General features: G+C 48.6%; 57 protein-coding genes, 2 tRNA genes, 1 pseudogene and 1 riboswitch (1 of these 61 only partly in view). Of the genes and pseudogenes, 34 read left to right on the forward strand and 26 right to left on the reverse strand.

Features of this window, described 5'->3' with window-relative positions; translation table 11 throughout:
• From ACI0FR_RS06080 to ACI0FR_RS06090, 3 genes are all read left to right on the forward strand, one after another.
• The coding region (locus ACI0FR_RS06080) for a lysozyme (RefSeq protein ID WP_404906008.1) at window positions 1-537 on the forward strand (537 nt) is incomplete at its 5' end.
• Window positions 534-794 (forward strand): hypothetical protein, encoded by a 261-nt coding sequence (locus ACI0FR_RS06085; RefSeq protein ID WP_404906007.1) that lies wholly within the window; start codon window positions 534-536, stop codon window positions 792-794. The genes ACI0FR_RS06080 and ACI0FR_RS06085, both read left to right, overlap by 4 nt.
• A gap of 87 nt (window positions 795-881) precedes the next feature.
• On the forward strand, window positions 882-1,184 hold the full coding sequence (locus ACI0FR_RS06090; protein WP_404906006.1) for a hypothetical protein: 303 nt from the start codon (window positions 882-884) through the stop codon (window positions 1,182-1,184).
• Here ACI0FR_RS06090 and ACI0FR_RS06095 read toward each other — a convergent pair.
• The 4 genes from ACI0FR_RS06095 to ACI0FR_RS06110 form a co-directional block, all read right to left on the reverse strand.
• Window positions 1,131-1,376, reverse strand: a complete 246-nt coding sequence (locus tag ACI0FR_RS06095; protein WP_374830576.1) for a hypothetical protein — start codon at window positions 1,374-1,376, stop codon at window positions 1,131-1,133. The genes ACI0FR_RS06090 and ACI0FR_RS06095 overlap by 54 nt on opposite strands.
• A gap of 115 nt (window positions 1,377-1,491) precedes the next feature.
• A complete protein-coding gene (locus ACI0FR_RS06100) occupies window positions 1,492-1,701 on the reverse strand; it encodes a cold-shock protein (protein WP_374830578.1) in 210 nt (69 codons plus the stop codon).
• Window positions 1,702-1,889: 188 nt separating this feature from the next.
• Window positions 1,890-2,420 carry a S24 family peptidase gene (locus ACI0FR_RS06105; RefSeq protein ID WP_404906020.1) on the reverse strand — a complete coding sequence of 177 codons (531 nt, stop codon included), beginning with the start codon at window positions 2,418-2,420 and terminating at the stop codon, window positions 1,890-1,892.
• 153 nt (window positions 2,421-2,573) lie between these two features.
• Entirely contained in the window at window positions 2,574-2,726 is a 153-nt protein-coding gene (locus ACI0FR_RS06110) for a helix-turn-helix domain-containing protein (protein ID WP_374830580.1), read from the reverse strand.
• Window positions 2,727-3,031: 305 nt separating this feature from the next.
• Here ACI0FR_RS06110 and ACI0FR_RS06115 point away from each other — a divergent pair, with 305 nt between their 5' ends.
• From ACI0FR_RS06115 to ACI0FR_RS06125, 3 genes are all read left to right on the forward strand, one after another.
• A complete protein-coding gene (locus tag ACI0FR_RS06115; protein ID WP_374830582.1) occupies window positions 3,032-3,490 on the forward strand; it encodes a hypothetical protein in 459 nt (152 codons plus the stop codon).
• An 86-nt stretch (window positions 3,491-3,576) separates the two neighbouring features.
• A complete protein-coding gene (gene ssb / locus ACI0FR_RS06120) occupies window positions 3,577-3,993 on the forward strand; it encodes a single-stranded DNA-binding protein (RefSeq protein ID WP_374830584.1) in 417 nt (138 codons plus the stop codon).
• A gap of 18 nt (window positions 3,994-4,011) precedes the next feature.
• Window positions 4,012-4,245: a helix-turn-helix domain-containing protein gene (locus ACI0FR_RS06125; protein ID WP_404906005.1), complete on the forward strand. Its 234-nt coding sequence runs from the start codon at window positions 4,012-4,014 to the stop codon at window positions 4,243-4,245.
• Between the two features lie 194 nt (window positions 4,246-4,439).
• On the opposite strand, the gene ACI0FR_RS06130 is transcribed toward ACI0FR_RS06125, so the two are convergent.
• Window positions 4,440-4,515, reverse strand: a tRNA-Lys gene (locus tag ACI0FR_RS06130).
• A 498-nt stretch (window positions 4,516-5,013) separates the two neighbouring features.
• On the opposite strand from ACI0FR_RS06130, the gene ACI0FR_RS06135 reads away from it, so the two are divergent.
• The 3 genes from ACI0FR_RS06135 (at window position 5,014) to ACI0FR_RS06145 (ending at window position 8,065) form a co-directional block, all read left to right on the forward strand.
• Window positions 5,014-5,676, forward strand: coding sequence for a DedA family protein (locus ACI0FR_RS06135; RefSeq protein WP_404906004.1), 663 nt, complete (start codon window positions 5,014-5,016; stop codon window positions 5,674-5,676).
• A gap of 460 nt (window positions 5,677-6,136) precedes the next feature.
• A complete protein-coding gene (locus tag ACI0FR_RS06140; protein ID WP_404906002.1) occupies window positions 6,137-7,693 on the forward strand; it encodes a TerC family protein in 1,557 nt (518 codons plus the stop codon).
• Window positions 7,694-7,879: 186 nt separating this feature from the next.
• A complete protein-coding gene (locus ACI0FR_RS06145; RefSeq protein WP_374830594.1) occupies window positions 7,880-8,065 on the forward strand; it encodes a hypothetical protein in 186 nt (61 codons plus the stop codon).
• A 4-nt stretch (window positions 8,066-8,069) separates the two neighbouring features.
• Here the strand turns inward: ACI0FR_RS06145 and ACI0FR_RS06150 are convergent, their stop codons facing one another.
• The 6 genes from ACI0FR_RS06150 to ACI0FR_RS06175 all read right to left on the reverse strand — a co-directional run bounded on the left by ACI0FR_RS06150 (window position 8,070) and on the right by ACI0FR_RS06175 (window position 15,589).
• On the reverse strand, window positions 8,070-8,816 hold the full coding sequence (locus ACI0FR_RS06150; protein ID WP_374830596.1) for a class I SAM-dependent methyltransferase: 747 nt from the start codon (window positions 8,814-8,816) through the stop codon (window positions 8,070-8,072).
• Between the two features lie 22 nt (window positions 8,817-8,838).
• A complete protein-coding gene (locus ACI0FR_RS06155) occupies window positions 8,839-10,488 on the reverse strand; it encodes an alpha/beta hydrolase (protein ID WP_374830598.1) in 1,650 nt (549 codons plus the stop codon).
• A 257-nt stretch (window positions 10,489-10,745) separates the two neighbouring features.
• The gene (locus ACI0FR_RS06160) at window positions 10,746-11,306 is read right to left on the reverse strand and encodes an alpha/beta hydrolase (RefSeq protein WP_404906001.1); all 561 of its coding nucleotides are present in this window, start codon (window positions 11,304-11,306) and stop codon (window positions 10,746-10,748) included.
• 203 nt (window positions 11,307-11,509) lie between these two features.
• Window positions 11,510-12,472, reverse strand: coding sequence for a lysylphosphatidylglycerol synthase domain-containing protein (locus tag ACI0FR_RS06165; protein WP_404906000.1), 963 nt, complete (start codon window positions 12,470-12,472; stop codon window positions 11,510-11,512).
• Between the two features lie 100 nt (window positions 12,473-12,572).
• The gene (gene secD, locus ACI0FR_RS06170; protein WP_374830604.1) at window positions 12,573-15,098 is read right to left on the reverse strand and encodes a protein translocase subunit SecD; all 2,526 of its coding nucleotides are present in this window, start codon (window positions 15,096-15,098) and stop codon (window positions 12,573-12,575) included.
• A gap of 116 nt (window positions 15,099-15,214) precedes the next feature.
• Window positions 15,215-15,589, reverse strand: coding sequence for a hypothetical protein (locus ACI0FR_RS06175; protein WP_404909683.1), 375 nt, complete (start codon window positions 15,587-15,589; stop codon window positions 15,215-15,217).
• Between the two features lie 324 nt (window positions 15,590-15,913).
• On the opposite strand from ACI0FR_RS06175, the pseudogene ACI0FR_RS06180 reads away from it, so the two are divergent.
• The 9 genes and pseudogenes from ACI0FR_RS06180 to ACI0FR_RS06220 form a co-directional block, all read left to right on the forward strand.
• Window positions 15,914-18,289: pseudogene (locus ACI0FR_RS06180) on the forward strand (mechanosensitive ion channel family protein); the annotation flags it as partial.
• 160 nt (window positions 18,290-18,449) lie between these two features.
• Window positions 18,450-18,704 (forward strand): hypothetical protein, encoded by a 255-nt coding sequence (locus tag ACI0FR_RS06185; RefSeq protein WP_404905999.1) that lies wholly within the window; start codon window positions 18,450-18,452, stop codon window positions 18,702-18,704.
• Window positions 18,705-18,890: 186 nt separating this feature from the next.
• Window positions 18,891-19,028: an entericidin EcnAB gene (locus ACI0FR_RS06190; protein WP_374830608.1), complete on the forward strand. Its 138-nt coding sequence runs from the start codon at window positions 18,891-18,893 to the stop codon at window positions 19,026-19,028.
• Between the two features lie 424 nt (window positions 19,029-19,452).
• On the forward strand, window positions 19,453-20,919 hold the full coding sequence (locus tag ACI0FR_RS06195) for a cobyric acid synthase (RefSeq protein ID WP_404905998.1): 1,467 nt from the start codon (window positions 19,453-19,455) through the stop codon (window positions 20,917-20,919).
• A 60-nt stretch (window positions 20,920-20,979) separates the two neighbouring features.
• A riboswitch (cobalamin riboswitch) is annotated at window positions 20,980-21,206 on the forward strand.
• A 216-nt stretch (window positions 21,207-21,422) separates the two neighbouring features.
• Window positions 21,423-21,941: a bifunctional adenosylcobinamide kinase/adenosylcobinamide-phosphate guanylyltransferase gene (gene cobU, locus ACI0FR_RS06200; RefSeq protein WP_374830612.1), complete on the forward strand. Its 519-nt coding sequence runs from the start codon at window positions 21,423-21,425 to the stop codon at window positions 21,939-21,941.
• Window positions 21,942-21,959: 18 nt separating this feature from the next.
• Window positions 21,960-23,012: a cobalamin biosynthesis protein CobW gene (gene cobW, locus ACI0FR_RS06205; RefSeq protein WP_374831115.1), complete on the forward strand. Its 1,053-nt coding sequence runs from the start codon at window positions 21,960-21,962 to the stop codon at window positions 23,010-23,012.
• Between the two features lie 3 nt (window positions 23,013-23,015).
• Window positions 23,016-26,798 (forward strand): cobaltochelatase subunit CobN, encoded by a 3,783-nt coding sequence (gene cobN / locus ACI0FR_RS06210; protein WP_404905997.1) that lies wholly within the window; start codon window positions 23,016-23,018, stop codon window positions 26,796-26,798.
• The gene (gene cobO, locus ACI0FR_RS06215) at window positions 26,791-27,429 is read left to right on the forward strand and encodes a cob(I)yrinic acid a,c-diamide adenosyltransferase (protein ID WP_374830616.1); all 639 of its coding nucleotides are present in this window, start codon (window positions 26,791-26,793) and stop codon (window positions 27,427-27,429) included. Before cobN ends, cobO begins: the two co-directional genes overlap by 8 nt.
• A 56-nt stretch (window positions 27,430-27,485) precedes the next feature.
• A complete protein-coding gene (locus tag ACI0FR_RS06220; RefSeq protein ID WP_374830618.1) occupies window positions 27,486-27,914 on the forward strand; it encodes an EamA family transporter in 429 nt (142 codons plus the stop codon).
• Here the strand turns inward: ACI0FR_RS06220 and ACI0FR_RS06225 are convergent.
• On the reverse strand, window positions 27,911-28,696 hold the full coding sequence (locus ACI0FR_RS06225) for a TSUP family transporter (RefSeq protein ID WP_404905996.1): 786 nt from the start codon (window positions 28,694-28,696) through the stop codon (window positions 27,911-27,913). The genes ACI0FR_RS06220 and ACI0FR_RS06225 overlap by 4 nt on opposite strands.
• 169 nt (window positions 28,697-28,865) lie before the next feature.
• On the opposite strand from ACI0FR_RS06225, the gene ACI0FR_RS06230 reads away from it, so the two are divergent.
• From ACI0FR_RS06230 to cobM, 3 genes are read left to right on the forward strand one after another with little or no spacing between them, the layout of a single operon-like run.
• Window positions 28,866-29,318 (forward strand): tellurite resistance TerB family protein, encoded by a 453-nt coding sequence (locus ACI0FR_RS06230; RefSeq protein ID WP_374830622.1) that lies wholly within the window; start codon window positions 28,866-28,868, stop codon window positions 29,316-29,318.
• Window positions 29,303-29,674, forward strand: a complete 372-nt coding sequence (locus tag ACI0FR_RS06235; RefSeq protein ID WP_374830624.1) for a cobalamin biosynthesis protein — start codon at window positions 29,303-29,305, stop codon at window positions 29,672-29,674. The genes ACI0FR_RS06230 and ACI0FR_RS06235 overlap by 16 nt, the downstream gene beginning before the upstream one ends.
• A 43-nt stretch (window positions 29,675-29,717) precedes the next feature.
• Entirely contained in the window at window positions 29,718-30,485 is a 768-nt protein-coding gene (gene cobM, locus ACI0FR_RS06240; RefSeq protein ID WP_404905995.1) for a precorrin-4 C(11)-methyltransferase, read from the forward strand.
• Here cobM and ACI0FR_RS06245 read toward each other — a convergent pair.
• Both ACI0FR_RS06245 and ACI0FR_RS06250 read right to left on the reverse strand, forming a co-directional pair.
• Entirely contained in the window at window positions 30,449-31,213 is a 765-nt protein-coding gene (locus ACI0FR_RS06245; RefSeq protein ID WP_404906019.1) for a cobalt-precorrin-6A reductase, read from the reverse strand. The two genes, cobM and ACI0FR_RS06245, sit on opposite strands and share 37 nt — an antisense overlap.
• Entirely contained in the window at window positions 31,200-32,306 is a 1,107-nt protein-coding gene (locus ACI0FR_RS06250; protein WP_404906018.1) for a cobalt-precorrin-5B (C(1))-methyltransferase, read from the reverse strand. Before ACI0FR_RS06250 ends, ACI0FR_RS06245 begins: the two co-directional genes overlap by 14 nt.
• Window positions 32,307-32,449: 143 nt before the next feature.
• On the opposite strand from ACI0FR_RS06250, the gene cobA reads away from it, so the two are divergent.
• From cobA to cbiB, 4 genes are read left to right on the forward strand one after another with little or no spacing between them, the layout of a single operon-like run.
• Complete coding sequence (cobA, locus tag ACI0FR_RS06255; protein ID WP_374830628.1) at window positions 32,450-33,298, forward strand: uroporphyrinogen-III C-methyltransferase; 849 nt, start codon at window positions 32,450-32,452, stop codon at window positions 33,296-33,298.
• A complete protein-coding gene (locus ACI0FR_RS06260) occupies window positions 33,295-34,602 on the forward strand; it encodes a cobyrinate a,c-diamide synthase (protein ID WP_404905994.1) in 1,308 nt (435 codons plus the stop codon). Before cobA ends, ACI0FR_RS06260 begins: the two co-directional genes overlap by 4 nt.
• Window positions 34,603-34,607: 5 nt before the next feature.
• Complete coding sequence (cobD, locus tag ACI0FR_RS06265) at window positions 34,608-35,624, forward strand: threonine-phosphate decarboxylase CobD (RefSeq protein WP_404906017.1); 1,017 nt, start codon at window positions 34,608-34,610, stop codon at window positions 35,622-35,624.
• Window positions 35,625-35,654: 30 nt separating this feature from the next.
• Window positions 35,655-36,635, forward strand: coding sequence for an adenosylcobinamide-phosphate synthase CbiB (cbiB, locus tag ACI0FR_RS06270; protein ID WP_374830632.1), 981 nt, complete (start codon window positions 35,655-35,657; stop codon window positions 36,633-36,635).
• Here the strand turns inward: cbiB and ACI0FR_RS06275 are convergent.
• The gene (locus ACI0FR_RS06275; RefSeq protein ID WP_374830634.1) at window positions 36,632-37,717 is read right to left on the reverse strand and encodes an ABC transporter substrate-binding protein; all 1,086 of its coding nucleotides are present in this window, start codon (window positions 37,715-37,717) and stop codon (window positions 36,632-36,634) included. The genes cbiB and ACI0FR_RS06275 overlap by 4 nt on opposite strands.
• A gap of 210 nt (window positions 37,718-37,927) precedes the next feature.
• On the opposite strand from ACI0FR_RS06275, the gene ACI0FR_RS06280 reads away from it, so the two are divergent.
• From ACI0FR_RS06280 to ACI0FR_RS06290, 3 genes are all read left to right on the forward strand, one after another.
• Window positions 37,928-38,419: a flavin reductase family protein gene (locus ACI0FR_RS06280; RefSeq protein WP_374831123.1), complete on the forward strand. Its 492-nt coding sequence runs from the start codon at window positions 37,928-37,930 to the stop codon at window positions 38,417-38,419.
• 34 nt (window positions 38,420-38,453) lie between these two features.
• Window positions 38,454-39,332 (forward strand): alpha/beta hydrolase, encoded by an 879-nt coding sequence (locus ACI0FR_RS06285; RefSeq protein ID WP_404905992.1) that lies wholly within the window; start codon window positions 38,454-38,456, stop codon window positions 39,330-39,332.
• A 246-nt stretch (window positions 39,333-39,578) separates the two neighbouring features.
• A complete protein-coding gene (locus tag ACI0FR_RS06290; protein ID WP_374831125.1) occupies window positions 39,579-39,947 on the forward strand; it encodes a hypothetical protein in 369 nt (122 codons plus the stop codon).
• A 57-nt stretch (window positions 39,948-40,004) separates the two neighbouring features.
• On the opposite strand, the gene cobJ is transcribed toward ACI0FR_RS06290, so the two are convergent.
• The 4 genes from cobJ to cobG are packed head-to-tail and all read right to left on the reverse strand — an operon-like array spanning window position 40,005 to window position 44,407.
• Window positions 40,005-41,720, reverse strand: a complete 1,716-nt coding sequence (gene cobJ / locus ACI0FR_RS06295; protein WP_374830638.1) for a precorrin-3B C(17)-methyltransferase — start codon at window positions 41,718-41,720, stop codon at window positions 40,005-40,007.
• Window positions 41,705-42,448 (reverse strand): precorrin-2 C(20)-methyltransferase, encoded by a 744-nt coding sequence (locus tag ACI0FR_RS06300; protein WP_404905991.1) that lies wholly within the window; start codon window positions 42,446-42,448, stop codon window positions 41,705-41,707. The genes cobJ and ACI0FR_RS06300 overlap by 16 nt, the downstream gene beginning before the upstream one ends.
• Entirely contained in the window at window positions 42,445-43,071 is a 627-nt protein-coding gene (locus ACI0FR_RS06305; RefSeq protein ID WP_404905990.1) for a precorrin-8X methylmutase, read from the reverse strand. The genes ACI0FR_RS06300 and ACI0FR_RS06305 overlap by 4 nt, the downstream gene beginning before the upstream one ends.
• On the reverse strand, window positions 43,064-44,407 hold the full coding sequence (gene cobG / locus ACI0FR_RS06310) for a precorrin-3B synthase (RefSeq protein WP_404905989.1): 1,344 nt from the start codon (window positions 44,405-44,407) through the stop codon (window positions 43,064-43,066). Before cobG ends, ACI0FR_RS06305 begins: the two co-directional genes overlap by 8 nt.
• 73 nt (window positions 44,408-44,480) lie before the next feature.
• Here cobG and cbiE point away from each other — a divergent pair, with 73 nt between their 5' ends.
• The 3 genes from cbiE (at window position 44,481) to ACI0FR_RS06325 (ending at window position 48,668) form a co-directional block, all read left to right on the forward strand.
• Window positions 44,481-45,692: a precorrin-6y C5,15-methyltransferase (decarboxylating) subunit CbiE gene (cbiE, locus tag ACI0FR_RS06315; protein ID WP_404905988.1), complete on the forward strand. Its 1,212-nt coding sequence runs from the start codon at window positions 44,481-44,483 to the stop codon at window positions 45,690-45,692.
• Window positions 45,693-45,783: 91 nt separating this feature from the next.
• Window positions 45,784-46,893 (forward strand): DUF2218 domain-containing protein, encoded by a 1,110-nt coding sequence (locus tag ACI0FR_RS06320; RefSeq protein ID WP_404905987.1) that lies wholly within the window; start codon window positions 45,784-45,786, stop codon window positions 46,891-46,893.
• Window positions 46,894-46,940: 47 nt separating this feature from the next.
• On the forward strand, window positions 46,941-48,668 hold the full coding sequence (locus tag ACI0FR_RS06325) for an ABC transporter ATP-binding protein (RefSeq protein WP_374830650.1): 1,728 nt from the start codon (window positions 46,941-46,943) through the stop codon (window positions 48,666-48,668).
• 61 nt (window positions 48,669-48,729) lie between these two features.
• Here ACI0FR_RS06325 and ACI0FR_RS06330 read toward each other — a convergent pair whose 3' ends face one another.
• From ACI0FR_RS06330 to ACI0FR_RS06360, 7 genes are all read right to left on the reverse strand, one after another.
• A complete protein-coding gene (locus ACI0FR_RS06330) occupies window positions 48,730-49,365 on the reverse strand; it encodes an outer membrane protein (RefSeq protein WP_374830652.1) in 636 nt (211 codons plus the stop codon).
• A 202-nt stretch (window positions 49,366-49,567) separates the two neighbouring features.
• Window positions 49,568-50,326 carry a RadC family protein gene (radC, locus tag ACI0FR_RS06335; RefSeq protein ID WP_404905986.1) on the reverse strand — a complete coding sequence of 253 codons (759 nt, stop codon included), beginning with the start codon at window positions 50,324-50,326 and terminating at the stop codon, window positions 49,568-49,570.
• Window positions 50,327-50,493: 167 nt separating this feature from the next.
• Window positions 50,494-51,321: a type I methionyl aminopeptidase gene (gene map, locus ACI0FR_RS06340; protein ID WP_374830656.1), complete on the reverse strand. Its 828-nt coding sequence runs from the start codon at window positions 51,319-51,321 to the stop codon at window positions 50,494-50,496.
• Between the two features lie 11 nt (window positions 51,322-51,332).
• Window positions 51,333-52,040, reverse strand: coding sequence for a DNA/RNA nuclease SfsA (gene sfsA / locus ACI0FR_RS06345; protein WP_374830658.1), 708 nt, complete (start codon window positions 52,038-52,040; stop codon window positions 51,333-51,335).
• Between the two features lie 79 nt (window positions 52,041-52,119).
• On the reverse strand, window positions 52,120-52,407 hold the full coding sequence (locus tag ACI0FR_RS06350) for a DUF2218 domain-containing protein (RefSeq protein WP_374830660.1): 288 nt from the start codon (window positions 52,405-52,407) through the stop codon (window positions 52,120-52,122).
• 102 nt (window positions 52,408-52,509) lie between these two features.
• Window positions 52,510-52,584: transfer RNA gene (locus tag ACI0FR_RS06355), tRNA-Glu, on the reverse strand.
• 122 nt (window positions 52,585-52,706) lie between these two features.
• Window positions 52,707-53,786, reverse strand: coding sequence for a D-Ala-D-Ala carboxypeptidase family metallohydrolase (locus tag ACI0FR_RS06360; protein WP_404905985.1), 1,080 nt, complete (start codon window positions 53,784-53,786; stop codon window positions 52,707-52,709).
• 555 nt (window positions 53,787-54,341) lie between these two features.
• Here ACI0FR_RS06360 and ACI0FR_RS06365 point away from each other — a divergent pair.
• The 3 genes from ACI0FR_RS06365 to ACI0FR_RS06375 form a co-directional block, all read left to right on the forward strand.
• Window positions 54,342-54,692 carry a hypothetical protein gene (locus ACI0FR_RS06365; protein ID WP_374830664.1) on the forward strand — a complete coding sequence of 117 codons (351 nt, stop codon included), beginning with the start codon at window positions 54,342-54,344 and terminating at the stop codon, window positions 54,690-54,692.
• Between the two features lie 93 nt (window positions 54,693-54,785).
• Window positions 54,786-55,979 carry an LL-diaminopimelate aminotransferase gene (locus tag ACI0FR_RS06370; protein WP_404905984.1) on the forward strand — a complete coding sequence of 398 codons (1,194 nt, stop codon included), beginning with the start codon at window positions 54,786-54,788 and terminating at the stop codon, window positions 55,977-55,979.
• 108 nt (window positions 55,980-56,087) lie between these two features.
• On the forward strand, window positions 56,088-56,301 hold the start of the coding sequence (locus tag ACI0FR_RS06375; RefSeq protein WP_404905983.1) for a homoserine dehydrogenase. The gene runs 1,103 nt beyond the window's last position; the window shows 214 of its 1,317 coding nt (coding positions 1-214); the start codon lies at window positions 56,088-56,090; its stop codon lies beyond the right edge, outside the window.

The following is a 56,301-nucleotide window of genomic DNA, read 5'->3' on the forward strand; positions in this document are numbered from 1 at the left end:
GCCGGTGCACCCAAGGTGGTGGCAGGCATGAAGATCAATGATCAGGAAGCTGATCGTATCCTGCGTGCTGATCTGGCAAAGTTTGAAAAACGGGTATCTGATCTGGTTAAAGTGCCTCTGAACGATAACCAATATGCAGCACTTGTTTCGTTCGACTTCAACACCGGTGCACTTCACAAATCCACATTGCTCAAAAAACTGAACACCGGTGATTACAGTGCTGTGCCAGCAGAACTGATGAAATGGGTCAATGCTGGCGGTAAACGTGTACAGGGGCTGGTTAACCGTCGCGCAGCAGAGGCAGGGCTTTGGGTTAAGGGTGATTTCGTTTCCTCAAACTACGTTTCCCCTGAACAGAAGAAAGACACCTTGCTTAAGCCAGAGTTGATCGCTTCAGCTGGTGGCTTGCTTTCAGGGCTTGGTGGTATGTCCGCCAGATCGTCACCAATTCAGTGGGCGCTTGCCATTATCATGGTTGGGGCTTTTGGTATCGGTGTATATTATCTGATTAAACGCATGCAGGAACAATCTGCATGAGGCTCACACTTCAACACATCACCGGCGCGATTATAGGAGGGGCAGTTTCAGGCCTCTTTTTTTATGCGCTTGGGGTTCATGACGGCAAACAGCAGGCAGCGCTTAAAGCTGCCGAGGCAATTAATCAGGCAATCCAGAATAGGGCAGGTATCAATGAAACAATCAACAATATGGATGCTGTGCGTCTCTGTGTTGAGCTTGGCGGGTTGCGCGACCAGTGCGAGCAATTGCGCGGGCTGGCAGAAGATCAGCCTTAAGTCCGAAACGGCTGTCTTTGTAGCGAGTAATGACGCACAGGCTGGCAAATCAATTGCCGGTCACAATGCATATGGAAATAAAGCGGGATGTTGGTGATGGTGCCAAACGATAATGATTTCGATCTGCGTTCTCGTGTCGTCGGGAACGAGCATCAGATAACTGCCATGGCCTTACGCGTAACGTCTCTTGAGCAATGGCAGCGACAAGCTGAATTGGCAGATGCCCGTAAGGACGAGCAATGGAAGCACATGGACAACCGGTTCAATGATTTGGAAAAGAAAATATCAGGGGTAAGTGAAACATTAGCAAAGGTTGTCTGGCTGATTATTAGTGCTTTAATTCTGGGTGTAATCAGTTTCATTATTAAAGGCGGATTTAACACGCTTTGATATAGTTTTTCTCAACACTTCGACAGGTTGTAGTGCAAGACGAGCTGCTTTGAGGCGGGCTGTTTTCGCGGCTCTCAATTTAAGCTCTTCATCAATTTCATTTTCGACACGAGTTTGAATTGGGTTATGTGATTGCGTTTTTTGAAATGCAATTTCTGCAGTTTCGCGAAGGGCGCTAAATGTATTTTTCATGAATTATCCATATGTAATTGGAAATAAAAAAGGCCAGACAATTTGTCTGACCTCAGTTGGTATTATTCTCTCATTAGTGCCAGTACATCCGTGGTCAAGAATGAGTAATACCGAATTATGCTGCTTGCAGATTGCAAGCTGACATTTTGCCTGACTTGTTGTCACGCTCTGTGTCGTATCCGATTTTCTGGCCTTCATTCAGTTGGGACATGTTCGCACGCTCAACTGCAGAAATATGTACAAACACATCATTGCCGCCATTATCAGGTTGAATGAAGCCGAAGCCTTTAATTGAATTAAACCATTTAACTGTGCCAGTGGTCATAATGAACCCTCTCTTAGCAATAAATAGGATGCTCCCAGCTCAATATGAACTGTGAGTGCGATAGCGATTTTTTGAAAGGGAAGGTTCGTTAAAGGCGCTAATGATGCGCAAGAAGCAAAGCTAAACAAGCAAATATCGATATCTATAATGTAGGCTCTATAATTATAAAGTCAACCCATGGTTTGGCTTTAAATAAAATCTCTACCCTTGCTTGTTATTGCTCTCTTTATCACCTTCATCTTTTTGCTCGTTGTAAAACCACTCAATTTAATGAGCCACGCCATTGCCATACGCATGTGCCCGTGGCATCCGCGCCCTTTGCATCGCGCGCGCTTTTCTATTTCATCCAAATAGAGTTGTCTTAATCTGCTTTTGCGCAGATCTGTTCGTGGGTGGTGTAGGTGAGGCGGTTGCGCTTGGCGCAAATTAGGCACTTCAGCTAAAGGCACATCTTCAGGCGGATGGTGATTATTATCGGAAATTATCATAAGCGACCCATTTCGCAGCATGTTTACGCGCTTCACAAGTGTGTGTCCGTTATAAACAACAATATAAATGGCGCTGTCATATACGCTCGTAATAGATGTATCCACCAACAAGACATCACCATCCCTGATCGTTGGCTCCATAGAGTCGCCTTTTGCGATGAGTACGCGAGCGTAGCGAGGATTTATATTTATGCCTCTAAGCCAACTCTCCTTAAAGGAAAGTAAATCAATAGTTTACTCAGAATATGGGAGCGAGCCGCTTCCAGCAGAAGCTTGAATGTCAAGCTGCGGAACAAGTGTAAATTGATCACTAATATTCGAATTGATGAGAACATCCGAAGCTCCTACTCCATCATATTTTTTGGGCCCTCAACCTGAAACTAGTCATTCAATACTGACTTGAGCGACATTTGCAATAATCAGTATTTTATCACCGCTAGGAATCTTGCCGTTGAAGTAACCGCGCATAGTCGCTTCCGGCATCTCGCATCTTTTTGCAAATGAGTTGACAGATTCGTCACCAACCGCCTCGCGCATTCTCGCTATAAAAGCCTTTGTATATTCAAAACAGATGAACGATCAGGTGACAACGATATCACATCGGAGAGGACAGGCATCTTTGCCGAGGCATTCGCTGAAATTCGACGCAGCGGTGAGAATGCCAGAGCAGAAGCAAAAGCGAACGCGCATCTTATTGCCGTAGCACCGGATCTGCTCGAAGCCGTCTACGCCGCCTTGCCATTCGTCGAGGATGCACTCAACTACACGGCATACAAAAAGGGGGCCGTCGCCAAACACCTCAAGCAAATGCGCGATGCTATATCGAAGGCGGAGGGCAGCCAATGAACGACCGGCAGCGCGTGAAAGCCAGCATTATAACGGCCCTCATTTATGGCATCACCAAGAACATGGGCCACTTCCAAGAAATCGATCAGGAAAAGGCCGATCACAATTTTATTGTGACGGCCAGCCGGTCGGCACTCTTAGAGCCGCAAGACGATCTCGACCCGAAGCGGGCCGCACAGATACGCCGCCGCCTTGATCGTCTTTACAAAAAACTGACGCCAGTTTTCGCAGACCAGCATAACGGCAAGTGCATGATGACCGTTTATTATTTGCTGGAAAACCTACTCGTCGAAGAACGCCTGTCGGTGAGTGCCGACACAACATTCGGGCAGTCGCTTGAAAAGTTCCTTGAACCGATCCAGCGCCTATTCAACATTCAAAAGCTAGATGCATCCGCCCAAAAGCAAGCCCGCCAGATCAGAGAGATGATGAGGCGTGAGGGATATTTCATTTGACCGGTGCAGTAGCGCCAAAGATAAAAATTATACGATAGGAATATGAACATGCTGGAAGTGTAAACAAAGTTATTTTGGTTGGTTATTTGGGCGCAGATCCTGAAATCCGCTGGTCAAACGGCGGCGATCCAATCGTCAATATGCGGATTGCCACATCGGAAAGCTGGCGTGACCGCCAGTCCGGTGAGCGACGCGAAAAGAGGGAATGGCACATAGTGGTGATCTTCAACGAGCATCTTGCCAAAGTTGCCGAGCAATACATCAAAAAAGGCACACAGGTCTATCTGGAAGGCGCGTTGCAAACTCGGAAGTGGAAAGACCGCGACGGCAACGACCAGTACTCAACCGAGATCGTTTTGCAGATGATCGGCGAACGCGGATCAAATGACGATGCAGAACGTGGGCGTGCGGAGCAACGAAGCAACCAGCAGTCCAGACAATCATATGGTGACCAATCTGGTGGCTCTAGCAGCCGCGATCTTGACGATGAAATCCCATTCTAGATGCGGAGGGCGAATAAGGTGGAAGTGAACAATAATGGAAAAAGGTTGCAGCACTTATTGACCTCGTCGGAGGCGGCAGAGTTTTTAAGAGTAAAACCAAACACCCTGGCTAAGTATCGGATGACTGGAGAAGGCCCGATTTACATTAAACAATCGGCAAGGCGAATTCTATATCGCCGCGATGATTTAGAAACGTGGCTGAATAAGCGTACATTTCAGTCAACAGCAGCCGCAACGGTGAGCGGTATTTAAGCTGAAAACCGAACTATAAAGCACAAAGCCCCCGCGTGATTATCGCTTCGGGGGCTTTTTATTTGGAAAAGTGATCGCAGCCTGTGGTTTAAAAGTGGCTTACTAGTGGCTTACTGATTTCAGAAGACCAAAAATGGCGATAGTCTGCCATATTGTTTTTATTGCTTATGTATTTGATTTCTTTGGTGAAGTTTTGGTGGGTGCGACAGGGATCGAACCTGTGACCCGCTGATTAAGAGTCAGCTGCTCTACCAACTGAGCTACGCACCCACTCATGAGGCGATCACCTCAAGAAGTGATCGGTTCTATAAACAGATGTTTTAAGCCTGTCTACCCTATGTGTTTGTTTTTTTGATTTTTATGATCATTTTTTACGTTTTTACGCATTTTCCCTTTCCATAGGTTGTAAACAAGAGAAAACGGCATGGCATAGAGCACGTGTAAATGTAATTTTGATAGGCTCGTAATGATTTTCAAAGCGGAATCAACGCGAATTGACCAGACTAAATTTAAACTTTTTAAAGTTTATTTTTTCAACTGGTTGTAAGGTTTTGTGCAGAGTGCCATATAAAACTGTCTGCTATTAATTTTAGACGTGATTTGCATATAAATTGCATAGGCTTTTAAATCCCAGTGCTTATATATAGCGAATAATGAACGATTCTCGGCCCGAACAACGGGTTGTTTTATGTGATTGTCAGGTGAACGTGATATTTGTCTGGTAATGCACTCAAAGCACCAGTTTGGGCTGTATGTATTGAGGGCTTAATGGAAAGCATTATTGGCGATCTGGGAAATTTTATCTCTGCGCACAAAGAATGGGCGGGGCCTATCGTCGGGATTATTGCATTTGGTGAATCGCTGGCCATTATTGGTATGTTTTTCCCCGCAACAGCAATCATGCTGTTGATTGGAGGTTTGATCGGCACCGGCGTAATTGATCCGGTCCCTGTTATTATCGGTGCGATTATCGGCGCTGTTTTGGGCGATATAATTTCTTATTTTCTCGGCTGGTGGGTCGGGCGCAGCATTATCCATAAATGGCCGCTGAACAAACATCGAAGCGGTGTCGCGCGTGCGCGTTTGCTATTTCGCCGTTATGGTTTCTGGGCCGTATTCTTAGGTCGTTTTTTCGGCCCTGTTCGCTGTACTGTACCGTTGGTGGCAGGTATTATGTCGATGGATCAAAAACGCTTCCAGACGGCTAATATTCTGTCGGCCGTTGTCTGGGCGCCGGCGATGTTCTTGCCCGGTTGGCTTGCTGCACGCAGTGCAGGGATTTTGTCCCATATGAACGGTAATTCGATGGTCTTGATGACTGTAGTGATTACCGTTGTGACGACGGTATTTTCTATTTTTGCAGTGAGATATTTTAAAAATCAGCCACGACGTGTACGAAAACGCGGCATTCAAAAGACCATTTCTGAATAAGTTACAGGCTTTTTTTATCGTCGGGTCTTGATTGTAAAGGCTCCACTATACATAATATCAACTCCGGCAATCGTGCCGGAGCCCACGGGAAATACGGCAAAAGTGAACGGTTAAAAACCGTATGCGTTTGGTTTTTAACCAAAACACGTGTAAATATGCTGTTTTTCCTTCATTAGTAAGGTGTACTACGCTTTATGCCAGACGATAGTTCTGACGAATCTTTACCGCGAAGTAGGCAGGTTGCATTCGATGTTAACCTGCGCTCTTTTCTTTTAAAATTGAATTCCTATGGAAGCGGGCAGGCGTTTTTATGCTTGTTCAGGCTGTTGAATGCGTGGATTTTGCGTCAACGGCAGATGAACCATGATCCGCATTATTCAAGCAGGTTTTCTTGTCTGCCGGTCTATGCAAACCGGAGACATATTTTTCCTCGTAATCATTACGGCAGGATTTAACAGCCATGGAATGGATTGCAGACCCGAACGCATGGCTGGGTCTTATGACCCTCATTTTGCTCGAAATAGTACTTGGTATTGATAATCTGGTCTTTATTGCCATTTTGGCTGATAAATTGCCGCCGCATCAGCGCAATCGCGCCCGTTTGCTTGGCTTGTCGCTTGCATTATTGATGCGCCTTGTTTTACTTGCTTCAATTTCCTGGATTGTGACGCTGAAACAGCCTTTGTTCAGCGCGCTTGGTTTTTTCTTCTCCGGTCGTGATTTGATTATGGCATTGGGTGGTGTCTTCTTGCTGGCCAAGGGCACGATGGAGCTGCATGAGCGCCTTGAGGGTGGGCACAAACAAGATGGCGGTCGAATAGGGCATGCGGTATTCTGGCAAGTGATTGCACAAATTGTCGTCCTTGATGCCGTTTTCTCGCTGGATAGTGTGATTACCGCCGTTGGTATGGTTGAGCATCTCTCGGTCATGATTATCGCTGTCATTATCGCGATGGGCGTGATGATGGTTGCGTCGCGCCCTCTGATGGACTTCGTCAACCGTCATCCGACAGTGGTTATCCTCTGTCTCGGCTTCTTGCTGATGATTGGTTTCAGCCTGGTGATCGAAGGATTTGGTTATCATATTCCTAAAGGCTATCTCTATGCGGCGATCGGTTTCTCGGTTCTTATCGAGTCGGCTAACCAGATGGCGCGCCGCAACCGTGAGAAATTGGTGACCACCAATGATTTGCGCGAGCGCACCGCGGGTGCGGTATTGCGTTTGCTGGGTGGCGGGCGTGGCGGTGATGCCTTGTCGGAAACCGTCGATGTGATTGCCCATCATACGGCAAGCAGCGATGTGTTCCGTCCGGAAGAAAAAGAAATGATCCGTGGTGTGCTTGATCTTGGCGAGAGACCTGTGCGCTCGATCATGTCGCCGCGCAATGAAATTGAATGGCTTGATCTGGATCTGGATGAGACGAAAATTCACAGTATGATCAAAAAGCTCAATCACTCGCGTGTGATTATGGCACATGGCCAGATTGATGAATTCCAAGGGGTGGCCTTGGTAAAAGATTTGCTGATTGATTTAAGTGAAAACAACACAATCAATTGGGAAAAGCACATTAAGCAGCCACTGGTTGTACATGAAAACGCCAATGTTTTGCGGGTGATGGAACAGTTGCGAACATCACCGGTGCAGATGGCTTTGATCGTGGATGAGCATGGGTCATTTGAAGGTGTGGCAACACCTGCAGATATTCTGGAAGCCATCGCAGGTGAATTCCCCGATGAGGATGAAGTCAGTTCAATTGTGCGGCTTGAAGATAATAGTGGCTGGTTGGCTGATGGTTTTTGTGACATCCGCCGTTTGAGTGGTCTTGTCGGTCGTGATTTGGTGGATGAGGATGACCGCTACACCACTTTGGCAGGTTATCTCATCTGGCATCTGGGGCATTTACCACAAGGTGGTGAAACGATAACCGCTGATGACTTGCAGTTTGAAATTGTCAGCATGGATGGTCGCCACGTCGGCAAGGTACGCATTACGCCGGTTGCGTCTGAATATGAATAATCGAAGAATTTAATTTTCGGATATTTAAAACCCCACTGATTTTAAGGCGACAAAATCAGTGGGGTTATTGACAAAAAACTTGAAAACTATGATGATTAATCAATTGTTAACCTGTGGTGATGAGCCGTTTAAGCTTTAATTTCCGCAAGTGAATTATGAAGCATCATGGATTTATGAGGGAGTTTCATGCGCTCTTTATCGGATTTTTTTCAAGAGGCTTTGGGTATAAAAGCATTGCAAAACAGTGCTGTGATGCATTTTTTTGTTAAAGTCAAAGCCAGTGCGGAAGAAATCGAACGCCGAAAACAGCGTCGCGAAAATCCGAGTGAAGAACATATGCTTTGGTGCTGGAAGCACCGCGGCATATGGTGAATTTTTAAATAATTGCTTCAAAAGTAACGCATGACGAGCCGTCTGTTGGCTCAACGCCATACTGATAATCGGCCGAGCGCTTGATTTGCTTGAAGCCTGCTTGTCTTAGCAAAAGCTCAAATTCGTAAACGCCCCACCAACGCAGACTGAAAAGTTCCAGCTCTGTTTTGACCAAGTCTCCTTTGTGCCAATGTTCATAGCGCAATTGTGAAACGGTTTTCTGAGCGAAATAATCAATCGCATAAGGCATTTCGGTCAGAACCAAAAGATCATCGCCGACCGGCCAATGGCGCACACGTGGTTTTTCTGCCTCATCAAGACGCGGATAAATATCGACAATCAGCTTGCCTCCCGGTTTGAGCGATGAGGCAAAATTTTGGACTGCACGTTCAATTTCTGCCGCATCTGTCATGAGCTGAAAAGAGCCAGCCGGAATGATGATTGCTGAATATGGGCGTTTTGCCTGATAGCTATCATAAGCAGCCTTGCTTAAATCCGATTTGAGATTGCGGGTTTTGAGTGCCTGCTCGCATAAATCAAGCATTTCTTGCGACAGGTCATAGCCATCTACCTCGATGCCGACTTCAAGAAGGGGAATGAGTATGCGGCCATTACCGGTTGCTGGTTCAAGCACAGGGCCATCAATATCTTTCAGACAATCACGATAAAATTCAACATCGCCGAATGATTTGCCGATTGGCTTGTCAATTTCATAAACCCATGAGGCCAAACGGCCATAAAGATTATTCATAATTTTTACTCAGACGTTTTATTTACCCACGATTGGCTCTGAATTTATCTTTGAGACGGTTAAGATCATCTAAACTCCAGTCTTGTAAATCCAGCACTTCACGCCATGCGTCAATATAGTGCTCCCCAGCATAAACATGTCCATAACCCATAGGCGTTGTGGTGGCCATGGCTAAATCAAGTGCCAATTGCAAGAAGGTTACAACCGGATACCAACGGAATTCCGCGGATACATCGGGGCCACGAGGGTCGTCCATCCATGATGGTTTGCTATAAAGGGAAGAATATTCAAAAAAGACAATCGGATCACTGGCATATTGTAAATAGACCGTACGAATAGGCCCCCAAGGTGCAGATGCATTATTGAGGTTATCTTTTTGTGCAGTAAAGCGTACATAAGAACCATCACCAACCAACGGCAGCCATGATGGGCTGTCATGATTGCGTGCTTCGGTCATGGCGTGCCAAACGCTGCTCGGGAACGGTGGGCCGGCTAAAAGCGAACCTTGATAAGGGTCGCCAATAACTTCAAATAATTCAGCTGAACGCTCGGAGCTTAAGGCGCCAAGGCTCAAGCCATATAGATAAAGTTTCGGACGTTTATCTTTCGGCATTTTTGTCCAATGACGATAGACTTCACGAAACAGCGCACGAGCGGTTTTGCTGCCATAATCCGGCTCGAATAGCAGAGACAGCCAACTGGCAAGATAGGAATATTGTACCGCGACGCTGGCAACATCGCCTTCAAGCAGATATTCAGCCGGATTCATTGCTTCTGCGTCTACCCAACCGGTGCCGGTAGGGGTTACCACAACAAGGGATGAGCGTTCAAAACCACCAGCGCGGATAAGCTCTTTCAGCGCTAGTTTCGCACGCGCATCCACTGTATCAGCAGCATTCAAGCCGACATAAACCCGGATTGGTTCCATGGCAGGCTTATTGCGGAAGGCGCTGATGTCTTCTTGTGTCGGGGCATTGGCGATATATTCGCGTCCCTGACGGCCAAGATCGCGCCATGCAATGAGTGATGATTTACTGCCGGTTTTTAAGGGATCCAGTGGTTGTGCCGTATCTGGCTCCATCAACTCATCAAGTGCACGGAAAGAGGAATCAGCCATATGCAATGCACCGCGGAACAAAATACCTTCACCGGCACTCCAGAAAATGGCGACCGCAATAATGCTGCCAAGCAGATAGGCCATTGGTTTGGGGGCAAAGCGCTGTGCATTGCGCGATGAAAAATGCATCACCCATTTGAACAGGCGTACAATGCCGATCAGAACTGTAAAAGTAATGGATGCAATCAGTGCGACATAAAAAGGATGTGCTGTTTCTACTGGCTCCAATTGCATCAATGCGCGGATGGAGTTTTGCCATTCAGCGGTGCGCCAAAGAAAGATGATCAATACAGGAATGCAGAAAGCACTCCCGGATATTTTAAGGAATCGCCGTATTTTCGGTTGAAAGCGCGGCAGTTCCAGTCGTTTCCAAAGAGCGGTAAAAAAGACACCAAGGCCATAGCCCGCGGCTAAAGTGACACCTGAAAGCAGACCTTGCATAAGGTAGGTTCTAGGGAGCAGGCTGGGGGTCAGCGATGCTGCAAAAAACAATGTGCCTATCAACAGGCCGATCGCGTTGAACGAGTTCCAAAGTCTTAAAAGCCCGTGGCGCATCGCATACCCCTTATAGCATTATGCAATTATAGTGTCACATACGACACTTGCAGCAATGCATAAAATAAAGAACAGGAGCAGCGATAATTATGGCTTTGACCTGCAGGCTACTCTTGTTTTGTCATTACACGGGTGAATTGACATGAAAAAGCAGTACTTGCAATGGTTAGCTTATCAAAGGGTTTGCTTTATGTGAGCGGATAAAGCGATTGTGTCCGGCTGATGATTTTATCAATCGGACACAGGTTTAGATTTATTCAGCCGACATTTAAATGGAGCTGTGCTTGCGGTGATTGCAAGCCGGCAGCCAAAATTGTACCTTCCGGCCAATGATTGAAACCACTGGCAGGATTGATGTGGCCGGAAAAACCCAGGTCAACAAAGCCGGCTCCCCAAACACGTGACAATGCTTTGGCTTTATTGAAGCTCATATATTCATCATTGCGACTGGCGACAACAATGGAGGGGAAGCTTAATTGCTCGCGCGGTAAGGGGGTGAAACTTGCAAAGCGGGAATCTTTTTTCGTCATCGTTTCGGCATCGGCAGGTGCGACCAGTAATGCACCGGCAACATGTGCGGCTGCCGGACGGCTGCTTAAATGGCTGACAAGGATGCAACCCAGACTATGAGCCACCAAAACCGCCCCCGGATTTTCAACCAGTTTGGCTTCCAGCTTGTATAACCATTCGGAAAGTACCGGGTAATGCCAATCATCTTGCTCGACAATTTGGGCATTGTCGTCATCTTCAAGCCATTGGCGTTGCCAGTGACCTGCTTCAGATCCCTTAAAACCGGGAATAAGTAAAGTAGCAGACATGTCATAACCCTTTGGATGAAAAATTAAAAAGCGGATAAAAAATCAGCGCTTTGAATTAAGTTTTCACTTTAAGGGGTGTTTATCGACAAATTAAGAAATATTAATCTAATAATCAGGCTAAAGATTAAATTAAATTCTTTCTGGCGGAATTTTTTCTGGAAATGTTTATTCCGCCAGAATTGCTTGGACAAGAAGTGGGCTTGTCAATTTTCAGGTTCTTTGGGCTGATGTATTTTATAATAGCTTTTTGAAAACTGCGATTTTTCAAAGACCAGTACCACGATCAGCGACAGGCCGAACGGGATCAGCAAATAGAGCAAACGGAACACAATCAAAGCGGCCAAAACATCGGCAGGATCCATATCCGGCAAGCCGGTCATGAAGACGAGTTCCAGCACACCCAAGCCACCCGGTGCGTGGGAAATAAGGGCTGCCGAGAAAGATACCAGAAAAATACCGAGTATAATCAGAAACCCCGGATTGCCGGCTTCTGGCAGGGCAAAATAAATAATGCCGGCCGCGCCGATCAGCTCGACCGGTGCCACAATCAATTGCTGTACGACAATGCTCAATCGGGGATATTCAAGGCGGAATTTGCCTATTTGTAGCGGACGTAATTGCAACCAGCTGCCGAAAATATAAAGCAGCACAAATGCTAACATTACAATTGCAATGCCGATGGCCAGATGTGGTGGCAGATCTTCGCTAAAGCGTTGCAGAATATGCGGCTCCAACAGCAAAACAATGCTGGATGTCATGATGACACCGAGAATGAATGTGAAAGAGCAAAACGCAATCAGCACCGCGATTTCGCTGCCCGGCAGACCTTGTGAGGAATAAGCCCGATAGCGCACGACAGCGCCGGAAATTACCGATGCGCCAATATTATGGGAGAGGGCATAAGTGGTAAAGGAGCAAAGGGCAATGAAGATCCACGAAATTTTGCGATGCAGATGCAAAAGCGCGATACGATCATAACCGGCCAGCGAACTATAAGCAACAAGCGCTGAAAGAGCCGCTAAAATCCAATGATGGAAACGAATTGCATAAAGACTGTCGATGACGTCATCCAAAGAAATACTGCGTAATTCTTTATAGAGCAGCCATGCAGACACAGCGACAGCAATGAGACCGATAACCGGCCAGATATAATCTTTTAATTTCATGCTCTGCTCGCCAATTTCATAACAACCATATATGTCCCCTCCGCGAATTCATTATTGGACGGGACGGGAAATGCCGGAGCACGTCCCGTCCTGTCATGGATCAGGATGCGATTGCAGCCTGATCTTGTTCGTGCTTTTTCTGGCGCTTGATCGACCAGTCTCCAAGGAACAGCAGAATTGGCGCTGCAATGAAGATGGAGGAGCTGGTTGCGATAAAGATACCAAACAGCATCGGCAGGGCGAAATTATGAACGGCACTGCCGCCCCAGATCGCCATTGGCGCCATTGCGAGGAAAGTGGTCATTGAGGTGTAAACACAACGAACAAGTACCTGATTGATACTCATATCGATGATTTCACGCAGTGGTTTGGATTTGTAGAGGCGCATATTTTCACGCATACGGTCATAGACCACCACTTTATCGTTTACCGAATAACCGATGGAGGTGAGAAGTGCTGCAATGGCTGTGAGGTTGAAATCAAGCTGCATCAGCGCAAAGAAGCCCACCAGCTTGGTGGTATCCAACACCAGAGTGGCAATTGCACCCACGGCAAAATACCATTCGAAACGCCACCAGATATAGAAGAGCATCGCGATTGCTGCCAGAACCACCGCAATCACACCTGATCGTGCCAATTCGCCGGAAACCTTAGGTCCGACAACTTCGGTGCGTTCGATTTTCACATCCGGATAAAGCGTCTGGACGGCTTCACGCATTTTGGAAACAGCAACGGATTGCGCCTCTTCGCCGCCATCCTGACGCTGCATGCGGATCAACACATTGTTCGGGCTGCCTGCTGTTTGCAGGGCAACTTCACCCAGCTTCAAGTCAGTGAGTGTTGAACGAAGCTGGCCTAAATCGGCTGGCTGTGAAGTGACGATTTCAGCCTGAATACCGCCCTTGAAGTCGATACCGTAATTCAAGCCAGGTGCGATAAAGAGACCGATGGAAGCAAGTGACAAGACAATGGAAACGCCAATGCCGAAGAAACGCGCCTTCATGAACTTATAATTGGTGTTTTCAGGCACCAATGAAATAATCGGCTCGATATGCAGCACTTTGATTTTGCGGCGGCGGACAACCCATTCCATGATGACGCGAACGATTGTAATCGCGGTAAACATGGAAATGGCAATACCAAGCATCATGGTAACGGCAAAACCACGCACCGGACCCGTACCGAAGAGGAAGAGTAGTACGGTTGCAATCAGAGTGGTGACGTTTGCATCCACAATGGTGGAATAGGCAATCTTGAACCCTTTATCGAGAGCGGCCATTGCCCCCATGCCTTTACGGGTTTCTTCACGAATACGTTCGTTAATGAGAATATTGGCGTCAACGGCGATACCAATACCCAAAATAATACCGGCAATACCCGGTAAGGTGAGTGTTGCCCCAAGAAGGCTTAGAGCTGACAAAGTTAAAATTGTATGCAGAAGCAATGCGACATTGGCGATGAAACCCCAGATGCCGTAAAGCACTACAATCATCACCGCGACAAGCAAGAAGCCTGCAATACCGGTGTAAAGACCCATTTTGATGGCATCGCCACCCAGATCAGGGCCAACGGTACGTTCTTCAATCACAGTCAATGGTGCAGGCAATGCACCGGCACGCAGAAGGGCGGACAGAACCACGGATTCTTCAACTGAGAAGTTACCGCTGATCTGACCCGACCCACCGGTGATCGGCTCACGGATAACAGGCGCACTCAAGACTTTACCGTCAAGCACGATGGCAAATGGCCGGTTAACGTTTTTGGTGGTGATTTCGGCAAACTGACGGGCACCGAGTGAATCAAAACGGAATGAAACAATTGGTTCATTGGTGCGCTGGTCAAAACCGGCGCGTGCATCAGTCAGGCGTTCGCCGCTCAACGCAACCTGATCTTCAATTGGATATTGCATGCCGTCTTTAGCATCCGGCAGGATAGAAACACCCGGAGGTGGGGTGTCATTGACCGGAACATCGGCGACCATATGGAAGGTCATTTTAGCGGTGGAGCCGAGAAGCTGGCGCAAATGTGCCGGATCCTGAAGGCCTGGTAGCTGAACCACAATACGGTCGGAGCCGACGCGCTGGATGGAAGGTTCGGCAACACCGACCTGATCCACACGCTGACGGATGATCTCAAGGCTCTGTTGCAGTGCTGCATCAAGACGATACTGGAAACCTGCTTCGGTCAGATTAAGACGGATCTGATTGTCTGTCTGGGTAACGTCGATGTCGTTGATAGCCGCACCAAAGCTGTTGGAATTAACCTGAGTGATCAGCGTGCGCAGGGCTGTGTCAGCTTTTTTACGCGCATCTGCATCAGGAATGACAACAACAACGGCATCACCGGCAATACGGATCGACTGTGGCTGGATGCGTTCTGAACGCAGTTTCGAACGTGCATCATCAAGCAGGGAACGCAGACGATCTTTTTTCAAGCCTGCTGCGTCGACTTCCAATACGAGATAGGAACCGCCGCGCAGGTCGAGACCGAGAGTGACTTGTTTTTTAGGGAACCAGCTTGGCATAGCTTCGAGCTGTTGCTGGGTAAAGAAATTGGGCAATGCAATGATAAGCCCGACCAAAACGATCAGGCTATAAAAAGCAATGGCCCATTTGGATGTGCGCATAGTTTTTTATCCGGAAATGACAGCTCTTCTGAAATATTCAGAAAAACCGCTAATGGGTATTTGCAAGTTAAGTTTAATGACAATTAACTTGCCCGAAAAAAGGAAAGCAGAAAGAATTATCGCGTCGAAAAAGGTGGCGCCCGCGCGCCGGTAGAGGCAACGGGCAGGGCGATTAAGTTTTCCGCAAAATAAATGACTTGCAGGCCGGTGTAATATTCGGCAGCAAAATCAAGAAGAACAGCACCAAGAAAAGGATCAGCATTGTCAAAGCGCTGTGGTTTGAATTTATGCTGATAAAGTTCGGCAACAGAAGTGCGGGAAGGGAGATTTGCTGGTGTTGTTTGGTGCCGTCCGCTTGGAGTTATCCGCAAATCAGTCTGGCTGATGGCATCCATCTGAATGATTTGATAGGTTTTATCATCATTCGCGGTGGTGAAACTGCCGATCAGAAACAACGACATCAAAGCAACCAGAATCGAAGAAAGCACCATGAAATCATGTGCTTGCAGCTTCAATCTATGTTTCACATGCTTTGCCAAAAGATGGGGCCTGTGCCGTTGGTGTTGTCATTTGCAGAGTTCTTGTCTGCTTTTAAACTAGCATATAGAAATCTGATTGAGAATCTTCATTAACCAACTGTATCGCTAGCCACAAGGAAAATGCGAATATTATCTTAACCTGATTAGAAAATTCGCCTATGTTGATTAGGCTTACTGATGAAAGCACGCTTTGTTTTTCGTTTGTCACGACAGTTATTTACGAATTGAAAAACATTTTTTTGGATATAGCATATCGATGATAAAAAGGTTTGGGCGGTGAAAGAGTTGAACCGGTTTTTGGGACGCAGGCTTATCGCTTTTCTTTTTATTTGGCTGATTGCAGGGTTTACGTTTGTTGCCCATGCGGAAACGGTGGTTGAAGAAAAACGACCTATTATCAATGAACTGAAGCAGTCTGTCAGTCAGCTCGAAACCCGGCTGGAGCAAAACCTCACCAATGATGAGGAACTGGCCAACATTAAATTGAAGTTGGATGATGCATCAAGAAAGCTTCTTGATATTGGGGTGTCTTACCGGCCAAGGCTTAGCGAAATTAATGCGCGTCTGGAGCAACTTGGCAGTGCGCCGGCCGATTCTGCAAGTGAAGCTGAAGAAGTAACAGAAGAACGCGTTCGTCTCACCAACGAAAAAGCGCAGATCAATGTAGCGCTGGGGGAGACAGAAGATGTCTCCATGCAGGTTCATAAATTAAGCAACAAAGTGGTGACGATAAGGCGCGATCTTTTCACCGGCACGTTGTCACAACGGGTACATATTGATTATTCATTAGGGACTAAGATGACAACCGCTGCCAGCGATCAACTCACGGCGCTGGGCAAAATTGTCCGTTCCTGGTGGCGTTTTGTCGTCTCTTTTAAACTTAACTCGTTTCTGGCGGCCACATTCTTTGCGCTTATGGCCGCGGTACTTCTGGAGCTTGGAGCGCGTTATTTTTTAGGCAGCATCTATCAGCGTGATCCTACTGTTGAAAATCCGACTTATTTGAGTCGCCTGTCCGTTGCTTTCTGGTCAACGCTGATACCATCGGCAGCGGTTGGGGTGTTCTTCGCTACAACATACTTTTTACTTGATTATTTCAATGTTTTACGCAGTGATATTGCGCTGATTTTGCGCTCGATATTCAGCTCAGCCGGACTGGTTTATTTCATTTACAGGATGTCGAAAGCGTTAATCAGCCCCGATATGCCGGTATGGCGGCTGATACCGGTTGCCGCGCGTCCGGGACGGGTCATGCTTGTTCTGGCCTCGACGGCTGCGCTGGTCAACGGGCTTGATTATGTATTTAGTACCGTCAACCAAGTGCTGTCATCGCCTTTGTCACTGACGATGGCAAAAAGCCTGGTTTCGTCATTGGTTATTGGCGCGCTGATTATTTGGATCGCACTGCTGAAACCTATTCAGGACGACGAAGACGGAGAAATTCGCAGTTGGCCGAAACCGGCTAAAGTTTTGCTGATTTTGTTGGGTTTAGTGCCTGTCATCAGCGCTCTGGCCGGTTATATCGGCTTTGCGCGTTTCGCCTCACAGCAGATTATGGTCAGTGGCGCTTTCTTGATTATGATGTATCTGGGATTTTTGACAGCCCGTGCCATCATTGAAGAAGGTGCGTTCAAGTCAACTAAAATTGGTCAGGGCTTGCAAAACAAGTTCAACCTGGATGACAGTTCGATGGACCAGGCCGGGTTGATCGTTGGTATCATGATCAATTTGCTGGTTCTGCTCATTGGCTTGCCGTTAATTTTGATGCAGCTTGGCTTCCAGTGGAATGAGCTGAAAAATACCTTCTTCCGGCTGATGACCGGTTTCAGCATTGGTGATTTTTCAATTTCATTGACTGGAATATTAACCGGCATTCTTTTGTTTTTTGTGGTCTATTTCTTCACCCGCTGGTTTCAAAAATGGCTTGATATAACAGTGATGGTGCGCGGACGTGTGGATGTGGGTGTGCGTAATTCCATCCGCACCGTGGTCGGCTATATCGGTTTGTGTCTGGCGGCACTGGTTGGAATTTCTGCCGCCGGCTTCAATCTTTCCAATCTGGCGCTGATTGCCGGTGGTCTGTCACTGGGTATCGGGTTCGGTTTGCAAAATATCGTGCAAAATTTTGTCTCCGGTTTGATCTTGCTGGCTGAGCGTCCTTTTAAAGTGGGGGACTGGGTTGAAGCCGGTACAGTGAGCGGTACCGTTAAAAAAATCAGTGTGCGTGCAACGGAAGTTGAAACCTTTCAGCGCCAATCGATTATTGTGCCGAACTCGACCTTGATCAACGGTAATGTCGGCAACTGGACACATCATAATAAGCTTGGGCGTATTGAGGTCAATTTTCAGATCCCGATGGTAGATGAACCGCGTCGTATCCATGCGGCATTACTGGAAGTGGTTCGCTCCAATCCGTCTGTTTTGAAAAATCCGGCACCATATGTGGCGCTTAACAATGTCTCCTATACGCTGCTGACTTTTGATATTTATGCTTATTTGGCTGATATCACGAATTCAACCGATGTTAAGAATGAACTGCGTTTCAGCGCTATTGAGCGATTGAAACAATTAGACAAAGAGATTGAAGCAGAAAAAGCCGCCGCTCTTGCAAAAGCCGAAGCTGATATAGAAGCCGAAAAAGATAGCGAGGTGTAATCATAGACTGGGGAACAAAACTTGTTCAGCCAATATTCAGCTTGAGTGTATTATAAATTTAGCATTACTAAGACAGACAGGATGGAGCAAAGGCTTCATCCGATCCAAAAAGGGACGATGGCAACATCGAAGCAAAATGATCAAATTCGGTAAAGTCATGGTCATGACAGTTGTTATTTCTGGAGCTATGAATGCTCTTGCAATGGCCGCGACCGTTACCAACGGCGATTCAACTGCCCAGACCATTGTTGTCACCGAAGGTGCATCCAAGCAGGAATTGGTGATTGCACCGGGTGAAACTGTGAATTTTTGCCCTTCGGGTTGTTTTGTCACCATGCCGGGCGGTGATCGTGAAGCCTTGAACGGAAGTGAAGCCGTAACGATCAGCGGTGGTCAGGCAAAGATTAAATAATCTTTCTTTATCCAGATTTCATATTCTCGCATGATATTAGAAGAAAAGCCCATAATCTGGTGATCGCGGGCTTTCTATTATTATAGTTGTAAAATATTTTTAGCCATGAGCAACCACTTCTCATCTTCAGCGTTATGATAGTATTGCATGTAAAATTTAAAATGCATCATAAGGAGACAGAAGCTGATGAAACTTTCTCGCATTGCACCCATCGCAATTATTCTTTGCGCTTTTACACTTGTTTCTTGTGCCAACACTGTGCGCGGTGTCGGTCGTGATGTGAAAGGGACAGCTCAAGCGGTTGAAGATACCGTTAAAAATTAATACTTTTATTTTTATTTGATCAACATATGAAAATGGCAAAAACCGCGCTATCCGGAGATGCACGGTCTTGCCAATAAACGCATGGCTCTCACCGAACAATACACTGGTGAGACATACTATAGGCTCCGGTACGCAATACCTTATCCGGAGCATCGAGGCGGTTTGTTGCCGTCTCGATGATCTTTTTAACAGGACATTCTTACCGGATGGTTATCAGAAGCTTAAGTAAGTCTAAAGATTGCACTTTTTTGATCGTTAATTCAGGTTATTTTCGGCTGTTTATTAAAGACTGGTAAAAATTATCCTGCGCATTTGTTTAAAGATGTCGGATACGAATTTGTTTTGAACGAGGTTCGTTTTTATCATCGTGAATTCTCGTCATTGGCCTCTATGCATATGTTGCTGATTGCGATAGGTCAGGATTATGACACGTGCAATTATGTTTCAGGGTACTGGGTCTGATGTGGGCAAGACGGTTCTTGTGGCCGGTCTTTGTCGTGTGATGCGCAATCGCGGTTTTAAAGTGCGCCCGTTTAAACCACAAAATATGTCGAATAATGCTGCCGTGACCGATGATGGCGGCGAGATTGGCCGTGGACAATGGTTGCAGGCATTGGCCTGCGGCGTGCCGACAAGCGTGCATATGAACCCTGTTTTATTAAAGCCGCAATCCGAAACAGGTAGTCAGATTATCGTGCAAGGCAAAGTCCGTGGACAAGCAAAGGGGCGCGATTATCAGCGCTTGAAGCCGCAATTTATGGATGCGGTAATGCAGTCATGGCTGCACATTTGCGATGGTGCTGATATTGTCTTGGTTGAAGGTGCAGGTTCTCCGGCTGAAATTAATTTACGTCAAAATGATATTGCCAATATGGGCTTTGCCACCAAGGCCGGTGTGCCGGTGGTGTTGGTCGGTGATATCGATCGTGGCGGGGTGATTGCCTCGCTCGTGGGCACTCATACGATTTTACCCGAACAAGACCGCGCCATGATTGTCGGTTTTTTGATTAACAAATTTCGCGGTGATGTGTCGCTTTTTGATGATGGCTTGTGTTCGGTTACCCAATTTACCGGCTGGCCGTCCTTGGGCGTAGTGCCTTGGCTCAAAGCTGTTGGCCGTTTGCCTGCCGAAGATTCGGTGGTGCTGGAGAAGATGGTTGAACCCCAAGGAAAAGCTCTCAAAATTGCCGTGCCGATGTTGGATCGAATCGCCAATTTTGATGATCTTGATCCTTTGAAAGCCGAACCGGATGTGGAACTGGTGATGGTGCGGGCAGGCGACCCCATACCCTTAGATGCCGGATTGATCATTTTGCCTGGGACAAAATCGACGATTGGCGATCTGAAACGCTTGCGTGAAAATGGTTGGGACGTTCAAATTCATGACCATGTCAAACGTGGTGGTTATGTGATCGGCATTTGCGGTGGTTATCAGATGCTGGGGCAAAAAATCAGTGATCCGGAGCAGATTGATGGTGATATTGCAGAAGCTGAAGGATTAGGCCTTTTGCAGATGGAAACCGTTATGAAAGCCGAGAAGATACTCGGTCAAGTACGGGGTAAGGCGCTTGCCTATGACGCAGCTGTCGACGGTTATGAAATTCATTGCGGTGTCAGTAGTGGTGCAGATTGCGTGCGCCCTTTTGCGCTTGTCGACGGTCGTGCTGACGGTGCCGTTTCTGCCGACGGGCGCATTTTCGGCACATATTTACATGGTCTTTTTGCATCCGACAGTTTCAGGGCAAAATTGCTGGAAAAGCTTGGTGTGCGTGATGCAGGTTTAAATTACCGTGCCAGTGTTGATGATGCATTGAATGAGCTTGCTGATAATTTGGAGCAGTATCTGGATATTGAGGCTTTGTTACAATTAAGTTTGCCTGTGAAAATTTAAACATTGATCCACAGTCCAGACTGTCTCAAGTTGATTGACGATCATTGGTACACAGCATAATGTCAGGCCATTGCATCAGGTTTTCATCATCTTATTTGATGAACGAAGAGGGAATGCGAGAAATGCTTGATATCAAGCATTTTGATAGCAGCCGACCCCGCGACTGTAGAGCGGTGAGGGATGTTGCCATGTGGGTTGTTAATACCCGCAGCCACTGGGAAACCGGGAAGGCGGCTTCATCTTAATGACCCGCGAGCCAGGAGACCTGCCTGTTGTAAAAGGCATATTGCCTGCACCTTAGGGGAGGTTTCCTCGCTGCCTGCACGGAGGTTGTCATGGCTGCACACGCTAACAATAGCGCATCGAATGCGCTTTTTTCACTGATTAGTGTGTATAATTTAAGTGCTGCCCCCCCCTTTCAGGAGGTTTCCTTCTTAAGCAGATCATTATTTGCCTTAAAGGTGAAAAGCTACGCATCAGTAGAAGTCGGGGTTTGAATTAAAATGCCCTCGGCTAAAATTACGCTTGTTCTCGGCGGTGCTCGCTCGGGGAAATCAAAATACGCTGAAAACTGCGCTGAGAACTCTGGTCTTCAGCCTTTTTATATTGCGACAGGGCGCGCTTATGATGATGAAATGCGTTCGCGCATCAATCTTCATCAAGACAGGCGCGGCCTGAATTGGACAACCGTTGAAGAGCCGCTTGATCTGGCGGATGCTTTGCTTAAAACAGCCGCACCAAATCATTTTGTACTGGTTGATTGTCTGACGCTTTGGGTCACCAATCTGATGATGGCGGAGCGCGATATTGAAGCCGAAACAGCGCGGCTTTTAGAGACTTTTCCGAAAACTTCCGGCGAGATATTTTTTGTCTCCAATGAGGTGGGATTGGGTATTGTGCCTGACAACCGGATGGCGCGGGAATTTAGGGATTATGCGGGCTTTTTACATCAGCGTGTCGCAGAAAAAGCTCACGAAGTTTACTTTATGGCGGCAGGTTTGTCGTTGAAAATGAAGGGATAGAATATGCAGGGCCAAAAAATGGGTCAAAAGATTCCGGCTACCGTGATTACCGGCTTTTTAGGATCGGGCAAAACCACGATGATCCGCAATTTGCTGGAAAATGCCAATGGCAAGCGCATTGCACTGATCATTAATGAGTTTGGCGATCTGGGCGTTGATGGCGGCATTTTAAAAGGTTGCGGTATTGAAAGCTGCACCGAAGAAGATGTGATTGAGCTGAATAATGGCTGCATTTGCTGCACCGTTGCTGATGATTTCATCCCGACCATGACCAAATTGTTGGAACGCGCAGATCGCCCTGATCATATTGTGATTGAAACATCCGGTTTGGCACTGCCGCAGCCGCTGGTGGCTGCATTCAATTGGCCGGAAATTAAAACGCAAGTGACTGTTGATGGCGTTGTAACCGTAATTGACGCGGCTGCTGTTGCCGAAGGCCGCTTTGCGGATGACCACGATAAGATTGATGAGCAACGTCAGGCTGATGAATCCCTTGACCATGAAAGCCCACTGGAGGAACTTTTTGAAGATCAGATCCATGCGGCTGATCTGATCGTGCTGAATAAAGCTGATTTGCTTGATGAAGCAGCGCTTGTAGCTGTGCGCAAAGATGTGTCGGAACGTTCATCCCGCCAGACCAATATGGTGTCTGCAAGTTTTGGCAAGATCGGTGCAGATATTCTGCTTGGCCTTGGTGTTGGTTCGGAAGATGATATTGCCAATCGCAAATCACATCATGAAATGCACCATGAAAACGATGATGATCACACCCATAGCCATGACGAGTTTGAAAGTTTTGTGGTTGAAGCCGGTGATGTGAATGATCCGAAAGCATTTGCCGAAAACCTGAAAAAGATCATTGGCAAGCATGATATCCTGCGACTGAAAGGCTTTGCCAATGTGCCGGGCAAACCGATGCGTTTGGTCGTGCAGGCTGTGGGTTCACGCATCGAGCATTATTTTGATCGTCCTTGGGCTGATGGTGAAGCCCGCTCCACCAAGCTGGTGGTGATCGGCGTACATGATATTGATGAAGCAGCAATTGCCAAGTCCGTTCAGGAAGCAGCGTAATCCATGCATCTTTTACTTGCCCAGAAAGGGACAATCGCCGACGGCAGCGAAGCCATCGATTTAGGCCAAAGCCCCGCCGATATTTTGTTTCTTTCTGCGGCTGATACAGAGCTTGCAAGTCTGGCTGCGGCGCATCATTCATTAAGTGATGCGCCGACGCTTCGGCTTGTGAATATGATGTCGCTTTCGCATCCGATGTCGGTAGACACTTATGTGGAGCGCACGGCGCGTTTTGCAAAGCTGATTGTCGTGCGGGTGATTGGTGGTGAAAGCTACTGGCCATATGGCTTGGAAGCGCTGCATGCTTGCGCCGTTAATCACGGCGTTATGCTCGCAGTTTTGCCGGGTGACGATAAGCCTGATGCAAGCCTCAAGCGCTATTCAACTGTCGCCCCGCATGATCTGGATAGTCTGTGGCATTATCTGATCGAAGGTGGCGCACAGAATGCGCGTGGTTTTTTGGAATGTTGTGCTTCATTGATTGATGGGCGCGAGCGTCCGGTGGAAGCCGCACCATTATTGAAGGCCGGTCTTTGGTGGTCGGAAGGTGGGGTTAGATCGGTTGCAGAATTGCGCGAGGTGCGAGCCAACAAATATGCACCGGTGGTGGCGATTTGTTTTTATCGCGCACTGGTGCAAAGCGGCCAGACCAAGCCGATTGAAGCGCTGATCGAAGCGTTAGAGGCGCGTGATCTCAACGTGCTGCCGATCTATATCAGCAGTTTGAAAGACGCGGTTTCAGTGGCCGTTGTTGAGCGCATCTTTGAAGAAGATAAACCGTCGCTTGTTTTAAATGCGACCGGTTTTGCGGTTTCGGTACCGGGCGTCGAGCGCCAGCCGACAGTGCTGGAAGCAAGTGGCGCGATGGTGCTGCAAGTGATTTTATCCGGTTCCAGTCTGGAGATGTGGCAGGGTTCGCCGCAGGGGCTTTCCTCGCGCGATCTGGCGATGAATGTCGCTTTGCCGGAAGTGGACGGGCGCGTGTTGACCCGCGCGATTTCGTTCAAGTCAGCGAAGAATTATGATGCCTCGGTGGAAGCCAATATTGTGACCCATGAGCCGGAACAAAGCCGCGTTAACTTCGTCGCGGATTTGGCCAAAGCATGGGTAGGCTTAAGAGAAAAAAATCCGTCGGAGCGGCGAATTGCGCTGGTCCTTGCCAATTACCCGAACAGGGACGGGCGGCTTGGCAATGGTGTTGGTTTGGACACACCAGCCGGTACTGTAGAAGTGCTGCGCGCGATGCAGGCGCAAAATTATCCGCTGGTTGATTTGCCCGTTGATGGCGAACAGTTGATTGGTGATTTGATGGCAGGCCCCACCAATGCAGCGCTTGACGGGCGCGTGGTGCGCAATACGCTTTCTTTGAATCAATACAATGCTTTCTTTGCTAAACTTCCCAATCAGATTCAGGAAGAGGTGCTCGCTCGTTGGGGCGAGCCGCAAGCTGATCCGTTTTTTATGAACAAGCCTCAAAGCTTTGCTTTGTCGCTGATGCAATATGGCGAAACGCTGGTGGGAATACAGCCTGCACGCGGCTATAATATCGACCCGAAAGAAAGCTATCATTCGCCGGATTTGGTGCCGCCGCATGGCTATCTGGCGTTTTATGCTTATCTGCGTGACGTGGCTAAAGTGGATGCTATCGCCCATATGGGCAAGCACGGCAATATGGAATGGTTACCCGGAAAAGCGCTGGCTTTATCGGAAAATTGTTATCCGGAAGCTGTCTTTGGTGCGACTCCGCATATCTATCCTTTTATCGTCAATGATCCGGGTGAAGGCACGCAAGCCAAAAGACGCAGCAGTGCTGTTATTATCGACCATTTGACCCCACCTTTAACGCGCGCTGAAAGCTATGGCCCACTAAAAGATCTGGAAGCTTTGGTTGATGAATATTACGAAGCGTCGGGACTTGATCCGCGCCGTCTTATCCGTCTCAAAGGTCAGATTTTGGATTTAGTGCGTGATATTGGCTTGGATCAGGATGCCGGTATTCATGCCCATGATGATGAAGATTTGGCGCTGCAAAAGCTTGATGCCTATTTGTGCGATCTGAAGGAAATGCAAATCCGTGATGGTTTGCATATTTTTGGCCTGGCACCGCAAGGTCGCTTACTTACCGATTTGCTTGTTGCGCTTGCCCGTGTGCCGCGCGGGATGGCTGTGTCGCTTGGTGGTGCCAAGAGTGATCAAAGCTTACAGCGTGCCATTGCCAAAGATGCACAATTGCTGGACGGTTTCGACCCGCTTGACTGTGCTATGGCTGAGGTGTGGACTGGGGCAAAGCCTGATATCTTGCAAGCGGTGAGCGATGATCTGTGGCGCAATTGCGGAGATACGGTTGAACGCATTGAACTGCTCGCTATAAAACTGGTGAGCGGAGAGATTGAATGTCCGGCTGATTGGGTTGAAACCCAAGCGGTCATGATCAGTATCAATGATGATTTGCGCGCACGGGTGCAATCTTGTGGTGTTGCTGAAATCAACGGTTTTATGGCCGCGCTCAACGGGCGTTTTGTCAATCCGGGCGCGTCCGGTGCGCCAACGCGTGGCCGCCCCGATGTGTTGCCAACGGGGCGCAATTTCTTTTCCGTGGATAGCCGTGCCGTGCCAACGCCAGCTGCTTGGGAATTGGGTAAAAAATCGGCCGAGTTGCTGATCACACGCTATACACAAGATAATGGCGATTGGCCGCGTTCCTTTGGTCTGACTGCTTGGGGCACCTCCAATATGCGCACCGGTGGTGATGATATTGCGCAAGCTCTAGCTTTGATCGGAGTAAAGCCAGTATGGGATATGGCCTCGCGGCGTGTAACGGGATATGAAATCATCCCGATTGCCAAACTTGGCCGTCCGCGTGTGGATGTGACTTTGCGCATTTCCGGCTTCTTCCGTGATGCTTTTCCTGAACAGATTGTACTTTTTGATAAGGCTATCCGCGCTGTCGGTAAGCTGGAAGAAAGCGAAGGCGATAATCCTGTTGCCGCGCGTATGGGTGAAGAAGCGAAAGCGCTGATTGCCAATGGTGCAAGTGAAGCTGAAGCAGACAAACAAGCCGGCTATCGCATTTTTGGCTCAAAACCGGGGGCTTATGGCGCGGGTCTGCAAGCCTTGATGGATGAAAACGGCTGGGAAGCGCGTGGTGATCTGGCCGAGGCATGGCTTGTCTGGGGCGGTTATGCTTATGGTGCAGGTGAAGAGGGTGACGCGCAACGCGGGTTGTTGGAAACACGTCTCAAAGCAATCGATGCTGTGGTGCAAAATCAGGATAACCGCGAACATGACCTGCTCGATTCTGATGATTATTATCAATTTGAAGGCGGCATGGTGGCAACGGTCGAGCATTTGAGCGGCAAGGCACCTGATGTCTATCATAATGATCATTCGCGGCCTGAACGCCCTGTCATCCGTACTTTGCAGGAAGAGCTTTCACGCGTGGTGCGCGGGCGCGCGGTCAATCCGAAATGGATCGCTGGCGTGATGCGTCACGGCTATAAAGGGGCTGTCGAAATTGCGGCAACGGTGGATTATTTATTCGCCTTTGCTGCCACAACGGGGGCTGTCTCTAACCATCATTTTGAGGCAGTCTATCAAGCCTATATTGTTGATCCTAAAGTGCGGGCTTTCATTGCGGATAAAAATCCGGCAGCATTGCGTGAAATTGCACAGAAACTTGAAGAGGCCATTAAACGGCAGTTCTGGACGCCGCGCTCGAATTCAGCTCGGTTTGAACTGGAAATGATGGCTCATAATTTGATTCCGGAAGGGCAGGCAAATGACTGAAAAAACAGATAAAATACTGGGGATGAGTGAAGAAGAGCTCAATGCGCGTCATGCCGAGAAGATGAAGAAAATCAAAGCGGCGCGTGACAAGATGCAAGCCACCAAAACCGATGAAAAAGGCTTGGTGATTGTCAATACCGGTAAAGGTAAAGGTAAATCCACCGCTGGTTTTGGTATGGTTTTCCGCGCGCTCGGTCATGGTATGAAAATCGGCGTGGTGCAGTTTGTCAAAGGTTCTTGGGATACCGGCGAGCGCTGGGTTTTAGAAAAATTTCCTGACCAAGTAACAATCTCGGCATTGGGCGAAGGTTTTACATGGGAAACGCAGGATCGCGCCCGTGATATCCAGATGGCGCGTGATGCATGGGAGCAGGCGAAAGCCATGATCCTTGATGACAGTTATGACATGGTGCTTTGTGACGAACTGAACATTGTGCTGCGCTATGACTATCTGCCGGTAAGCGAAGTGATCGAAGTGTTGAAAGCCAAGGCACCGATGAAACATGTGATTATCACTGGTCGCAACGCCAAGGATGAGCTGATTGAAGTGGCTGATCTGGTCACCGAAATGGAAATGATCAAACATCCGTTCCGCTCTGGTGTGAAAGCACAAAAAGGCATTGAATTTTAAAATTGAATGCGCTCAAGCTTTATGAAGTTTGAGCGCATGCCATGATGGATAATATGATGGTTGATAGCTGGCAATTTTGGGCGCTTTTATCGGCAGTTTTTGCAGCTCTCACAGCGATTTTTGCAAAAGTGGGTATTCAGGGCGTCAATTCTGATTTCGCTACACTGATCCGCACTTTTGTAATCATTGGTGCATTGAGTGTGTTTTTAAGTGTATCGGGGCAATGGCAATCGCCATCTGAAATTTCGGCCAAGTCTTGGGTATTTTTGGTACTGTCCGGTTTGGCAACAGGCGCTTCATGGCTCGCTTATTTTCGCGCATTGCAAGTCGGTGACGCGGCACGGGTTGCACCGGTTGATAAATTGTCGGTAGTATTGGTTGCCATTTTTGCCGCCGTTTTTCTTGGCGAGCGGATGTCGATGATTAATTGGTTCGGCATTGTATTGATTGGCTGCGGCGTGGTGCTGGTAGCTTTGCGGGTTTAGAAACCCAACCAAAGCCGGATTGGATTATCTGCTTCCATCATGAGGCGGATAGCTAAGCCCAGGCTCACAATAATCAGCAATGGTTTAATGATTTTGGCACCCACCCGCATGGCAAGTGATGCACCGAGCTGCGCACCTGCAAATTGTGCAATTCCCATTAGTAAACCATATTTCCAATTGATCGTGACAACCAGCGAGAAGGCAATAAAACTGCCTAAATTGGAGGCGCAATTGAGCAATTTTGTGTGGGCTGTTGCTTTTAAAATGCCGTATCCGGCGATGGAGACAAAAGCCAGCATGAAGAGAGAACCGGTGCCGGGGCCAAAGAGACCATCGTAAAAACCAATCAGTGGCACGATGGTGAGGCCGAACAGAAAAGGTTTCATCCGGCTGGTGCGGTCAATATCACTGATATTGGGCTTCAGCATAAAATAAAGTGCGATCAAAATCAGCAAAATCGGCAAGGCACCGCGAATAATGCTGATCGGTAAAATGGTTGCCAATAAGGCACCGAATATCGAACCTATGAGCGACATTAATGCCGCTGGCCACAGTTCTGATAAATTAATATGCCCTTTGCGGGTGAAGGCGATGGTAGCAGATGTGGAGCCGAAAAGCCCTTGCAGTTTGTTGGTGCCCAGTGCTTCCACCGGTGGCATGCCTGCCAGCAGAAGTGCCGGAATGGTAATCATGCCCCCGCCACCTGCAATAGAATCTATAATACCTGCAACAAATGCAGCGGCGATGAGAAGCAGGGTCAGCTGGTCGAAAAATTCAAACATGATGCAAGCCGGAGAGAGAATGAAGTGGCAAGGCGGTGTTTAGTCCTTCGAAGTCTTAATGGTTTAGCACCAATTAAAAAAGAGCTTGTTTTATGGAAAAAGGCTTGCCAACACTAAACAGGCATTAGCTCAATCAAAACATGCGAAGACTTCAAGAGGGATTATGACAATGGCTGAAAGCTTATTTGACCGGATTTATGCGTTTCTGTCACAGAAAAGTGCCGTGCAACGGGTGGCGGAAGATCCGGCAATGGCGGCAGAGCTGTTGTTGCTGATGCATGTGGTGTTTGCCGATGGCGATCAACATCCGGCAGAAATTGCGTCTTTTAAAGAGATCGCTTTTGCCAATTTTGGTATTTCGGCTGAAGAACTGCCGGAAGTTACCGAATATCTCAAAGATTATGCCTATGAGACCAATACGCGTCAGGCGGCGGCGATGCTTGCAGAAATGGCACCGGAGCGCCGCGTGACATTGCTGCGTGATCTGATGACTGTTGCTTGCTCGGATAATGATTTTGACGTGGCAGAGGCAGCGCTCATTAATCGTGTGGCTCAAGTGTTGAATGTCAGTCCGCAGGAATTGCAGGAAGCAAGTACCGCCTCCAAATGCGACCGTTGTTAATGGCGGTTTTAGGCATCGGCTTCAGCAGTGCGGCAACGCCTGCTGAAGTGGCTGAGTTGGCGCGTCATGTGACAGCAGGGTATCAGATTGATGGCATTGCCACCCTTGCATCAAAACAGGGGAGTAATGTGATTGCAGCATTGGAAAAGCTTTTTGATGTGCCGGTTTTCTTTTATGAAGCAAGTGAACTTGAAACGGTAACTGCGCGGCTTAAAAATCCGTCGGATCAGTTGTTTAAGCGAATTGGCTGTCATGGTGTGGCCGAGGCTGCGGCGCTGCTGGCCGCTGGGCAAAAATCAATGTTGATCGTTGAGAAGGTAAGTTTTGCCAATACGACATTTGCAGTAGCGCAATAGCTAATGCGATTATCGCATTAATATATTTGGATGAGTTGGAATTATGGTTGTTCATTTTATCGGTGCAGGGCCGGGTGCTGCGGATTTAATTACGGTGCGCGGCCAGCGATTGATTGAGCAATGTCCGGTCTGCATTTATGCGGGTTCTTTGGTGCCAAAGGAACTGGTTGCTAGTGCGCCGCAAGATGCGCTGTTGATTGATAGTTCCTCGCTTAACTTGGATGAGATCATTAAAGCGATGCGTGATGCGCATGAAAAAGGCTTGAATGTGGCGCGTGTCCATTCCGGTGATCCGTCGATTTATGGTGCAATGGCTGAACAAATGCGCAGGCTTGATGCGCTTGGAATTGATTATGATGTAACGCCGGGTGTGCCGGCTTTTGCCGCCGCCGCCGCCGCCCTGAAACAAGAACTGACCATTCCAGGTGTGAACCAGTCAATCATCTTGACGCGCACTTCGATGAAGTCTTCCGCCATGCCGGAAGGTGAGACGCTCAGTAATCTTGGCCGATCCGGTGCGACATTGGTTATTCATTTGTCGATCCGCAATCTGGCAAAAATTGAAGATGAATTATTGCCGCTTTATGGTGCGGATTGTCCGGTGATTGTAGCTTATCGGGTTGGCTGGCCGGATGAAGAATTTATCAAAGGCACATTGGCTGATATTCGCGCCAAGATAGAAGAACATGGTGTTAAACGCACCGCGATGATTTTTATCGGCCGTGCTTTGGACGCAAAGAATTTTCGTGATTCAGCCCTTTATCATGAGAGCCATCAGCATGCACTGCGTGGAGGCGAACCGAAAAGCTGATAGACAAAGCTCAGCACCGCCTCGGCATCTTCGACAATGTGGCGCGCAACAGGTGTGGGGCGCTCAATCATCAAAACATTGATTGCCAGCTCGCGTGCTGCACGGATTTTTTGATAAGATGCTGTGCCACCCGAATTGCGGCAGACAAGATGGGTGATCTTGTGCCGACGTAACAAGTCACACTCATCTTCAAAGCCCATTGGCTTTGCCAGAATAATTTGATGGTTCAGCGGCAATGCCACTTCAGCCGGATCAATCATCCGCATGATAAAATGCACATCATCACGGCTTTGAAACGGCGCAATATGCTGACGGCCAAGCGCTAAAAATGCGCGTGCGCCACCGGGCAACAAGCGTGCGGCCTCTTCTTCTTTATGGATTAACTGCCAGAGGTCTTGTGGTTGTTGCTGCCATGCGGGGCGTTCAAGCCGGATAAGGGGGCAACGGGTTCTGTCGGCTGCTTGCCGCGCATTAGCAGAAATTTGCTTGGCAAAAGGATGTGTCGCATCAATGATGAGATTGATGCTTTCTGCAAGAATATAGGTGCTCAAACCATCTGTGCCACCATAGCCGCCACTGCGAACAATGCCGTCAACAGGCGAGGGGGTGGCGGTTCTGCCAGCCAGTGAAGTGATGGTGTGAAAACCCTGCGCATTTAACACCTGCGCCAGCTTAGCCGCTTCCGTGGTGCCGCCAAGCAACAGGATTTTACAATCAAAGGCGGGCAAGGATGGTGCCTTTACGGTCTGTGACAATAATCTCGACCTCAACTGCTGCGCCACGCAATGTGTTGAGTGCTGTTTCTTGCGCTTTTTGTGCAATGGCTTGCGGCAGGGCGATATCAATCTTTTGAGTCATTTCAAGTACTTCAAGCGCAGTGTTCGCAGATAGAATCATCTCACGCATATCATCAGGTGCACCAAGTGTTTTTGCCGTTTCCCACAAGAAGCCCATATCGACTTGACTGCGGGCAGAATGCAGATCAAGCGCGCCTTGAGCAAGCTTGGTAAGTTTCGCAAAACCACCGGCAAGCGTTAATTTATCAATCGGATGGTTACGCAGATATTTTAAAACGCCACCGGCAAAATCACCCATATCCAAAATGGCGAAATCAGGCAGGTTATAAATATCTTGCGCTGCTGTTTCTGACGTGGAGCCGGTCGAGGCAAGAACATGTTTTTGCCCTTCAGCGCGTGCCACATCAATGCCGCGATGGATGGAATGGATCCATGCCGAACAGGAAAACGGATTGACCACACCGGTGGTGCCTAAAATTGAAATGCCGCCGACAATACCAAGACGCGGATTCCATGTTTGTTTGGCAATTTCTTCGCCATCCGGCACAGAAATCATAATCACCAAATCAGCGGGCAAGCCGTATTGAGCGCAGATTTCTTCGCAAATTTCGGTCATCATTTTACGCGGCACCGGATTGATCGCCGCTTCACCGGGCGGAATCGGTAGTCCAGGACGGGTAACTGTACCGACACCATCGCCGGCCTGAAAAATAATACCTGTGCCGGGAGGAGCCGGAAAAACCGTGGAGATGATTGTCGCACCATGGGTGACGTCAGGATCGTCACCTGCATCTTTGACAATACCTGCCATGGCATAGCCCTCACCCAAGCTTTCCAACACAAGCGGAAAGAAAGGCACTTCACCTTTGGGCAAAATTATACCGACAGGATCAATGAACTCGCCGGTAATCAGTGCAGTCAGAGCTGATTTGGTTGCAGCTGTAGCGCAGGCGCCCGTTGTCCAGCCTTTGCGCAGCGATGGTGGATCGGTTTGCACTTCATGTTCATTGTCTGGTTCTGTCATCTCACTCATAGAGGTCTTATAGTCGATTATGCGGCCGGACACAGAGAAAATTTATGCAAATAAGAGCAATTCACTATTCAATTCCGCTCAATATCCGATAACAGTGATATCAATGAAATTTTATGATGCATGAAGAAGACCGCATGAACAAGCAAGCAAAACAGGATCTGCTGCCCGAACTGGAACAGGGGCAAGTATGGCTGGTCGGTGCCGGTCCCGGTGATCCTGGCCTTTTGACACTGCATGCCGTACGCGGGCTTGAGCAGGCGGATGTGATTGTCTACGATGCTTTGGTGGATGAAACCTGTCTGCAATTTGCCAATGAAAATGCTGTGTTGGAATATGCTGGAAAACGCGGTGGCAAACCATCGGCCAAACAGCGTGATATTTCTTTGCGGTTGGTGGAACTGGCACGTCAGAACAAGCGTGTTTTGCGTCTCAAAGGCGGTGATCCTTTTGTGTTTGGCCGTGGTGCCGAAGAAGCGCTGACATTGGTTGAGCACGGTATTAAGTTTCGCGTTGTTCCGGGTGTGACCGCCGGTATCGGCGGATTGGCTTATGCAGGTATTCCGACAACGCACCGGACGATCAATCAAAGTGTAACATTTTTAACCGGACATGATGCCAATGGTGTGATGCCGGATAAGATGGATTGGCACAGTATTGCGCGCGCTTCACCAGTTATCGTCATGTATATGGCGATGAAGCATATTGGCGAAATTACACGCCGCCTGATTGAAGCAGGGCGCGCACCTGATGAGGCTATTGCATTTGTGTGCAATGCGTCGCTTAAAAATCAACATGTCTTGGAAACCACCTTGGAAAAGGCGGAAAAACATGTGCGTGAAGCAGGATTAGAGCCGCCAGCCATTGTGGTGGTGGGCGAGGTGGTTAAACTGCGTGAAAGCCTTGATTGGTTGGGCGCGCAAAGTGGTCGCCTTTTAAACAATGATGAACTGATACGGAAAAATGAACAGGGAGAAGTTGCATGAAGGGCTTTGTGATAGCCGCACCATGTTCGGGTTCCGGTAAGACAACAGTAACGCTCGGGCTGTTGCGTGTATTGAAAGATCGCGGCCTGCCGCTGGCACCGGCCAAAATCGGCCCTGATTATATTGATCCGGCTTTTCATGCCGCTGCCAGTGGTGCCAGATGTTTTAATCTCGACCCGTGGGGTATGCGCAGTGAACTGATCAGTGCTTTAGCAGGCCGTATGACCGAAGGCGGTAAATTGCTGGTCGCTGAAGGCATGATGGGGCTTTATGACGGTGCGATTGACGGTACCGGCTCTGCGGCTGACTTAGCAGAATTACTAGGCTTGCCCGTCATTCTCGTTGTTGATTGCGCTCGCCAATCGCATTCAGTAGCCGCACTGGTGCAAGGTTTTGCCAATTTCCGTCCCGACATCATGGTAGGCGGTGTGATTTTAAACCGTGTCGGTACGCCGCGACATGAAAAAATGCTGCGCGAAGCGTTGAGCCCCTTGGGCATTCCGGTTGTCGGCGCCATTCCGCGCATTGATAGCCTGACCTTGCCGGAGCGTCATCTGGGACTCGTACAGGCCAATGAACATGGCGATCTCGACGCTTTTATTGATAATGCTGCATCGGTCATGCGTGATCGGTTGGATTTCGTGCAGTTGGAGCGCATTTGGAAAAGTGTGCGTCTGCATGGCACAATGGCCAATGTCACCCGTCTGCCGCCATTAGGCCAGCGTATTGCTGTGGCGCGTGATGATGCTTTTGCTTTTGCCTATACCCACTTGATTGATGGCTGGGTACGTCGCGGGGCTGAGGTTTCGTTTTTCTCGCCGTTGAAAGATGAAGCGCCAATGGCTGGATGTGACGCGGTTTATTTGCCGGGTGGCTATCCGGAATTATTTGCGGAATATTTGAGCAATGCATCGCATTTCAAACAGGAAATGCAGCGCTTGGCTGCTGAAAATGTGCCGATTTATGGCGAGTGCGGCGGCTATATGATGCTGGGTGAAACTCTGGAAGATGCGGCTGGAAAAAAGCATAAAATGCTTGGCCTTTTGCCGCTTGAAACCAGCTTTGCCCAACGTCGTTTGAATTTGGGCTATCGCAAACTCAAACCATTGGCCGGTGCGCCTTGGCAGATGGAATTGCGTGGCCATCAGTTCCATTATGCCTCTATTGTGCGTGAAGGGACTGCGGAGCCGCTTTATCAAGTTCGTGATGCGATTGATGAAGATCTGGGCGTGGCAGGTTTACGGCTTGGCTCAGTTTCGGGGTCTTTCATGCATGTGATTGATATGGTCGGAGACGATCAGTGACCACATTGGTGAGCAGTCGCGCGCCGGAAAAAGTGTTTCATGGCGGCGGTATTGATGCAGCAATCGCTCATTTTGGCGGCGAATTTTCCGGTTGGCTTGATCTGTCAACAGGCATCAATCCGGAAAGCTTTGCGCTGCCGGACTTACCTTTGAACCTGTGGCATCGTTTGCCCGATGACAGCGTGCTGCAATGGGCTTTATCTGCGGCACGCGGATTTTATGGGGCTGAACCGCAAGCACAGCTTGCGGCAGCGCCGGGCACCCAAGCGCTTATTCAAATCATGCCGCTCTTGGCTGACGCCGGCGACATGGCGATTTTAACGCCGACCTATCAAGAATATGCCGCCAGCTTTCAACGTTCTGGTTGGAATGTGCATTCTTGTGCCGCACTTGAGGATATTCCGGAGCATGTCTCGGTTGTCGTGGTGGTCAATCCGAATAATCCGGATGGCCGTTATATTTCGGCGAAACAATTGTTGAACCTAGCGCGTGAGCTTGGCCGTCAAGGCGGCTTTTTGATCGTTGATGAAGCGTTTGCCGATGTACATGAAGGCGCTTCTTTAGTGTCTTATGCCAAAGATGAGCCGCTGATTGTGCTAAAATCTTTTGGCAAGTTCTTCGGCCTTGCCGGTGTGCGTTTGGGCTTTGCCTTTTCCAATCTTGAGCTTATCGAAAAGATTGCAGCGCGCTTGGGGCCATGGGCTGTATCTGGCCCTGCTTTGGCCATTGCACAGGCTGCTTTCACCAGTGAAGATTTGGATAGTTTCCGTCGCCGGATTGAAGAGCGGCGCGAGGGATTGTCGGCGGTATTTGCCCGTTGCAATTTAGAGGAAATTGGCGGAACCAATTTGTTCTCGCTGGTGCAATGTGAGGAAGCCCACGCACTATGGCAGCATTTGGCAGAGCAGTATATTTGGGTGCGCAAATTTGATTATGCGCCCAATTGGTTGCGGGTGGGGCTTGCGAAAGAGCCAGCCGATTTAAAACGTCTGGAAGACGCGCTCTTGACATTTAAAGCTTGATGATTTGATTCAAGGTTCTCGGCTAAGATCATGGAAATAAAGCTGATTATATTGTTTTTGGCGATTTTGTTGGATCGCATAATTGGTGATCCGGCATGGATGTGGGCGCGGATCCCGCACCCGGTTATGATCTTTGGTAAGCTGATTAGCTTCTTTGAAAAGCGTTTAAACCATAAAGATCGGATGCCGCAAAATCTGCGACTGCGCGGCACATTGGCAATGCTATTTTCGATATTGTTGGTTGGCGGATTGACCTTTGGTTTGCAATTGCTTTTGCGCCAACTAAACCTTGCTGGCGCTATCATTGAAACCTTGATTGTGATGGTTTTTCTGGCGCAAAAAAGTCTGGCAGACCATGTGCAGGCAGTGGCGATAGGCTTGCGTGAGGGAGGCTTGGTAAAAGGGCGCGATAAGGTTTCAATGATTGTCGGGCGTGACCCGCAAGACTTGGATGAGGGCGGTGTCTCGCGTGCAGCCATTGAAAGTCTGGCGGAAAATGCTTCCGATGGGGTGGTTGCTCCGGTCTTTTGGTATCTGCTTCTGGGCTTGCCGGGATTGCTCACCTACAAGCTTATCAATACGGCTGATTCCATGATTGGTCATAAGAATGAACGTTATCTCTATTATGGTTGGTTCGCGGCCAGATTTGATGATCTGGTCAATCTCATTCCGGCCAGATTGACGGGGCTGTTAATAGTCTTGGCTGTGCTGGTGACCCGTGGTTTGACGTCTGCACGAAATTGCTTTCAGGTTATGTGGCATGATGCGGGTTCGCACCGCTCGCCCAATGCCGGTTGGCCGGAAAGCGCATATGCTGCCGCCCTTGGGCTCGCATTGGCAGGGCCACGCCATTATTATGGTCAGCTTGTTGCCAGTCCGACTTTAAATGAAGGCGGACGAAGGGATGCAAAAGCGGATGACATTGATGCAGCGGTCAGGCTTTTCTGGCAAACGATGAGTGTGATGGCTGTTATGGTTGGCATTACAGCATTTGTTGTTTGGCTGGCCTAATTTTCGACCGGTGCAAAATCTTTGCCATTGAATCGATGCAGTCGATTGGGATTGTCGCTGCGCATACCGTTTTGATTAAAGCGAATAGTGCCGAGGATAGTCTCAAAAGCGGTAGAAGATAAAATCTCGGCAATGGGCAGGTGTTTTTCTTGCGACAGCTTTTGTGCCTGATCAGCTATCTGCATTGTGGCAAAACCGGCTGTCAGATAAGTGTCGACAATTTCGCCGCGATCTTGCATTTCTTGTCTGAAGTTCTGTGCTGATTTTAATGATGCTGGGGCAAGGGGTGCCACCATAAAAGTGTCGGTTGAAAGCGGTAGGCCGTTCGGGATTGCGTTCAATAAAGCACCGCCGGCAATAATCAACGGATAATTCAAGCCCTTAGCACTTTGTGCAATTGCGGCTGCATCATCGGCTTGTCCGCCGATAAAGACATGGCTGGCACCGGCACGACGCAACCGCGAGACAAGCGCATTTTGATTGGTAAGGCCGGGGCGGTAAGTATCGGTAAAAACCGGTGCGAGTTGCTGCTCTTTGAGTGCATTCAATACGCCAGCCGCCAGTTCACGCCCTTCAATCGTACCGTCATCGATAATCGCAAAAGGCTCTTGTTTCCAGAGGCTGCCAAGAACAGAACCGGTGGCAGCAACCTCTTTTTCCATGCCGGTTGCCAAACGATATACCGGTGGAGAGAAAGGTTTTCTTTTTTCAAGCAGTGTTCGTTCCTGCACACCGCTGCTGAGCACGGGAATATTATTCTGCTGTAAAAGTGGTAACGCAGCTTCAAGCGCTTCACTGCATATAAAACCAGTGGCAAGGGTAATTTTTTGCTCAACAAAGCGCTCTGCCACTTGTTTTCCACCTTCCGAAGAGCAAGAATCATCTGCAATAATAAGGGTGGCAGCATTGTTATGGGCTTGTTTAGCGCCCTTAACCAATTGTTCGCCAAGCATTGCAAAGGAGCCGGAAAGTGGTGCTGCAAAGCCAATTTTGGTTTCATCAGCCCGCGCGACACCAGCCGCATTAAAAGTTACGGTCAGAAAACTCACTATCATCAGGGCTTTTGCAGAGCCGGACATCATGGCAGAACGATCTTGTTTAAAGCGATGGAAAGCGAAAATAACATAAATGTGGGTAGCGGTTTAAGCTTCATCGTGCAATGCCTCAAATAAAATAACAAGAAACATCTTGCTCAATTGGTATGGATTGCCGTATTGAGCGGTGTAAATTTGATCGCATTTGGGTATATTCAGGGTGACAGTGTGCAAAGCGTGAAGGTAACAGGTCCGGAAATGACGGCAGTCGAGCCGCAGACATATCGCAATGCGATGAGCCATTTTGCCGGTGCGGTGCAATTGGTAACCACAGATGGTAAGTCGGGCAGACGCGGGCTTACCCTAACTGCTTGCTGTTCGGTTTCGGATAATCCGGCGACAGTTTTAGTTTGCTTGCAGAAAGTGCATGAATATAACAAGCTGTTCATTGAGAATGGTGTATTTGCCATTAATACTTTATCGTCAGCGCATCAAAAACTGTCGGATGCTTTTTCCGGCCGGTTTCAGATGACACAAGACGAGCGTTTCGCTTTGGCGCAATGGCAGACATTAACAACAGGCGCGCCGGTTTTGGCCGATGCACTGGCATCGTTTGACTGTATCGTTACCAGTGTGCAGGAACATTCTACCCATTACGTGGTGTTTGGCGAAGTGGTTGGCGTTTCGCAAAAAACGGATGAGGAAGCGCTGATTTATCTCAATCGCCGCTATCATACATTGCCGCTTTGAATATAAGGGTAAATCCTTACCGGAGGTTTGTCATTTGCTGAAGCTTGTAAAATCGATCACATATCTGAGCGCATTAATTGCGACAGGTGTTGTGAATACGGCTTCAGCCGGGGTGTTGCCTGCCTATAAAAATGAATATTTTGCTTATCCGGCGGTTATATCGTCCAAAGATAATGGTGCTTATCAGATCATTGATTACAATGAGATGCGCGATATCAACGGGCGTGATGCCATTCCGGAAAAGCGCGTGAAAGATAATTATATCAGTTTGCGCGCACGTGCTAATCAGCAGGATCTGGTGCTTAAAACCGAAGCCGGCAACGTTAAGGCAATGGCTGCCGGTAAACTCAAGAATGCTTCCTTTATTGTCATTTATCTGCATGGCCGGGGCGGTAACCGCCATCAGGGCATGAATGATTTTACTTTTGGTGGTAATTTTAATCGTGTCAAATATCTGACAAGCCAGAATGGCGGCCTTTATGTTACGCCGGAATTTAAAGACTTTGCCGATCAGGGCGAGGCGCAAATTGCCGCTTTGATAAGCACTTTAAAATCACAATCGCCTAGGGCACAATTGGTTTTATCCTGCGGGTCAGCAGGCGGTGCTCTATGCTGGCGTATCGCTGCCAATGAGCAGGCAGCTTCGCATTTGAACGGACTGGTGTTGCTTGGTTCATTATGGGACGATGGATATTTAAAGACTGCCAGTTTTAAGCGCCGTTTACCGGTCTTTCTGGCGCATGGCAGCCGTGATCCGGTTTTTGCTGTTTCTGATATGGAGGCTTTTTATCAAAAGCTGAAAAAGTCTGCATCCAACTATCCGGCGCAGTTTCGTCGCTTTGAAAGTGGCAATCACGGAACACCGATCCGGATGGCGGATTGGTATGAAATTTTGAACTGGATTTTGAAATAAAGGTGCAATCAGCTGTGCAGTTTTGCATTAAATATTGCGTTGTGACCTTCCTGCCACTCGACAATTTCGCAAAAGCGAATAGTTATTTCAGTTAATATTTGCCCCCATTCAGTCTATGTGAGGAATGCTATGCTTGGTCGTGCCCGCACCGGAACCCGTTTTATGTTACTGGCGATGATTGCCCCTTTAATGGCTGCTTGTACAACGACACCCACACCTTCAGGCGGCACACAGACCAAAGCGCAGATGCCGATTTCGGGATCGGGCACATCCTCAGGTTTTTTTGCACCTGTGACCAAATATGTTGATCCGGCATTGGCTGATGCTTGCATCACCGCTGCTGCCAATAAATATTTCCTGCCTGAAAAAGTGATTTCAGCGGTTGATACGCGTCCGGGCTCTGCCGGTGGCACCGATGTCATCATGAAGGTCGATTTGCGCAGTGCTGTCTGCTCGGTCAATGCCAAGGGCGGCGTGCGCTCGGTTGTCGATACGACCCCGATGAGTGCAGATCAGGCGGCCGCGAATGCTGCTGCCGCTGCGGCTTCTGCCAATAAGGCACCGGCTAAGAAAGCAGAAGTTGTGAAGGCCTCTGCCAAAGGCAAGGCAAAATAAGACTGATTGATAAAATGAAAAAGGCAGGGAATTCCCTGCCTTTTTTGTATTTGTGATTTACCTGAAACCTTCGGGACGATGCGCGCCGCCATACCAGCGTGGTGTATAGGTCCATTTTTGCCCCATGCTGGTGCCAAATGTCCGTGTCAGGCTGGAGCCGACAAGTACAACCGTGCGCATATCCACCATATCGGAATGCAGTTCACCAAGGGTAATATGGCGTAAGCCTTCAGCTGGACGACCTATATCGCGTGCCAGTATCACTGGTGTTGAAGGCGCACGTAGCTCGCGCAATTTCTCAATGGCTTGGCCTAACTGATGCGGACGCGCTTTGGAAACCGGATTGTAAAACGCGATTACCATATCAGCTAAAGCTGCATGATGGATGCGGTTTTCAATCACGCTCCACGGCTTTAAATTGTCTGACAGCGAAATGATGCAGAAATCATGCCCCAATGGCGCACCGGCTTTAGCGGCTGCCGACATCGCGGCAGAAATGCCGGGCTGAATGACCAGCTCAACCGCGTGCCAGCTTGGATTATCACTTTGGTCAAGGGCTTCCATCACCGCGGTCGCCATGGCAAAGACACCCGGATCACCCGATGAAACCATCACTACCGAGCGGCCAGAGGCTGCCAGTTCAAAGGCGTGGCGGGCGCGCTGCATTTCTTCACGATTGTCAGTTGCATAAATGCGCTGATCTTCACGCAAGGTTCCGGCCATTTTAATGTAGGTTTCATAGCCGAGCAGGTCTTGCGCTTGGTCAAGTTCCGCCAGCACGGCAGGCGTGGTGAATTGCTTGTCGCCGGGGCCCAGACCAATAACGCTCAAACGTCCACGCGGGCGACCACATAAGACGATGTCTTCTGGTGTATTGGCAATCGCGAGTGTGACGTGACTGTCTTCAATCAGCTTGACCGGTTCATCGACGCTGTGCGGGGCGAGAGCTCCATCTGACACGATAAAACGCAATGGCAAACCGGATTGCGCCGCGAAATGACGGATATCGTCATTGTTGCAATCACGCTCATGGGCAAGGATCAATGCCAGCGAGGCAGGTGCCAATCCTGCATTTGTCAAAATTTTTACCACGTGATCGTGTAAATCGGCACAAGGTTTTTCAATGCCGATGACAATGGTGCGCGGATAATAGACCAGCTCATTATCGTTGGGTGTCGTTAATTCCGGCGTGATGCGGATTGTTAAAGTGCCGTCATCTTTGAGCGGTAATTTGGAACGTCTGATCCATTGCGACTGGCCGATGAGGCGCAAATTTTCACCTGCCAGCAAATCGGAGGTGAATTTTTTGGCCGTTTCAGGATTGGCCAAGCTTATATCGCTTGGTGGATGCAACAGATTGATGCCAAAGCGCAATTCACCGCTGGTGGTGATGGCGGGTTTGACATCAAAGGCTTTGGCAATGCTCTTTGCCATTTCATTAACGCCAGTCAGACCACCAAGTAGCGGCACGACGGCGCTGCCATCTTCGGCAATACTCAATACCGGCGGCTCTGCCTGTTTGTTGCTGAGCAGGGGGGCGAGCGCGCGAATGATAATACCGCTGGCGCATAAAGCGATCAGTGGACGGCCTTCCTGATAAAGCGCGCGTAATGTGTCGCCAAAATGCGGATAGGTCTTGTCGGCACCTTGAACGCGCGTTTCAAGCCCGAAAATTTCAGCCCCTTGATAAAGGCTGGCAATGGTTTTGGCCGCCTCTAAGCTGGCTTGACCTAAAATCAAAATGGCAGGCGCAAGTTTCATAGTCCGTTCCATTTTTCACCCGGTACGAGGATCAGCGAGAAATACGGACATTCATCGGCATTGACTTCATCAAGAGGGATAATGCGTTGATTTTGCATCGTGGCGCGTTCCACATAAAGTGCGCGTTCAAGCAAGCCTTCTGCGCGCAAAACATCACGCACTTTGGCAAGGTTCTTACCCAGTTTCATGATGGCGCAAGCATCCGTATTGCGGATTTTTTCGCGCAATTCATCATAGCTCATGACGCCGGAAAGAATGCTCAACACCTGATTGCGATAGCAAAGCGGTGCACCCAGCACGGCAGAGGCACCAAGTACCGAGCACACACCGGGCACGACATGGGTTTCAAAGCGATGCGCCAGACGGTCGTGAATATACATGAATGAGCCGAAGAAAAACGGGTCGCCCTCGGCAATCACCGCTACATCCTGACCTGCATCAAGATATTCTGCCAGTTGATCGGTGATTTCGGTATAAAAATCACTGACGATCTGCTCGTAATTCATATGTTGCGGCAGCTTTTCGGTTGTTACCGGGTAGATCAGCGGCATACGTGTTTGGTCGGGTGACAAAAATTCTTCGACGATGGTCAGCGCATTACCTTTTTTGCCTTTGGCAGCGTGGTAGGCAACAACTGGCGAGGCTTTGAGCAGGCGCAGGGCTTTGAGGGTGATGAGCTCCGGATCACCGGGCCCAACACCAAGACCATATAATTTACCCTTTGGCGTTGCGCTCATCATTCCTTCTCCGAAGCCAGCGCATTGATGGCGGCTGCGGCCATGGCGCTGCCGCCACGGCGACCACGCACAATCACGAAAGGAACGCCACGGCTGTTGGCCGCCAGTTCATCTTTCGATTCAACGGCACCTACAAAACCAACCGGCATACCGATGATGAGCGCAGGCTTTGGTGCGCCTTGGTCGATCATTTCAAGCAGGCGGAAAAGGGCGGTGGGCGCATTGCCGATAGAAACGACACTGCCTTCCAGATGCGGCAACCATAATTCAAGGGCGGCGGCAGAACGGGTATTGCCAAGTTTTTTGGCCAGTTCCGGCACAGACGGATCGTTTAATGTGCAAATGACCTGATTATCGGCTGGCAATCTTGCGCGGGTCACACCTTCAGCAACCATGCGGGCATCACAAATAATTGGCGCACCACCCAGCAATGCATCGCGGCCGGACTTACCCGCACCGCTTGAAAATACCAGATCATCAATGATATCAACCATGCCGGAAGCGTGCGCCACGCGTACGGCCAGTTTTTCCATGTCTGCAGGAATGTTTGCCAGATTGGCTTCAGAACGAATGATGGCGAAAGAGCGATCGTAAATCGCCTGTCCGTCACGAATATAATCAGACATTACCGGTTCCTGTAGGTTTGGATATTTGGTGTTGTTGCAGCAATTTGGCTGCATCCTGAATTGTTATATTGCTGGCCAATAGCCTTCCAAAACGTGATCGTCCAGTTTTGTCTTGCAAAAAGAGGTCATAATGTTGTGGTTTGGTGGCTAAAAGCGTGACCGGCAAGGCACTTAAAGATGCACAAGACTTGGCACAGCCGGTCAGATGAATAAACGGCATTGTTTTTTGTCCGAGCAGCTGTGCCAATTGTTTGGCATCGCTTTGCGTGTCTGCTAAAGCGGAAGCGCATCCCTTTGAACCGGAACAGGCACGGATATTGGCGGCAATATCGTGGCTTTTGGTGGCAAAGCCTGCCTCATGTAATGCTCGTAAAATGGCTGGCGCTTTTTCCGCATCAATATTGGGGATCAGAAAACTTTGCCAAGGGGTGAGGCAGAAATAATCAGCACCGGCAGACAGAGCGATGATGCCAAGTTTTTGCAGGTCTTGTGGTGAAAGCCGTCCTAAAAACGGCATCGCACTGACATAGTATTTCGTTTCATCACGATGTTTGTGTTGGCCGAGTTGGGTAAAAGCTTTTGCCTCTTGGCGCTGCCAGTGGCTTGATGCAATAATTCCGCTAAATTGTTTTTCTATTTCAGCGATCAATTCTTCATGGCTGATATAGGCAAATAATTGCTTCATCCGGCTGATGTTGAATTTTTCTGCCAGCGCCAAGAATGTGTCCAGACAAGTACAGACAAAAGCAAGAGCATCAGTTTGCCTGATTATATAATCAGACTGAAGCGGCATGGAGGCAAAGCCGAATGCAAAATGTTCGCCGTCCTCACAAGCACTGAGCCAAATATCATTTGGATGGGTAGTGATAGCGCAAGCCTCGCCGCCATCAACTAGCAGTGAAAATTTAGGCGACAATGCGTGATAGCGCGGCGTTAATTGCAAAATCCGCAACAGTTCATTGGCGAGATCGGTGGTGTCGGTCAATTGGATTGCATCCATGCCAATGGTCGGATTGACCATGACATTGCGCACATCATCGCCCTCAGGTCGTAATGGGCCTAATCCGCATGCAATTAAAGCTGCAATCAAAGCTTCACGGTTTTCAGGTTTTACGCCGCGCAATTGTAAATTGGAGCGAATCGTCAGCTCAATAATACCATTGCCGTAGGTCTGGCTGAGCCGTGCGATTTCGTCTGCTTGCTGGCATGTGATCCGACCAAGTGGCAGCTTGATGCGGCAGATAAACCCATCCAATGCGCGGGTCATGCGGAATAATCCGGGACAGGCGCTGCGACGGTCAGTAGAAGGAGCAATGTTAAGTAGGTTTGCGGGCATTTTTTTCTTATACGCCTTGATCTTTAATCATGCCACAGTCAAACCAGTCTTGAGAGTAAAAGGAGCAAAAAAGATGGCACGCTGGCTGACAGTGATCGGGATTGGCGAGGACGGTTTTTCTGGTCTTGGACAGCAAGCACGAAATGCCATTGCTTCGGCAGTGTTTATTTTTGGGGGCGAACGTCATCTGGCTTTGGTGGAAGGCCATCATCAGGCAGAAGTAAACGCATGGCCGATACCGTTTTCAAAATCCTATCAGATGATTGAGGCAATGCGCAGCAAGCCGGTTGTAGTGCTTGCCAGCGGCGACCCGATGTTTTTCGGCATGGGTGCCAGCCTGATGCGTCATTTCACGCTTGATGAAGTGGAAATCATTCCTTTTCCATCCTCCTATGCAATGGCCGCAGCACGGATGGGCTGGGCTTTGCAGGATGTGGAATGTTTAAGCGTACATGGTCGGCCACTGGCGATTTTGCAAAAACATATTCATGCCGGAAACAAGCTTTTGGTGCTGAGCGATAGCGGCAAAACACCCTTGGCGGCGGCAAAATTATTGCACGCGCGCGGATTCGGGAGTAGTCAGGTCAACGTATTGGAGCATTTGGGCGGCGAAAAAGAGCGCATTATTCGTGGGCAAGCAGCCTCATGGCAGGCGCAAGATTGTGCTGATTTGAATATCTTGGCGATTGAATGTATCGCAGATGAACATTTTGTCGTCTTTCCGCTTGGCGCTGGTCTAAGCGATGAGCATTTTATCAATGACGGTCAATTGACCAAGCAGGATATTCGCGCCGTCACGCTTGCACGTTTGATGCCGCAGCCGCATCAATTATTGTGGGATGTGGGTGCGGGCTGCGGCTCAATCAGTATTGAATGGATGCGGATGCACCCGACTTGCCGTGCTATCGCCCTTGAAGCCAATGCACAAAGACAAGAATTTATCTTAAAAAATGCTGAAAATTTAGGTGTTCCGGCATTGCAATTGGTGCGTGGTAAAGCGCCGGAAGCACTCACTGGTCTTGAAGCGCCGGATGCAATTTTCATTGGTGGCGGTGTGACGGGCAGGGATGTTTTGCAAAGCTGTTGGGGTGCGCTGAAGCCTGGAGGGCGCTTGGTGGCCAATGCGGTGACCTTACAAAGCGAGATGGCTTTGCATCAATGGCGTGCACAATATGGGGGCGAGTTGGTGCGTATTTCGATGGCGCAAGCAGCAGAGCTTGGTTCTTTTGATGTCTGGCGGCAGGCTTTGCCGGTCACAATTTTGTGTTCGCAAAAACCGCAATGATTTAAATATGACTTGAATTATCATGTTTAAATAGGTAGGTCTTGGATGATGCAGTCAATCTGCAGTTGAAACTGGCGGAAGGGGAAAATCCATGACCATTTTGCAAGCTAATCTTGAAACTGCGGTTCAGGATCCTTCCGTACTCATCGATAAAATTACCAAAATTTTTGAAGAACATGCGCAGATCACTATAGATAGTGCGGTTACAAAAATTACGCTGCCTTATGGTTCGGCGGATTTGTCGGCTGAGCCTGAAAAATTTTGCGTCAGTGTAACATCTGAAGATGATGCAGGATTGGCTTATATGAAATATGCCATTGCCTATCAGTTGACCGAGACATTGAAAGCGGAAAAATCGGGCGCCAAAATTGTCTGGAGCGGTGATGGTGGTGCAGGAACTGTATTGGCATTTTTACGTGAAATGCAGGTGGTTTCAAATACTGAAGTAACCCCTTTGATGCGTCGTGTGCGTTTGCGAGGTGAAAACCTTGAGCGCTTTACCCGCGATGGTTTGCATGTGCGTCTTCTTTTCCCCAAGCATCAAAATGTGAAACCTGAATGGCCGGTGATGGGGGGAAATGGCATTCCGGTCTGGCCTGAAGGCGAAAAGGAATTGGTCGGACGTGCCTATACTATCCGTCATATTGATGCGGATGCCGGTATTGTCGATATTGATCTCGTTTTGCATGAATGTGACGAAGATGGCGATCAGGATGGTGGTTATGGAGCGCGCTGGGCTGTCGAGGCAAAACCCGGTGATATTGTCGGCATGACAGGGCCAGGTGGCGGCAGTGCGCTTTTGACGGCTGATTGGTATTTGTTGGCCGGTGATGAAACGGCGCTTCCCGCTATTGCGCGCATTTTGGAAAGTCTGCCTGCTGGCAGTAAAGCCACAGTGCGGATAGAAATTGCTGATAAAGCGGAAGAACAACTCTTAAAAACAAAAGCAGAGCTTGATCTTCGCTGGCTTCATCGTAATGCTACCAAAGATGACAATAAAGAACTACTTTATGATGCTGTGAAAGCCGTTGATTATCCGGATCATGAAGAGAATATTTTTGTCTGGGTGGGCTGCGAATTTAGTGCTTTTCGTTCAATCAGAGGCTTTATTCGCAAGGAGAAGAAAATTCCCCGCGAGAAACATCTGGTTGTTGCTTATTGGCGCAAAGGCGCCAGTGGAGATGCCGCAAGACGGGAATAATGCAGGCGCCTGAAATATCGGCAGTCTGCCAGTAATTTGGAATGAAGATGCTTCGTCGGTTTATGGACTATTACAAGCCCTATAAGGGGTTGTTCTTTTTGGATTTCGGCTGCGCGATTTTGGCAGGCCTTCTGGAGCTTGGCTTCCCGATGGCCGTCAAACTATTCGTTGATGATTTGCTGCCGAGCCAACACTGGGGGCTGATTTTAGTCGCGTCGGCCGCTCTATTAGGGATTTATCTGGTCAATACCGGTTTGATGGCGATTGTGAACTATTGGGGCCATATGCTTGGTATCAATATTGAAACAGAAATGCGTCGCAAGCTGTTTGACCATATGCAGAAATTATCATTCAGCTTTTATGATAATAATAAAACCGGCCATCTGATTGCACGGGTTACCAAAGATTTGGAAGAAGTGGGCGAGGTTGCCCATCATGGTCCTGAAGATCTTTTCATTGCCATTATGACATTTATCGGCGCTTTCATTTTGATGTTCTATGTCAATCCGCAACTGGCGCTGATTACGGCAGCGGTTGTGCCTTTTGTCGTTTGGGTATCAGGCCGTTACGGCAGCCGTATGACGCAGAATTTCCGTGCTCTTTACCGCCGCGTGGGTGATTTTAACGTACGTGTGGAAGAAAATGTCGGCGGCATGCGTGTGGTGCAGGCTTTTGCCAATGAAGACCATGAACGTGAACTTTTTGCCCGTGACAACCAGAATTACCGTCAGACCAAGCTGAATGCTTATAAGATCATGGCAGCTTCGACATCGCTGACTTATTTGTCGATGCGTTTGACGCAATTGATTGTGATGCTGGCCGGCACTTATTTCGTGCTGCAGGATCAGCTGAGTGCCGGTGGTTTTGTTTCCTTCCTGCTTTTGGTAACAGTATTTATCCGTCCGGTTGAGAAAATCAGCTCGGTGATTGAATCTTATCCGAAGGGTATTGCAGGCTTCAAACGCTACCTTGAGCTGCTGGAAACCGAGCCGGATATTGTCGATGCACCTGATGCCGTGGCTGTTGCCGATCTTAAAGGGGATATCAGCTTTGAAAATGTCAGTTTTGGTTATTCACCGGAGAAGCTGGTTCTCAACAATATCAGTCTGGACATCAAGGCCGGTGAAACCATAGCTTTTGTCGGCCCTTCGGGTGCCGGTAAGACGACGCTTTGTTCGCTCTTACCGCGCTTTTATGAAGTGAATGCCGGTGCCATTAAAATTGATGGTATCGATATCCGCAAAATGACATTGGCATCGCTGCGTAGCCAGATCGGTATTGTGCAGCAAGATGTCTTTCTCTTTGGTGGTACCATTCGTGAAAACATTGCTTATGGCCGTCTGGATGCCACTTTGGAAGATATTCGTGAAGCAGCGCGACGTGCACGCCTTGATACGATGATTGAATCCATGCCTGATGGTTATGAAACAATGATCGGGGAGCGTGGCGTTAAATTGTCGGGCGGACAAAAACAACGTCTGGCTATTGCACGTATGTTCTTGAAAAACCCGCCAATCCTGATTTTGGATGAAGCGACTTCGGCACTTGATACCGAAACGGAACGCGCCATTCAACGCTCATTGGCAGAACTTTCCGATGGACGTACCTCTCTGGTGATTGCGCACCGTCTGGCAACAATCCGTAATGCTGATCGTATTGTGGTGGTCAATGAACATGGCATCGCCGAGCAGGGCACCCACAATGATTTGCTCAAAGTAGGCGGTATTTATAAGCGCTTGCATGATGTGCAGTTCGAGCAAGTCGCAGCAGAATAAAGACAAACAAAACGCCGGATTTTTGAAGTCCGGCGTTTTGTTGTGGATTGTGCTAATTTGATTAGAAGCTGTAGTTCAAGCCAGCTTTGAGCATGTGGTTATGCAGTTTGTTGGACTGTTTCACGCCGTTCACTTCCGACTTTACATTGCTGATGCGCATATAGTCATATTCAGCTTTGACGGAAAGCGGGCCAGAGAGCTTCTGCTCAACGCCTGCACCCACCAGAACGCCACCTTCCCAGCCCGGACCCTTAGTGGTTGCTTCCTGTTTTTTAAACTTGGTGGTGCCATAACCCAGTGTGCCATAGATAAGAGTGCTATCCATTGCATAACCGGCTTTGGCTTTGGCTGCGGCATTCCAGGATTGCTGCAAACGACCGCCATTACCGATATTATGTTCAGCTTCAGCAAAGTTCAGCTCAACTTCACCACCGAAGACGAAATTACCGCTCTGGATGTTTTTACCGGCAACAACACCTGTCAAAATGCCGGAGCGGCTTGAGAACGGGCTTGGCACTTTGGAAGAAGATGCACCGATCTGTGCACCAACATAGTTGTTGTTCCAATCCGAGCCGGAGGAAACAGGTGTGTCGTAAGAATAATCGTTGTTGTTGAGGTAATCAGCAGCATGACCGGCAGCAGGTGCCGCTACAATTGCTACGCTGAGGCTCATCATCAAAATATGCATTTTACTCATCGGGGACTCCATCGCCACCAAACTCAACGCCGTGGCTTTAATACACTTCGCGCCATCCGATTCTGTGATCTTCCGGTGCTGTTGCAGTGAATTTCTCCGATAATTATGACTAAATTGCTGAAGAGGTGCCTCAAACAGGCAGCAGAACCGCTTAAATTTACCAGCATGATTAATGAATGGTAACTGTCGCTAAAGCTGCAAATCAGATCAGTTTCAATCCGCGCATACTGATGTGGCCATTTTTGCCAACGATAATATGATCATGGATCGTGATACCTAAAGGTTTGCCTGCTTCGATCAAAAGCTTGGTCATTTGTATGTCTGCACTTGATGGGGTCGGGTCGCCTGAGGGATGGTTGTGCACGACAATTATCGCGGTGGATGAAAGCTCCAATGCGCGCCGGATTACCTCGCGCGGATAGACAGGCGTGTGATCAACGGTGCCTGTTTGTTGAACTTCATCCGAAATGAGTTGGTTTTTTTTATCCAGAAACAAAATGCGGAATTGTTCACGCTCTTCATAGGCCATGGCTGTCATGCAATATTGCACGACTTTGCTCCATGCATCGAGTGCTACGCGGCCGATGATCTCATTACGGTTTTGGCGTTTGCCGACAGCAGCCACAAGTTTCAAATCAAAGGCCACGGATTTACCGCAGCCGCGCACTTCGCAAAGCAGATGTTCCGGTGCGCCTAAAACCTCACCGAGCGAACCGAAGCGCGCAAGCAGCGCTTTTGCAATGGGTTTTGTATCTGCTCGCGGAATGGAGCGGAACAACAGCAATTCCAGTAGTTCATAATCGGCCATGCTTTCATCGCCGTTTTTTCTAAACTTTTCCCGCACACGATCCCGATGCCCGAAGTAATGGGGAACTTCGGGTTTGACACCTAATGCTGCAAACTTCGCTGTTTGCTCGGAAAAACCGGGTAATTCATCATTTTCAAGTGTTTTCTTAGTCATACTGCTATGGCTCACCCCCTTGCGCGTAGACAGACAGACTTAAACTGACGTATTATTCAATGTAATTAGAACACAATAAATATAAAAATGAAGTCTCAATGAATAAAAACGCCGACCAATCATTATATTGGGCGGCGTTTTATATAAATTATATAGCTCAAAGTGCTTTAGCGCATGGATGCCGGGCCAAAGATATTTTTCGGCGACAACGTAAAGATCTCACAGCCATCTTTAGTTACGCCGACAGTGTGTTCATATTGCGCAGTCAGAGAGCGGTCACGTGTAACTGCTGTCCAGCCATCTTTGAGCACTTTAACATCCGGTTTGCCCAAATTGATCATTGGCTCAATGGTAAAAATCATGCCTTCACGCATTTCAACACCGTCATTGAGTGTGCCATAATGCAGGATATTGGGCGCATCATGAAAAATCTGGCCAACGCCATGGCCGCAGAAATCACGCACCACCGAGCAGCGCTCGCTTTCGGCATAGGTTTGAATGGCGGCACCAATAGCGCCGGTTTTCGCACCCGGTTTGACGGCAGTAATGCCGCGCAGCAGGCTTTCATAGGTTACTTCCATCAAACGCTCTGCCGCGCGTTTAATTTGGCCAACGGCATACATGCGGCTTGAATCGCCATGCCAGTTATCTTTCAAATAAGTGACATCAATATTGACGATATCACCCTCGCGCAGTGGTTTGTCATCGGGAATACCGTGGCAAACGACATGATTGATTGAGGTGCAAACTGATTTGGTGTAGCCGCGATAGTTAAGTGTTGCCGGTATCGCGCCATGATCGGCACCGAATTCAAAAACGAATTTATCGATCTGATTGGTGGTAACACCCGGTTTGACAATGTCATTCAATTCATCAAGGCAGCGCGCAGTCAGATTACAAATCTGGCGCATCGATTCAAAGGCTTCAGGGCCGTAAAGTTTAATCTGTCCGGTCTGTTTGAGGGGTGCTTGAGTTGCATCAATATAAGTAACCATTATAAATCCGTTCAGACTGTTTCATCAATCGTGACCATTTCGGTCGCAGTTATTTCTTGTGGTGATATGTGGCATCGAAGTGCGTAAGCCTCAACCCCGTTTTTACGGGCAAATTGAAATGCCTGCGCATAAGCAGGATCTAAATCGCCGCTAATGCGGAAGATATCGCAATCTTCACGCTGGATAACAAACAGCATCGCAGCGCGGTGACCTGCTTTGGCCATGTCGACAAGTTCAAACAAATGTTTGGCGCCACGCGCTGTCACTGTATCGGGAAACTCGGCCAAGCGAGGAGTTCTGGTAAAGTGGACATTTTTTACTTCAACATAAATATCCGGCTGGTTTTCTTTGTGCAGCAGCAGATCAATACGTGAATTTTTGCCGTATTTTTGTTCGCGCTTTAAACTGTCAAAGCCCGCAAGTTCAGGAATGAGCCCTTTGAAAATGGCTTCTTCAGCAATTTTATTCGGCAGTGCTGTATTGACGCCAACGAGTGTGTTGTCGGCTTCGATAATTTGTAGGGCATGCGGGTATTTACGCTTCGGATCATCTGAAACACTCATCCAGATGCGTGATCCGGGTGTTGTCAGGCCGAGCATCGAGCCGGTATTGCCAACCGATCCGGTAATAAATGTGCCATCATCAAGCGTGGCATCAACCAGAAAACGCTTATAACGACGCTCAAGACGTCCGGTAACAAGGGGGAGGGTGAACTGCATGGGAATTAGCTTTACGCCAAACCACTTGCGCATTGCAAGCCTGTGGTTTGGCGATGCTTCAAGGTATGGAAAAAGCGGTTTAAGCCTGACGTTTCCAGTCGAAAGTCAATTCTTCACGAAATGCAAACTGAATAATATGTTTGGCCACAACATCTTCCAACTGTGCCTGTGTTTCAGCAGGGGCTTCAGCGGTAATGTCGAGTGCGTCGTCGGTGGCATTGAGAGTTACAATGCGGCCGTCGGTAAAAACAATGCGGCCTGTTTGCGGGGTAAATTCAACTTCGAACTTATGCGACCAATGTTTGCACAATTGTTGCAGGTAGCGGCTGGCGCTTTTGGTCGCAACTGTAACAGTAGAAATAACCATCTTTGATTCCTCATGATTGCAGATCATAAGTTGAATCTATTAGACAGGTTTTAAATAAGCTACTATTTTGTTGGAAATTAAAAAGAAAAAAATACCAGTGAATGGTACGCCCAAGGGGAATCGAACCCCTGTTTCCGCCGTGAAAGGGCGGCGTCCTAACCGCTAGACGATGGGCGCCCGCTGGTGTGGGTGCCTTATAGGTGGGAAATTTCTTCCGCGCAAGCCATTAAATTCATTTTTTTTAAAAAAAGCGAAAATAATTTACATTGTGGATAAGTGGCTGATTTAACGGGATGAAATCAGCTTTTGCCGCGGCACTTCCAGTTCCAGTCACGCTCAGGCCCGATATCGATATGAACAGATTTGGTGTGGCAGTAGGTGCCGACACCGCCACGTGATGGCATGGCACGTGCAACACGGGCAATTTCCCATTTGGAAACGCCTTCGATCTGAACATCAGCAGCAGCACAGGTCATATGCAATGATTTGCGCGCACCTTTGACCTTCATATTATAAGAGGGGCTTCGATAACCCGAAGTTACAATGACCGGTTTTCTGAAATGGCTTTCCAGTTTACGCAAAGTCTTGACCAATTCAGGCTTGAGACAGGCGACATCAACGGATTCGCGCTGTACTTTCAAGCCATTCGGGGCAAGGCGCGCAAGACCGGGGGCTGATACGCGCAATAAATGCGGTGCATCATCATCCTCATCGGCATCAATGTCACTGTCATCATAGACTGCATTGCGATGTTTAATTTCTAAGCCGCCATAAGCGCGTACGCCAGGTAATGAATAATTATAACTTTGTGCCGATGGCTGCTTTTTCAACTCCAGCGATGGCTTGCTCAGAGTTGAGGCAAGTACAACAGGCTTTTCTGCCTTATCCGGCAGGGCAGGTGCCGTGATTTGTGCGGCTTGTGGTTTTGGGGTTTCTGCCGGCTTGGTCGTTTCTGCGTTCGCATTCAACGCAGGTTTGACTGCCTTAAAAGCATCGCTGGTTTTAGGTGTCGCAAAGAGAGCTGCAACAAGTGTTGACTTTTGTACCGGTTTTTCCGCCACTGTTTCCGTGGCAGGCTCCAAAGCAGCAAGTGCTACTGTTTCCGCTTTCGCTTCAGGCTTTGCATCTGCCAGATCAGTTTTGTCGGCTTCAATTGCTTGCGTTGCCGGTTTGGCTGCATTTTCTTCAGCGATTTTTTCGTCAGCTGCCGTTTGCAAGGCTTCTGCCACCAGCGAATTGTCGTCTGTCGAAGAAAGCTGCATGGCAGGCGAGCCGGAACTAGTCGCGGTGCAGGCGCTTAAAACAAAAGCTGCGAGCAGACTGATGCAGGTTGATGAATACAGAAAAAACTTTTGCGTCTGTTTCTGATTTGCAATCAAGGCAAGGCTCCAGATGATCACCGGAGCACAATGCAGACGCAACCGGTTTATTTGGAAAACGGTTTGTGCGTTTTCCGGTATTTCTGTTTAAACACAAAAATATCAGCCGAAAAATCAGGCGCTTGAGCCTGAGGATTATGAGCTGATTGGTGTTTATGCTTAACAAAGTTTTAAAGTTAAATAGTAACGAATGCAATCTTTTGGCAGTAACAGCCTGTAAAAGCGATGTTACAATGCGTGATATTTTTTAATTTTTATTGCGTTTTATTCAAATAATTCAGGCTTCTGTTTGATGATACCAAAGAAGCGATTTTTTAAATTGGATCATTGAAATTGAGCCGATTTTGAACGATCCGGCTGATTTGATCGCCGCTCACGAATTAATATTATCAAGAAGAAGTAAAACATCGCCGAAAAGCACAACTCTGATATTGACAAAAACGGGCATACTAACCAGACATAGCAATGCTGTTTGTTGTGGCTGGCTACAGTCAACAGCTCCGCTTTGCGCCATGGTGTGCAAACGGGTTCATAAAAAATTTGGATCAGGCGAATATGATTGTGCACTTCCGGCAACCCTCCCGTTTCACCCTTAGCCTTGTGGCAGTGGCGATGATTGCCGCGCTTGGCGGTTGCGCGGGCGGAGCGGAATTTCAGGGAACGCCGCAGGAGGGGGCACGTCGAACTGGTACCTATCCAAATTTCGGGCGCATGCCTCAGGCGGCAACCAGCCAGATCACCGCGCAGGAAAAGGACGCTGCTACCATCGCACTGGATGCGGAGCGCAAACGTCTGAAATCTGTGAAAGGTGAAACACCTATGTCTGCAGCCCAATTGGCCGCGCTTCGCAAGCAAACTCAGGCGGAGACAAAGGCTACACTTCAGGCGATTGAAAACAGCAATTGATCAACGCCTTTCATGAATGACTGCTGCTATTATTATATTGCTGATGGCGCGTGATAGCTAAAGTCCCATATCAACCCTTTTCGGAACAGGATCATGTCGGAAGAATTTCATAAAGTCCGTCGTTTGCCGCCTTACGTCTTTGAACAAGTTAATCGTCTCAAGGCGGCGGCGCGAGCGGGCGGCGCCGACATTGTCGATTTGGGGATGGGTAATCCTGATCTGCCGACCCCGCAAAATATCGTGGACAAGCTTTGTGAGGCGGTTCAAGATCCGCGCGCGCATCGGTATTCTTCGTCGAAGGGTATTCCGGGTTTGCGCAAAGCGCAGGCCAATTATTATGAACGCCGTTTTGGTGTGAAACTCAATCCGGACAGCCAGGTTATTGCGACACTGGGCTCCAAGGAAGGATTTGCCAATATGGCGCAGGCAATTACCGCACCGGGCGATGTGGTTTTGTGTCCGGATCCAACCTATCCGATTCATTCTTTCGGCTTTATCATGTCCGGCGGTGTGATCCGCTCGGTACAGGCGAAACCGGATGATAATTTCATTCCGGCATTGGAACGCGGTATCAAACATTCGATCCCGAAGCCTATTGCCTTGATCCTCAATTTCCCGTCCAACCCGACCGCTTATGTGGCAACGCTGGATTTCTATAAGGATGTGGTGGATTTTGCCCGCAAGCATGAAATCATCATTTTGTCTGATCTGGCTTATTCGGAAATCTATTTTGACGGTACACCGCCGCCATCCGTGCTTCAGGTGCCGGGTGCAATGGATGTTGCGGTTGAATTTACCTCTATGTCCAAGACCTTCTCGATGCCGGGCTGGCGTATGGGCTTTGCCGTTGGTAATGAGCGTTTGATTGCAGCGCTGACACGCGTTAAATCCTATCTGGATTATGGTGCGTTCACGCCAATTCAGGTGGCAGCGACGGCTGCACTGAATGGTGATGGTTCTGATATTGAATATGTACGCAATGTCTATCACCAGCGCCGTGATGTGCTGGTTGAAAGCTTTGCACGCGCCGGTTGGGATGTACCGCCGCCAGCAGCAACCATGTTTGCGTGGGTGCCAATTCCGGAGAAGTTCAAAGCAATGGGATCGTTGGAGTTTTCCAAATTGCTCATTGAAAAGGCTGATGTGGCGGTTGCGCCGGGCTTGGGCTTTGGTGAACATGGCGATGATCATGTGCGTATTGCGCTGGTGGAAAATGAGCATCGCATCCGTCAGGCCGCACGCAATATCAAGCGCTTCCTGAGTATGTACGAAGAGAGCGCTGCCTGATTGGCGTATTTTGAACTCTGTGCCGCTGAAGCTTTTGGCGGCACATCCAAATTTAAATTGAATCCCCGACTTAAACTAAACCCATGAAAGACTTTTGAGGAAAAGACGATGAGTGAAGCATTACGGATCGGCGTGGCCGGATTAGGCACCGTTGGCGGCTCAGTATTACGTATTTTACGTGAAAAAGCCGAAATGCTCACCCGTCAATGCGGTAGAGAAATGGTTGTTACTGCGGTCAGTGCGCGTGATCGAACACGCGATCGTGGTGTCGATCTCTCCAATATCACATGGTTTGATGATCCGGTGGAACTTGCCAAATCCG

Origin of the sequence: Paenochrobactrum sp. BZR 201-1 (assembly GCF_044987585.2) — a bacterium.
In the GTDB taxonomy this organism is placed as follows: Bacteria; Pseudomonadota; Alphaproteobacteria; order Rhizobiales; family Rhizobiaceae; genus Paenochrobactrum; species Paenochrobactrum pullorum.

What these genes read in the sequence shown, in the direction of transcription:
- ACI0FR_RS06110 (WP_374830580.1), bottom strand. Translation starts at nt 2,726, where the DNA reads ATGCGCGAGGCGGTTGGTGACGAATCTGTCAACTCATTTGCAAAAAGA.
- cobU (WP_374830612.1), top strand. Translation starts at nt 21,423, where the DNA reads ATGCCCTCGGCTAAAATTACGCTTGTTCTCGGCGGTGCTCGCTCGGGG.
- ACI0FR_RS06350 (WP_374830660.1), bottom strand. Translation starts at nt 52,407, where the DNA reads ATGGTTATTTCTACTGTTACAGTTGCGACCAAAAGCGCCAGCCGCTAC.
- cobN (WP_404905997.1), top strand. Translation starts at nt 23,016, where the DNA reads ATGCATCTTTTACTTGCCCAGAAAGGGACAATCGCCGACGGCAGCGAA.
- cbiE (WP_404905988.1), top strand. Translation starts at nt 44,481, where the DNA reads ATGGCACGCTGGCTGACAGTGATCGGGATTGGCGAGGACGGTTTTTCT.
- ACI0FR_RS06250 (WP_404906018.1), bottom strand. Translation starts at nt 32,306, where the DNA reads ATGACAGAACCAGACAATGAACATGAAGTGCAAACCGATCCACCATCG.
- ACI0FR_RS06115 (WP_374830582.1), top strand. Translation starts at nt 3,032, where the DNA reads ATGAACGACCGGCAGCGCGTGAAAGCCAGCATTATAACGGCCCTCATT.
- ACI0FR_RS06135 (WP_404906004.1), top strand. Translation starts at nt 5,014, where the DNA reads ATGGAAAGCATTATTGGCGATCTGGGAAATTTTATCTCTGCGCACAAA.
- cobA (WP_374830628.1), top strand. Translation starts at nt 32,450, where the DNA reads ATGAACAAGCAAGCAAAACAGGATCTGCTGCCCGAACTGGAACAGGGG.
- ACI0FR_RS06090 (WP_404906006.1), top strand. Translation starts at nt 882, where the DNA reads ATGTTGGTGATGGTGCCAAACGATAATGATTTCGATCTGCGTTCTCGT.
- cobW (WP_374831115.1), top strand. Translation starts at nt 21,960, where the DNA reads ATGGGTCAAAAGATTCCGGCTACCGTGATTACCGGCTTTTTAGGATCG.
- ACI0FR_RS06150 (WP_374830596.1), bottom strand. Translation starts at nt 8,816, where the DNA reads ATGAATAATCTTTATGGCCGTTTGGCCTCATGGGTTTATGAAATTGAC.
- ACI0FR_RS06160 (WP_404906001.1), bottom strand. Translation starts at nt 11,306, where the DNA reads ATGTCTGCTACTTTACTTATTCCCGGTTTTAAGGGATCTGAAGCAGGT.
- ACI0FR_RS06100 (WP_374830578.1), bottom strand. Translation starts at nt 1,701, where the DNA reads ATGACCACTGGCACAGTTAAATGGTTTAATTCAATTAAAGGCTTCGGC.
- ACI0FR_RS06370 (WP_404905984.1), top strand. Translation starts at nt 54,786, where the DNA reads ATGTCGGAAGAATTTCATAAAGTCCGTCGTTTGCCGCCTTACGTCTTT.
- ACI0FR_RS06365 (WP_374830664.1), top strand. Translation starts at nt 54,342, where the DNA reads ATGATTGTGCACTTCCGGCAACCCTCCCGTTTCACCCTTAGCCTTGTG.
- cobM (WP_404905995.1), top strand. Translation starts at nt 29,718, where the DNA reads ATGGTTGTTCATTTTATCGGTGCAGGGCCGGGTGCTGCGGATTTAATT.
- ACI0FR_RS06140 (WP_404906002.1), top strand. Translation starts at nt 6,137, where the DNA reads ATGGAATGGATTGCAGACCCGAACGCATGGCTGGGTCTTATGACCCTC.
- cobJ (WP_374830638.1), bottom strand. Translation starts at nt 41,720, where the DNA reads ATGGAACGGACTATGAAACTTGCGCCTGCCATTTTGATTTTAGGTCAA.
- cobG (WP_404905989.1), bottom strand. Translation starts at nt 44,407, where the DNA reads ATGCCCGCAAACCTACTTAACATTGCTCCTTCTACTGACCGTCGCAGC.
- ACI0FR_RS06185 (WP_404905999.1), top strand. Translation starts at nt 18,450, where the DNA reads ATGGTCATGACAGTTGTTATTTCTGGAGCTATGAATGCTCTTGCAATG.
- ACI0FR_RS06175 (WP_404909683.1), bottom strand. Translation starts at nt 15,589, where the DNA reads ATGGTGCTTTCTTCGATTCTGGTTGCTTTGATGTCGTTGTTTCTGATC.
- ACI0FR_RS06220 (WP_374830618.1), top strand. Translation starts at nt 27,486, where the DNA reads ATGGTTGATAGCTGGCAATTTTGGGCGCTTTTATCGGCAGTTTTTGCA.
- ACI0FR_RS06305 (WP_404905990.1), bottom strand. Translation starts at nt 43,071, where the DNA reads ATGTCTGATTATATTCGTGACGGACAGGCGATTTACGATCGCTCTTTC.
- ACI0FR_RS06235 (WP_374830624.1), top strand. Translation starts at nt 29,303, where the DNA reads ATGCGACCGTTGTTAATGGCGGTTTTAGGCATCGGCTTCAGCAGTGCG.
- ACI0FR_RS06280 (WP_374831123.1), top strand. Translation starts at nt 37,928, where the DNA reads ATGACGGCAGTCGAGCCGCAGACATATCGCAATGCGATGAGCCATTTT.
- ACI0FR_RS06155 (WP_374830598.1), bottom strand. Translation starts at nt 10,488, where the DNA reads ATGCGCCACGGGCTTTTAAGACTTTGGAACTCGTTCAACGCGATCGGC.
- sfsA (WP_374830658.1), bottom strand. Translation starts at nt 52,040, where the DNA reads ATGCAGTTCACCCTCCCCCTTGTTACCGGACGTCTTGAGCGTCGTTAT.
- secD (WP_374830604.1), bottom strand. Translation starts at nt 15,098, where the DNA reads ATGCGCACATCCAAATGGGCCATTGCTTTTTATAGCCTGATCGTTTTG.
- ACI0FR_RS06195 (WP_404905998.1), top strand. Translation starts at nt 19,453, where the DNA reads ATGACACGTGCAATTATGTTTCAGGGTACTGGGTCTGATGTGGGCAAG.
- ACI0FR_RS06085 (WP_404906007.1), top strand. Translation starts at nt 534, where the DNA reads ATGAGGCTCACACTTCAACACATCACCGGCGCGATTATAGGAGGGGCA.
- ACI0FR_RS06230 (WP_374830622.1), top strand. Translation starts at nt 28,866, where the DNA reads ATGGCTGAAAGCTTATTTGACCGGATTTATGCGTTTCTGTCACAGAAA.
- radC (WP_404905986.1), bottom strand. Translation starts at nt 50,326, where the DNA reads ATGACTAAGAAAACACTTGAAAATGATGAATTACCCGGTTTTTCCGAG.
- ACI0FR_RS06165 (WP_404906000.1), bottom strand. Translation starts at nt 12,472, where the DNA reads ATGAAATTAAAAGATTATATCTGGCCGGTTATCGGTCTCATTGCTGTC.
- ACI0FR_RS06300 (WP_404905991.1), bottom strand. Translation starts at nt 42,448, where the DNA reads ATGATGAGCGCAACGCCAAAGGGTAAATTATATGGTCTTGGTGTTGGG.
- cobO (WP_374830616.1), top strand. Translation starts at nt 26,791, where the DNA reads ATGACTGAAAAAACAGATAAAATACTGGGGATGAGTGAAGAAGAGCTC.
- ACI0FR_RS06225 (WP_404905996.1), bottom strand. Translation starts at nt 28,696, where the DNA reads ATGTTTGAATTTTTCGACCAGCTGACCCTGCTTCTCATCGCCGCTGCA.
- ACI0FR_RS06320 (WP_404905987.1), top strand. Translation starts at nt 45,784, where the DNA reads ATGACCATTTTGCAAGCTAATCTTGAAACTGCGGTTCAGGATCCTTCC.
- ACI0FR_RS06330 (WP_374830652.1), bottom strand. Translation starts at nt 49,365, where the DNA reads ATGAGTAAAATGCATATTTTGATGATGAGCCTCAGCGTAGCAATTGTA.
- ACI0FR_RS06095 (WP_374830576.1), bottom strand. Translation starts at nt 1,376, where the DNA reads ATGAAAAATACATTTAGCGCCCTTCGCGAAACTGCAGAAATTGCATTT.
- ACI0FR_RS06275 (WP_374830634.1), bottom strand. Translation starts at nt 37,717, where the DNA reads ATGATGTCCGGCTCTGCAAAAGCCCTGATGATAGTGAGTTTTCTGACC.
- ACI0FR_RS06260 (WP_404905994.1), top strand. Translation starts at nt 33,295, where the DNA reads ATGAAGGGCTTTGTGATAGCCGCACCATGTTCGGGTTCCGGTAAGACA.
- cbiB (WP_374830632.1), top strand. Translation starts at nt 35,655, where the DNA reads ATGGAAATAAAGCTGATTATATTGTTTTTGGCGATTTTGTTGGATCGC.
- ACI0FR_RS06325 (WP_374830650.1), top strand. Translation starts at nt 46,941, where the DNA reads ATGCTTCGTCGGTTTATGGACTATTACAAGCCCTATAAGGGGTTGTTC.
- ACI0FR_RS06145 (WP_374830594.1), top strand. Translation starts at nt 7,880, where the DNA reads ATGCGCTCTTTATCGGATTTTTTTCAAGAGGCTTTGGGTATAAAAGCA.
- map (WP_374830656.1), bottom strand. Translation starts at nt 51,321, where the DNA reads ATGGTTACTTATATTGATGCAACTCAAGCACCCCTCAAACAGACCGGA.
- ACI0FR_RS06290 (WP_374831125.1), top strand. Translation starts at nt 39,579, where the DNA reads ATGCCGATTTCGGGATCGGGCACATCCTCAGGTTTTTTTGCACCTGTG.
- ACI0FR_RS06190 (WP_374830608.1), top strand. Translation starts at nt 18,891, where the DNA reads ATGAAACTTTCTCGCATTGCACCCATCGCAATTATTCTTTGCGCTTTT.